General features: G+C 61.0%; 45 protein-coding genes and 1 pseudogene (1 of these 46 running past the window's edge). 19 read left to right on the top strand and 27 right to left on the bottom strand.

All coding sequences use genetic code 11. The features are described from left to right. The 8 genes from xylB to FRT59_RS19550 all read right to left on the bottom strand — a co-directional run. On the bottom strand, window positions 1-434 hold the 5' end (the start) of the coding sequence (gene xylB / locus FRT59_RS19585; RefSeq protein ID WP_153872101.1) for a xylulokinase. The gene continues 1,048 nt to the left of window position 1, outside the view; the window shows 434 of its 1,482 coding nt (coding positions 1-434); it begins with the start codon at window positions 432-434; its stop codon lies beyond the left edge, outside the window. Between the two features lie 141 nt (window positions 435-575). Further along, window positions 576-2,057, bottom strand: coding sequence for a mannitol dehydrogenase family protein (locus FRT59_RS19580; protein ID WP_153872100.1), 1,482 nt, complete (start codon window positions 2,055-2,057; stop codon window positions 576-578). Window positions 2,058-2,075: 18 nt separating this feature from the next. After that, complete coding sequence (locus FRT59_RS19575; RefSeq protein WP_034119399.1) at window positions 2,076-3,179, bottom strand: ABC transporter ATP-binding protein; 1,104 nt, start codon at window positions 3,177-3,179, stop codon at window positions 2,076-2,078. Window positions 3,180-3,215: 36 nt separating this feature from the next. Beyond that, entirely contained in the window at window positions 3,216-4,046 is an 831-nt protein-coding gene (locus FRT59_RS19570) for a carbohydrate ABC transporter permease (protein ID WP_153839931.1), read from the bottom strand. A 10-nt stretch (window positions 4,047-4,056) separates the two neighbouring features. Next, window positions 4,057-4,947, bottom strand: coding sequence for a carbohydrate ABC transporter permease (locus FRT59_RS19565; RefSeq protein ID WP_034119401.1), 891 nt, complete (start codon window positions 4,945-4,947; stop codon window positions 4,057-4,059). A 150-nt stretch (window positions 4,948-5,097) separates the two neighbouring features. Beyond that, window positions 5,098-6,408 carry an ABC transporter substrate-binding protein gene (locus tag FRT59_RS19560; RefSeq protein WP_153839930.1) on the bottom strand — a complete coding sequence of 437 codons (1,311 nt, stop codon included), beginning with the start codon at window positions 6,406-6,408 and terminating at the stop codon, window positions 5,098-5,100. Between the two features lie 182 nt (window positions 6,409-6,590). Next, window positions 6,591-7,496 carry an AraC family transcriptional regulator gene (locus tag FRT59_RS19555; protein ID WP_153872099.1) on the bottom strand — a complete coding sequence of 302 codons (906 nt, stop codon included), beginning with the start codon at window positions 7,494-7,496 and terminating at the stop codon, window positions 6,591-6,593. Between the two features lie 72 nt (window positions 7,497-7,568). Further along, a complete protein-coding gene (locus FRT59_RS19550) occupies window positions 7,569-8,858 on the bottom strand; it encodes a glycosyltransferase (protein WP_153872098.1) in 1,290 nt (429 codons plus the stop codon). A 159-nt stretch (window positions 8,859-9,017) separates the two neighbouring features. On the opposite strand from FRT59_RS19550, the gene tpx reads away from it, so the two are divergent. The 8 genes from tpx (at window position 9,018) to FRT59_RS19510 (ending at window position 23,048) form a co-directional block, all read left to right on the top strand. After that, a complete protein-coding gene (gene tpx / locus FRT59_RS19545; protein ID WP_034119405.1) occupies window positions 9,018-9,518 on the top strand; it encodes a thiol peroxidase in 501 nt (166 codons plus the stop codon). 231 nt (window positions 9,519-9,749) lie between these two features. Next, entirely contained in the window at window positions 9,750-11,048 is a 1,299-nt protein-coding gene (locus FRT59_RS19540; RefSeq protein WP_153872097.1) for an MdtA/MuxA family multidrug efflux RND transporter periplasmic adaptor subunit, read from the top strand. After that, window positions 11,045-14,146, top strand: coding sequence for an MdtB/MuxB family multidrug efflux RND transporter permease subunit (locus tag FRT59_RS19535; protein ID WP_153872096.1), 3,102 nt, complete (start codon window positions 11,045-11,047; stop codon window positions 14,144-14,146). Before FRT59_RS19540 ends, FRT59_RS19535 begins: the two co-directional genes overlap by 4 nt. Further along, window positions 14,143-17,250, top strand: a complete 3,108-nt coding sequence (locus tag FRT59_RS19530; RefSeq protein WP_034119408.1) for an efflux RND transporter permease subunit — start codon at window positions 14,143-14,145, stop codon at window positions 17,248-17,250. Before FRT59_RS19535 ends, FRT59_RS19530 begins: the two co-directional genes overlap by 4 nt. After that, window positions 17,247-18,788: an efflux transporter outer membrane subunit gene (locus FRT59_RS19525; RefSeq protein ID WP_153872095.1), complete on the top strand. Its 1,542-nt coding sequence runs from the start codon at window positions 17,247-17,249 to the stop codon at window positions 18,786-18,788. Before FRT59_RS19530 ends, FRT59_RS19525 begins: the two co-directional genes overlap by 4 nt. Before the next feature lie 186 nt (window positions 18,789-18,974). Next, window positions 18,975-21,044, top strand: a complete 2,070-nt coding sequence (locus FRT59_RS19520) for a putative bifunctional diguanylate cyclase/phosphodiesterase (RefSeq protein WP_153872094.1) — start codon at window positions 18,975-18,977, stop codon at window positions 21,042-21,044. 113 nt (window positions 21,045-21,157) lie between these two features. Then, entirely contained in the window at window positions 21,158-22,219 is a 1,062-nt protein-coding gene (locus tag FRT59_RS19515) for a Kelch repeat-containing protein (protein WP_153872093.1), read from the top strand. An 82-nt stretch (window positions 22,220-22,301) separates the two neighbouring features. Then, window positions 22,302-23,048 carry an SDR family oxidoreductase gene (locus FRT59_RS19510; protein WP_034119410.1) on the top strand — a complete coding sequence of 249 codons (747 nt, stop codon included), beginning with the start codon at window positions 22,302-22,304 and terminating at the stop codon, window positions 23,046-23,048. A gap of 26 nt (window positions 23,049-23,074) precedes the next feature. Here FRT59_RS19510 and mapR read toward each other — a convergent pair whose 3' ends face one another. The 3 genes from mapR to FRT59_RS19495 all read right to left on the bottom strand — a co-directional run bounded on the left by mapR (window position 23,075) and on the right by FRT59_RS19495 (window position 26,475). After that, on the bottom strand, window positions 23,075-24,484 hold the full coding sequence (mapR, locus tag FRT59_RS19505; RefSeq protein ID WP_153839924.1) for a GntR family transcriptional regulator MpaR: 1,410 nt from the start codon (window positions 24,482-24,484) through the stop codon (window positions 23,075-23,077). A gap of 157 nt (window positions 24,485-24,641) precedes the next feature. Further along, window positions 24,642-26,051, bottom strand: a complete 1,410-nt coding sequence (gene ccoG / locus FRT59_RS19500) for a cytochrome c oxidase accessory protein CcoG (protein ID WP_153839923.1) — start codon at window positions 26,049-26,051, stop codon at window positions 24,642-24,644. A 184-nt stretch (window positions 26,052-26,235) separates the two neighbouring features. Then, a complete protein-coding gene (locus tag FRT59_RS19495) occupies window positions 26,236-26,475 on the bottom strand; it encodes a DUF3203 family protein (RefSeq protein WP_153872092.1) in 240 nt (79 codons plus the stop codon). A gap of 119 nt (window positions 26,476-26,594) precedes the next feature. Between FRT59_RS19495 and FRT59_RS19490 the strand changes: the two genes are divergently transcribed. Beyond that, window positions 26,595-27,089, top strand: a complete 495-nt coding sequence (locus FRT59_RS19490) for an MgtC/SapB family protein (protein WP_034119414.1) — start codon at window positions 26,595-26,597, stop codon at window positions 27,087-27,089. Window positions 27,090-27,095: 6 nt separating this feature from the next. Here FRT59_RS19490 and FRT59_RS19485 read toward each other — a convergent pair whose 3' ends face one another. Both FRT59_RS19485 and FRT59_RS27020 read right to left on the bottom strand, forming a co-directional pair. Further along, window positions 27,096-28,340, bottom strand: coding sequence for a M10 family metallopeptidase C-terminal domain-containing protein (locus FRT59_RS19485; protein WP_153872091.1), 1,245 nt, complete (start codon window positions 28,338-28,340; stop codon window positions 27,096-27,098). Between the two features lie 184 nt (window positions 28,341-28,524). Then, window positions 28,525-28,683 carry a hypothetical protein gene (locus tag FRT59_RS27020; RefSeq protein ID WP_167524297.1) on the bottom strand — a complete coding sequence of 53 codons (159 nt, stop codon included), beginning with the start codon at window positions 28,681-28,683 and terminating at the stop codon, window positions 28,525-28,527. Window positions 28,684-28,887: 204 nt separating this feature from the next. Here FRT59_RS27020 and FRT59_RS19480 point away from each other — a divergent pair, with 204 nt between their 5' ends. The 4 genes from FRT59_RS19480 (at window position 28,888) to FRT59_RS19465 (ending at window position 37,740) form a co-directional block, all read left to right on the top strand. Next, entirely contained in the window at window positions 28,888-30,876 is a 1,989-nt protein-coding gene (locus tag FRT59_RS19480) for an alpha-1,4-glucan--maltose-1-phosphate maltosyltransferase (RefSeq protein WP_153872090.1), read from the top strand. 64 nt (window positions 30,877-30,940) lie between these two features. Further along, window positions 30,941-34,288 (top strand): maltose alpha-D-glucosyltransferase, encoded by a 3,348-nt coding sequence (treS, locus tag FRT59_RS19475; RefSeq protein WP_153872089.1) that lies wholly within the window; start codon window positions 30,941-30,943, stop codon window positions 34,286-34,288. Beyond that, window positions 34,285-36,522, top strand: coding sequence for a 1,4-alpha-glucan branching protein GlgB (glgB, locus tag FRT59_RS19470; protein ID WP_153872088.1), 2,238 nt, complete (start codon window positions 34,285-34,287; stop codon window positions 36,520-36,522). Before treS ends, glgB begins: the two co-directional genes overlap by 4 nt. A 90-nt stretch (window positions 36,523-36,612) precedes the next feature. After that, entirely contained in the window at window positions 36,613-37,740 is a 1,128-nt protein-coding gene (locus FRT59_RS19465) for a GGDEF domain-containing protein (RefSeq protein WP_153872087.1), read from the top strand. Window positions 37,741-37,742: 2 nt separating this feature from the next. Here the strand turns inward: FRT59_RS19465 and FRT59_RS19460 are convergent, their stop codons facing one another. The 5 genes from FRT59_RS19460 to FRT59_RS19440 all read right to left on the bottom strand — a co-directional run bounded on the left by FRT59_RS19460 (window position 37,743) and on the right by FRT59_RS19440 (window position 44,445). Then, the gene (locus FRT59_RS19460) at window positions 37,743-39,929 is read right to left on the bottom strand and encodes a GAF domain-containing protein (RefSeq protein ID WP_153872086.1); all 2,187 of its coding nucleotides are present in this window, start codon (window positions 39,927-39,929) and stop codon (window positions 37,743-37,745) included. A 178-nt stretch (window positions 39,930-40,107) separates the two neighbouring features. Next, the gene (locus tag FRT59_RS19455) at window positions 40,108-40,959 is read right to left on the bottom strand and encodes a CAP domain-containing protein (RefSeq protein WP_034119420.1); all 852 of its coding nucleotides are present in this window, start codon (window positions 40,957-40,959) and stop codon (window positions 40,108-40,110) included. A gap of 81 nt (window positions 40,960-41,040) precedes the next feature. Continuing rightward, window positions 41,041-42,366: an MFS transporter gene (locus FRT59_RS19450; RefSeq protein WP_153872085.1), complete on the bottom strand. Its 1,326-nt coding sequence runs from the start codon at window positions 42,364-42,366 to the stop codon at window positions 41,041-41,043. A gap of 70 nt (window positions 42,367-42,436) precedes the next feature. Then, entirely contained in the window at window positions 42,437-43,630 is a 1,194-nt protein-coding gene (lhgO, locus tag FRT59_RS19445) for an L-2-hydroxyglutarate oxidase (protein ID WP_153872084.1), read from the bottom strand. A gap of 104 nt (window positions 43,631-43,734) precedes the next feature. Next, window positions 43,735-44,445 carry a FadR/GntR family transcriptional regulator gene (locus tag FRT59_RS19440; RefSeq protein ID WP_034119423.1) on the bottom strand — a complete coding sequence of 237 codons (711 nt, stop codon included), beginning with the start codon at window positions 44,443-44,445 and terminating at the stop codon, window positions 43,735-43,737. A 156-nt stretch (window positions 44,446-44,601) separates the two neighbouring features. On the opposite strand from FRT59_RS19440, the gene FRT59_RS19435 reads away from it, so the two are divergent. Next, complete coding sequence (locus FRT59_RS19435; RefSeq protein ID WP_153839917.1) at window positions 44,602-45,279, top strand: GNAT family N-acetyltransferase; 678 nt, start codon at window positions 44,602-44,604, stop codon at window positions 45,277-45,279. On the opposite strand, the gene FRT59_RS19430 is transcribed toward FRT59_RS19435, so the two are convergent. After that, the gene (locus FRT59_RS19430; RefSeq protein WP_153872083.1) at window positions 45,269-45,871 is read right to left on the bottom strand and encodes a TetR/AcrR family transcriptional regulator; all 603 of its coding nucleotides are present in this window, start codon (window positions 45,869-45,871) and stop codon (window positions 45,269-45,271) included. The two genes, FRT59_RS19435 and FRT59_RS19430, sit on opposite strands and share 11 nt — an antisense overlap. A 72-nt stretch (window positions 45,872-45,943) precedes the next feature. Between FRT59_RS19430 and FRT59_RS19425 the strand changes: the two genes are divergently transcribed. After that, window positions 45,944-46,543, top strand: a complete 600-nt coding sequence (locus FRT59_RS19425) for an NAD(P)H-dependent oxidoreductase (RefSeq protein ID WP_153872082.1) — start codon at window positions 45,944-45,946, stop codon at window positions 46,541-46,543. A gap of 1 nt (window position 46,544) precedes the next feature. Here FRT59_RS19425 and FRT59_RS19420 read toward each other — a convergent pair whose 3' ends face one another. From FRT59_RS19420 to FRT59_RS19410, 3 genes are all read right to left on the bottom strand, one after another. Beyond that, window positions 46,545-46,934: a hypothetical protein gene (locus FRT59_RS19420; protein WP_034119427.1), complete on the bottom strand. Its 390-nt coding sequence runs from the start codon at window positions 46,932-46,934 to the stop codon at window positions 46,545-46,547. Between the two features lie 26 nt (window positions 46,935-46,960). Continuing rightward, window positions 46,961-48,217: a 3-phosphoshikimate 1-carboxyvinyltransferase gene (locus FRT59_RS19415; protein ID WP_153872081.1), complete on the bottom strand. Its 1,257-nt coding sequence runs from the start codon at window positions 48,215-48,217 to the stop codon at window positions 46,961-46,963. A gap of 267 nt (window positions 48,218-48,484) precedes the next feature. Further along, complete coding sequence (locus FRT59_RS19410; protein ID WP_153872080.1) at window positions 48,485-49,039, bottom strand: UPF0149 family protein; 555 nt, start codon at window positions 49,037-49,039, stop codon at window positions 48,485-48,487. 185 nt (window positions 49,040-49,224) lie between these two features. On the opposite strand from FRT59_RS19410, the gene FRT59_RS19405 reads away from it, so the two are divergent. Together FRT59_RS19405 and nudC are read left to right on the top strand one after the other, a co-directional pair. Next, the gene (locus FRT59_RS19405; protein ID WP_034119430.1) at window positions 49,225-50,037 is read left to right on the top strand and encodes a crotonase/enoyl-CoA hydratase family protein; all 813 of its coding nucleotides are present in this window, start codon (window positions 49,225-49,227) and stop codon (window positions 50,035-50,037) included. 5 nt (window positions 50,038-50,042) lie between these two features. Beyond that, window positions 50,043-50,876 (top strand): NAD(+) diphosphatase, encoded by an 834-nt coding sequence (nudC, locus tag FRT59_RS19400; RefSeq protein ID WP_153872079.1) that lies wholly within the window; start codon window positions 50,043-50,045, stop codon window positions 50,874-50,876. Here nudC and FRT59_RS19395 read toward each other — a convergent pair. The 3 genes from FRT59_RS19395 to FRT59_RS19385 form a co-directional block, all read right to left on the bottom strand. Then, on the bottom strand, window positions 50,844-51,623 hold the full coding sequence (locus FRT59_RS19395; protein WP_034119432.1) for a TSUP family transporter: 780 nt from the start codon (window positions 51,621-51,623) through the stop codon (window positions 50,844-50,846). The two genes, nudC and FRT59_RS19395, sit on opposite strands and share 33 nt — an antisense overlap. Before the next feature lie 184 nt (window positions 51,624-51,807). Beyond that, on the bottom strand, window positions 51,808-52,524 hold the full coding sequence (pcsA, locus tag FRT59_RS19390; protein WP_034119433.1) for a phosphatidylcholine synthase: 717 nt from the start codon (window positions 52,522-52,524) through the stop codon (window positions 51,808-51,810). Between the two features lie 148 nt (window positions 52,525-52,672). Beyond that, window positions 52,673-53,593 (bottom strand): class I SAM-dependent methyltransferase, encoded by a 921-nt coding sequence (locus FRT59_RS19385; protein ID WP_153839911.1) that lies wholly within the window; start codon window positions 53,591-53,593, stop codon window positions 52,673-52,675. 191 nt (window positions 53,594-53,784) lie between these two features. On the opposite strand from FRT59_RS19385, the gene mdeB reads away from it, so the two are divergent. Next, window positions 53,785-56,463, top strand: a complete 2,679-nt coding sequence (gene mdeB / locus FRT59_RS19380) for an alpha-ketoglutarate dehydrogenase (protein WP_153872078.1) — start codon at window positions 53,785-53,787, stop codon at window positions 56,461-56,463. Between the two features lie 62 nt (window positions 56,464-56,525). Here the strand turns inward: mdeB and FRT59_RS19375 are convergent, their stop codons facing one another. Beyond that, window positions 56,526-57,011 carry a DUF1289 domain-containing protein gene (locus FRT59_RS19375; RefSeq protein WP_153872077.1) on the bottom strand — a complete coding sequence of 162 codons (486 nt, stop codon included), beginning with the start codon at window positions 57,009-57,011 and terminating at the stop codon, window positions 56,526-56,528. Between the two features lie 185 nt (window positions 57,012-57,196). On the opposite strand from FRT59_RS19375, the gene FRT59_RS19370 reads away from it, so the two are divergent. Beyond that, complete coding sequence (locus FRT59_RS19370) at window positions 57,197-57,496, top strand: putative quinol monooxygenase (protein WP_153872359.1); 300 nt, start codon at window positions 57,197-57,199, stop codon at window positions 57,494-57,496. 44 nt (window positions 57,497-57,540) lie between these two features. Here the strand turns inward: FRT59_RS19370 and FRT59_RS19365 are convergent. After that, window positions 57,541-57,671, bottom strand: a pseudogene (locus FRT59_RS19365) (ribonucleotide-diphosphate reductase subunit beta); the annotation flags it as partial.

Below are 57,671 nucleotides of genomic sequence, written 5' to 3'. Positions count from 1 at the left end.
CAGAGCAACTTGGACACGGTGTAGCCCGGCGCGATCACCACGCCCAGGCGCTCCAGCGACCCGCTCTCGCCGCCCAGGTGGTGCAGCAGGCGGTCATTCTCGGGCGTGGTTTCGGTGTCGCACCACAACTTGGCCGGGCGCAACACTTGACCTTGCTCGTCCAGTAACACCAGGCCGTGTTGCTGGCCGGACACGCCGATACCGAGGATGTCCTGGCCATCCACGCCGGCCTGTTGCAGGGCGCGGTGGGTGGCTTCAGTGAAGGCGTCCAGCCATTCATGGGGGTGTTGCTCGCGGCGGCCATTGGCGCCGCTGATCAGCGTGTGCGCGGCGGCGCCCAGGCCCAGCACCTTGCCGCTGGACGCGTCGAGGACGATGGCCTTGGTGCCCTGGGTGCCGCAGTCGATGCCGAGGTAGAGGTTTTGCTGGGTCATGGTGGAGTGCTCAGCAGTGTTATTTTTCTGGATTGGTAATGCAGCCAAAATGTGGGAGGGGGCTTGCCCCCGATAGCAGTGGGTCAGTGAAGGATATTTGACTGATACACCGCCATCGGGAGCAAGCCCCCTCCCACATTGTTAATCCGGTTTCTTCAGGAGGTACTTAAGGGTTTCGGTGACGCCTTTGTCGCGCAGGCTTGCATAGCACCGCTCGAACGCTGCCACGAACGCCGCGGATTTGGGAATGGCCGTACCAAAAATCTCTTCCACCCCGAGCAAGCGCTGGCTGATCAGCGCGTCATCCGTCACCAGCTCCCGGCAAAACTCGGCCCGTGGATCGGGGATGGCATAGCTCACGCCATTCTCATCCACACCCTTCAAGTACAAGGCCCAGGCGGCAACAACCAACGCGGCACGCTCCGTCTCGCGCCCATCGGCAATCAGGCGATTGAGGGTCGGCACGGTGAACTTGGGAAACTTCGACGAGCCATCGGAACATACGCGCTCCAATTGGTCGGCAATCGCCTGGTTGGAAAAGCGCTCCACCAGGGTCTGTTTGTACGCCGTCAGGTCGATGCCCGGCACCGGTGCCAGGTTCGGGGTGACGTCCAGGTCCATATAGGCACGCATGTAGGCCACGAACAGCGGGTCATTCATGGTCTCGTGCACAAACCGATAACCCTTGAGAAACCCCAGGTAAGTGAGGGCCAGGTGGCTGCCATTGAGCAGGCCGATTTTCATCTCTTCGTAAGGCGTGACGTCAGCGGTGAACTGCACGCCGACCTTTTCCCAGGCCGGGCGGCCGTTGACGAACTTGTCTTCCAGCACCCACTGCACAAACGGCTCGCACACCACCGGCCAGGCATCGTCGATACCGTGCTCGTCATGCAGTTGCAGGCGATGTGCGGTGCTGGTCATCGGTGTGATGCGGTCGACCATAGCGTTCGGGAAGCTCACGTTGGCCTTGATCCAGTCATGCAGCTCGGCGTTGTGCCGGGCGGCGAAGGCCAGCAGTGCCTTGCGGGTGACGGCGCCGTTGTGCGGCAGGTTATCGCAGGACATCACCGTGAAGGCCGGAGTACCGGCAGCGCGGCGCTGGGTCAGCGCAGCGCAGATAAAGCCGAACACGGTTTTCGGTGCCGTCGGGTTCGCCAGGTCATGCTGGATCTGCGGCAGATGGGCCATGAACTCGCCGTTGCTGTCGTCGATGCAGTAGCCGCCTTCAGTGATGGTCAGCGAGACAATGCGAATCTGTGGGCTGGCGAGTTTGTCGATCAGTGCCTGGGCGCCATCTTCGGCCAGTAGCATATCGCTGATGGCGCCGATGACACGCACTTCGGTGTCGTCGGTGTCGCCCAGTTCATACAGGGTGAACAGGTAGTCCTGGCCAGCGAGGTCGTCGCGAGCCTTGCGGTCCTCGGCACGCAGGCCGACGCCGCAGATGCTCCAGTCCAGGCCCTCGCCGGTGTTCATCAAGGCATCGGTGTAATACGCCTGGTGGGCGCGGTGAAAACCACCGACGCCAATGTGGGCGATGCCCTGGCGTGTGTCGGCAATCGCGTAGGCCGGGATTTTCACCTCCGGCGCCAGTTGCGTGAGGTTGTATTTATTCAGTTTCATCTGGCAATACTCGCGGGATCAGGCGGCTGCGCGCAGTGGGCGGGCCACTGCTACGCCGTCGGTGTCGAACAGATGGCAGTGCGCCGGGTCCAGGTGCAGGTGCAGCGTCTCGCCGTACTGGCTGGCCATGTCGCCGCGAATCCGCATGGTCAGCGGCTCGCCATTGCTGGTGACAACATGGCAGAAGGTGTCGCTGCCCAGGCGCTCGCCAACGTCGGCGGTGACGGTCAAGGTGGTTTGCCCAGGCGAAGCGATTTCCAGGTGTTCCGGGCGAATGCCCAGGGTCACCGCGCTGCCCACGCTCAAGGTGGCACCGCTCAAGGGCAGGCTGATCAGGGTGCCGGCATCCAGTTGCACGTCGCAGCCTTGGCCTTCGACGCGGGTGACCTTGCCCTTGAGGAAACCCATCTTCGGCGTGCCAAGAAAGCCCGCGACAAACAGGTTGGCCGGCTGGTGGTACAACTCCAGCGGCGAGCCGACCTGTTCGATACGGCCACTGTTGAGCACTACCACCTTGTCGGCCAGGGTCATGGCTTCGACCTGGTCGTGGGTCACGTAGATCATGGTCGCTTGCAGTTCTTTATGCAGGCGCGCCAGTTCCAGGCGCATCTGCACGCGCAGGGCGGCGTCGAGGTTGGACAGCGGTTCGTCGAACAGGAAGATCTTCGGGTTGCGCACAATTGCCCGGCCAATGGCCACACGCTGGCGCTGGCCGCCGGACAGTTGCTTGGGCTTGCGTTCCAGCAACGGGCCGAGCTCGAGGATGCGCGCCGCTTCGCTGACCTTGCTCTCCACCAGCTTCTTGTCGACACCGGCCAGGTCCAGGGCAAACGACATGTTCTTGCGCACGCTCATATGTGGGTACAGGGCGTAGGTCTGGAACACCATGGCCAGGTCACGCTTGGCCGGGGTCACTTCGGTGATGTCGCGGCCATCCAGCTCAATGGTGCCTTCGCTGACTTCTTCCAGGCCGGCGATCAGGCGCAGCAGGGTGGATTTACCGCAGCCCGACGGGCCGACAAACACCACGAATTCCTTGTCGTTCACTTCCAGGTCAATGCCCTTGATGATGGAGAAGCCTTCGAAGCCTTTTTGCAGATTCTTGATTTTCAGGTTGGCCATGATGGGCCTCCGTTGTGCAATTTTTATAAGAGACCGTTACTTGACGGCGCCGAAGGACAAACCGCGCACCAGCTGTTTCTGGCTGATCCAGCCAAAGATCAGGATCGGCGCGCAGGCCAGGGTCGACACGGCAGACAACTTGGCCCAGAACAAGCCTTCGGGGCTTGAGTAGGAGGCGATCAGTGCGGTCAGCGGTGCGGCGCTCGACGAGGTCAGGTTCAGCGACCAGAACGCCTCGTTCCAGCACAGGATCAACGACAGCAGCACCGTGGAGGCCAGGCCACCCTTGGCAATCGGCAGCAGTACGCGGACCATTTCCTGCCACAGGGTGGCACCGTCCAGGCGCGCGGCTTCGAGGATGTCCTTGGGGATGTCCTTGAAGTAGGTGTAAACCATCCACACCACAATCGGCAGGTTGATCAGCGTGTAGATGATGATCAGCGCAATGCGTGTATCCAGCAGGCCAAAGCTCTTGGCCAGCAGGTAGATCGGCATCAGCACGCCCACCGGCGGCAGCATCTTGGTGGACAGCATCCACAGCAGCGTGCCCTTGGTGCGCTTGGTTTCGTAGAACGCCATGGAGTAGGCGGCCGGCACCGAGATCAGCAGGCACAGGGCGGTGGCGCTGAACGAAATCACCACCGAGTTCCAGGCGTAGGCGAAGTAGTTGCTGCGTTCGTTGATGTGCAGGTAGTTCTCCAGCGTCGGCGTGAAGATGAACTGCGGCGGGGTGGCGAACGCGTCGATTTCAGTCTTGAAGCTGGTCAGCACCATCCAGAAAATCGGGAAGAAAATCAGGATTGCGATGGCCCAGGCCAACGTGCCGAGCAACAGGCTTTGCAGGCGGCGGGATTGTTGAAGCGTCATGGCGCGGCCCTCAAGGCTTGTCAGTCAGGTTTTTGCCGATCATCCGCACCAGGATGATCGCCGCGATATTGGCGATGACCACGGCAATCAAGCCGCCGGCCGAAGCCATGCCCACGTCGAACTGCACCAGCGCCTGGTTGTAGATCAGGTAGGCGAGGTTGGTCGAGGCGTAGCCCGGCCCACCGTTGGTGGTGGTGAAGATCTCCGCGAACACCGAGAGCAGGAAGATGGTTTCGATCATCACCACCACGGCAATCGGGCGGGCCAGGTGGGGCAGGGTCAGGTGCCAGAAGATCGCAATGGCACCGGCACCGTCCAGGCGTGCGGCTTCCTTTTGTTCCTGGTCCAGGGACTGCATGGCAGTCATCAGCAGCAGGATCGCGAAGGGCAGCCATTGCCACGAGACAATGATGATGATCGACAGCAGCGGGTAATGCGCGAGCCAGTCCACCGGCTCGGCACCGAAGAACTTCCACACGGCGGCGAGAATCCCCGACACCGGGTGGAAAATCAGGTTCTTCCAGATCAGTGCGCCGACGGTGGGCATGATGAAAAATGGCGAAATCAGCATCACCCGTACGAGGCCACGCCCCAGGAATTCACTGGCCTCCAGCAAGGCACTGATCAACACGCCGAACACCACGCTGATCAGCAATACGCTGCCCACCAGCAACAGGGTATTGGCGGCGCCGGGCAGGAAGCCCGAATCGGTGATGAAGTAAGTGAAGTTCTCCAGCCCCACGAATTGGTTTTCGCCCGGGTAGAGCAGGTTGTAGCGGATCAGCGAAAAGTACAGGGTCATGCCCAGCGGCACGATCATCCACAGCAGCAACAAGGCCACCGAGGGGCTGACGAGGAACCAGCCGGGGTTGGCCAGGCGGTTTTTGGCGGGTGTATTCATTAGGATCAAGACCAGTCGGATACGAATCGGAGCGCGGTCAATGTGGGGGGGGCTTGCTCCCGATAGCGGTGTATCAGCCACACAGTCATCAACTGGTAGATAGCTATCGGGAGCAAGCCCCCTCCCACCTTTGACGGTGGTGTGGCTGGGTTATTTGGGGTAACCAGCCCGCTTCATTTCACGCTCGGTGGTGGTCTGCGCGGCGGTCAATGCGGCATCGACCGTCTGCTGGCCGGTCAGCGCGCCGGAGAAGAACTTGCCGACCTGGGTACCAATCGCCTGGAACTCAGGAATGGTCACCAACTGGATACCGATATACGGCACCGGTTTCTCGGTGGGCTTGGTCGGGTCCGCCACTTTCAGCGATTCCAGTGTCACCTTGGCGAACGGTGCGGCCTTTATGTACTCGTCGCTGTAGGTGGATTTACGCGTACCGGGCGGCACATTGGCGATGCCATCGGTTTTGGCCACAAGCTGGCCGTATTCCTTGGAAGTCGCCCAACTGGTGAACACCTTGGCGGCGTCCTTGGCCTTGGAACTGGTCGGGATCGCCAGGGACCAGGAATACAACCACGAAGTGCCCTTGTCGGTCTTCTCGTGCGGCGCGAAGGTAAAGCCGACATGCTCGGACACCTTGCTCTGGCTCTTGTCGGTAACAAACGAACCGGCCACGCTGGCATCTACCCAGATCGCGCACTTGCCGCTGTTGAACAGCGCGAGGTTTTCGTTGAAGCCGTTGCTGGACGCACCCGGCGGGCCGGATTTCTTCATGTTGTCGACGTAGAAGTTCAGCGCGTCCTTCCACTCGGGACCGTTGAATTGCGGCTGCCACTTCTCATCGAACCAGCGCGCACCGTAGCCGTTGGCCAGGGTGGTGATCAGCGCCATGTTCTCACCCCAACCGGCTTTGCCGCGCAGGCACAGGCCGTATTGCTCTTTGGATTTGTCGGTGAGCTTGGCCGCGTATTCGCCGATCTGGGTCCAGGTCGGGTGCTCGGGCATGCTCAGCCCGGCGTCCTTGAACAGGTCGGTGCGGTAATAGGTGATGGAGCTTTCGGCATAGAACGGCAGGGCGTACAGCGAGCCCTTGACCGACAAACCGTCACGCACCGAAGGGAACACATCGTCGAGGTCGTAGGAAGCCGGCAAATCTTTCATCGGCTCCAGCCACCCCTTGGCGCCCCAGAGTGCGGCTTCGTACATGCCGATGGTCAACACATCGAACTGCCCGCCCTGGGTGGCGATGTCGGTAGTCAGGCGTTGGCGCAGTACGTTTTCTTCAAGCACCACCCAATTGAGCTTGATGTCCGGGTGCTCGGCCTCGAAGGTTTTCGAGAGCTTCTGCATGCGGATCATGTCGCTGTTGTTGACGGTGGCAATGGTCAGGGTTTGCGCGCCAAAGCTGACGGCGCTGAGGGTCATACACGTAGAGGCAAGCAGAGCTTTTGCTGTGAACTTCATCGCGCACTCCATTTCCGCGCCCAGGGGGCTACGGAATGACAGTTATTGTTGTTGTGTCTTCCTACAGGTAGCCAGGAAGAGTGTGCGTTGATTACAGCCTTGAATCGGGGGTTGTGACAAATCCTTGGGCGCACTTGCACTGATACTTTTTTGCACTCTGCGTGAAAGTGGCTGGAACGATTTCAAGCGAGGTTCTGCTCAGTAAGCCGCTGCACGGCCAAGCGCCGGTAGTGGGAAGGGGTCATGCCTTTAAGCTGCTGAAAACGCCGGTTGAAGTTGGAAATGTTGTTGAAGCCCGATTCAAAACACACATCCGTCACGGCCTTATCGCCATCGGCCAGCAACTCGCAGGACTTGCTGATGCGCAGGCGATTGACGAATTCAATAAAGGTGCGCCCGGTGGCCTGCTTGAATACCCGGGAAAAGTATGTCGGCTTCATGCCTAGGTATTGCGCGACTTCCTCCAGCGGCAACTCCCGGGCGTAGTGGGCAAAGATGTAGTCCACTGCGCGGTTGGTGCGGTCGATGCTGTGTTCGTCGGCGAATTGTGGCGTGGTCACGCCGGACAGCAGTTGGTAGTCCTCGCAGGCGCTCAACACCTCCAGCAGGATAAAGAAGTGCCCCAGGCGTGCCATGCCTCGGGCGTCTTCGATGCGTTGCATCAGGGTCATGGCCTGGGCGATGGTCTTTTTGCAGCGGAATTCGATGCCGTACTGCGCGCGCTCCAGCAACGGTGCCAGGCTCTTGAGTTCGGCAAACGTGTGGCTGCCTTGCTCGAACAACTCATCGGTGAAGTTCACCAGCATGTCGCGCTTGGGCACCACTTCGTCTTCCTCCACCTGGCTGATCCAGTTGTGGGGCAGGTTGGGGCCGGTGAGGAACAGGCTTTCGGGGTAGAAGTTGCCGATGTAATCGCCGATAAACACCTTGCCCGAGCTGGCGACGATCAGGTGCAGCTCGTATTCCTTGTGGAAATGCCAGCGCACCAGCGGGCAGGGGAAGCCATGCTGGCGATAGATGATGGATAGACCGTTGTGATCATCCATCAGCTCGTAGGAAGGGTCGGTTATGCGCGTTGCTCGGGTCATGCTGCCGTCGCTTTATTGTGGTTGCTGCGTAGGATAATGCCCCCTCGCGCACGACCTCGCCAGCACCGGGGTTTATACGTTGCGGTTTTTTGCCTCGATCCACTGGGACATGTATTGCGTACTTTTATGCGCGTGATGGCGCAGCATGCTGCCGGTGAAGTTATCCCGGCGATGGGCGGCGAGGTTGCGACGGCACTGCTCCAGGCACTCCACCAGTGCTGGCCCGTGAAGGTTCTGGTCATAGCGCCGGGCCAGGAGCTGGCGCCCGTGTTCCTGGGCCTGGGTCCAGCGCTCGCGGTCCTGGTAGAGGGCGACGGCAGCGGCGGCCAGGGCCGGGGCATCGTGTTCGATCACACCGGCCCAGGGCTGGTCATCACCCATGGCCTCGGCACCGATGGGCGTGGTGACACTGGGCGTGCCGCACAGCATTGCATCGACCAACTTGCCCTTGATCCCCGCGCCAAAGCGCAGCGGCGCCAGGCAGATGCGCGCCGCCGTCATCACTTGCAGCGCATCTTCGGCCCAGTTCATCACATGAAAACCCTGGGCCGGGTTGTGCAGGGCGGTGGCCTTGGGCGGGGTGTAGGCCCCGTAGATATGCAACTGGGCGCCCGGCAGTTGCAGGCGGATCAGCGGCCACAGGCTGTTCTTCATCCATAGCACCGCATCCCAGTTGGGTGCGTGGCGGAAGTTGCCGATGCTGATGAAGTGCGCACGGTCTTCAAAGGGCGCAAAAGCGCTGGTGGGCGGCTGCAACATCAGCGGGCACCCGTGCAGCAGCGCGGCGGGCACTTTGAATTGCTCGGTGAGCAAGCGGATTTCCACGTCGGAGATCATCAGGCTGATGTCACAGCGGTAAATCGCGGCGATTTCGCGCTTGGCCAGGTCGGTGTCGGCCATGCGTTGGAATTCTTCCTCCAGCGACGGGGCGAATAGCGCGCTGAAGTCGTCGCTGTCAGGCCGGGCTTTCAGATGCTCCTTGAAACGCTGATGGCGTGCGTCTCGCAGGCTTTGCAGGTCGGAGGTCTCCAGCACGCGCAGGGCGTCGGGGCAGCATTTCTCCACGCGCCAGCCGAATTGCTCCTCCATCATGAAACGGTCGAACAGCACGATATCCGGGGCCAGTTCGCGGATAAAGTCGTCGAAGCTGCTGTTATTCAGTTCAATGGCGCATTCCGCGATCCCGAGCGCGGGCAAGTCTGCCTTGTGCTCGCCGATGGTGGCAGGGCTGCTGAACGTAATGTCCCAACCTTGCGTAAGAAAACTCTCGAGAATTTGCATCATGTGCCCGCCTGCGGCTGAGGAGCGGGGTTCCGGCCAGACGTAACCAATGACCAAGACTTTGGTGGCGGGCTGATTCATCGACAACGGTTTCCTTGAAGGGCAGGCGAAAAACGCGCAATTAAACCACAACCAAGTGGCGTGACAATTTGTGTCTGGCGGTAGGTAGCCACCGTACTTTGTGGTTAACTTCGGCCTCTCGAATTCGTTTAACCAAAACCCAGCATAAGGATTCCGTTCATGGCTCAAGTCACCCTTAAAGGCAACCCGGTCCAGGTTGAAGGCGAATTGCCGAAAGTCGGCGCCAAAGCCGCAGACTTCACCCTGACCGCCGGCGACCTGTCCAACGCCACCCTGGCCACGTTTGCCGGCAAGCGCAAAGTGCTGAACATCTTCCCAAGCGTTGATACCCCAACCTGCGCGACTTCGGTGCGCAAGTTCAACGCCCAGGCCAACGATGTAGCCAACACCGTGGTGCTGTGCATCTCCACCGACCTGCCATTCGCTCAGGCGCGTTTCTGCGGCTCCGAAGGCCTGGAAAACGTGAAGAACCTGTCGGATTTCCGTGATTCGGATTTCGCCGTTGACTACGGTGTGGCGATTGCCGACGGCCCGCTCAAAGGCCTGACCGCTCGCGCTGTCGTGGTGCTGGACGAAAACGACAACGTGCTGCATAGCGAACTGGTCAAGGAAATCGCCGAAGAACCCAACTACGAAGCAGCCCTGGCTGTTCTGAAGTAACTTTTTCTGCGCATGACTGTCGTGTGGCAGTAACACGCGTGATGCATGCTTGCGGCCTGGCCTAGTCCAGGCCGTTTTTATTTGAGCGTCAGCGGCTTAGGCAGATAGCGCAGCCCCTAAGGTCAGAAGTTAAAAGTTGTAAGTCCAAGGTAAATAGCCGGTAAAGGTGCTTTTCTTAACGCCCCCCAGTGCTTATCTTTCAGCCTCCCAAAGAAGAAGCTCTCGCGCCCAATGGTTGATCACTCCATGCAATCCTCCCCCCGCAACTCTCGCCGCTGGCTGTTTGGCCTGCTTGTGCTGCTGGTTATCGCCGGCCTGTGCTGGAAATTCTGGCCCAGCGGCGCGGCCCATAAAGATGCCCCGGCCGGGCACACCGGTAAAACCGGCATGGCGCGCCCGGGCTTCGGCGGTTCCACCGGCCCGGTACCGGTGCGTGTGGCGCCAGCGGTGCTGGGTGAGTTCCCGGTGTACTACAAGGCCCTGGGCACGGTCACTGCGCTCAATACCATCAATGTGCGCAGCCGGGTGGGCGGTGAGCTGATGAAGATCGCCTTCGAAGAGGGGCAGATGGTCAAGGCCGGCGACCTGCTGGCGGAAATCGACCCGCGCAGCTACCAGAACGCCTTGCTCCAGGCCCAGGGCACGTTGCTACAGAACCAGGCCCAACTGAAAAACGCCCAGGTCGACGTCGAGCGTTATCGCGGTCTGTACGCCCAGGACAGTATCGCCAAACAAACCCTGGACACCGCCGAAGCGCTGGTCTTGCAGTATCAGGGCACGGTCAAGACCAACCAGGGCGCAGTGGACGACGCCAAACTCAACCTCGAATTCACCAAGATCCGCGCACCGATCAGCGGCCGCGTCGGCTTGCGCCAGCTTGACGTCGGCAACCTGGTCGCCGCCAACGACACTACTGCCCTGGCGGTGATCACCCAGACCCAGCCGATCAGCGTGGCCTTCACCCTGCCGGAAAACACCCTGGAAACCGTGTTGGCCCGTTACCACGCCGGCAACAAGCTGCCGGTGGAAGCCTGGGACCGTGGCGACACGAAAAAGCAGGCAGTCGGCGTGCTGCAAAGCCTGGACAACCAGATCGACGTCACTACCGGCACCCTGAAATTCAAGGCGCGCTTCGATAACAAGGACCAGGCGCTGTTCCCCAACCAGTTCGTCAATGTGCACTTGCTCGCCGACACGCTGCATAACGTGGTGCTGGCACCGTCCGCAGCGATCCAGTTCGGCAATAACGGCACCTTTGTCTACAAGCTCGAGGGTGACAACAAGGTCAAGGTCCAGCCTTTGGTGGTCGGTGACACCGATGGCGACAACACCGTGATCAAGGAGGGCCTGGTCGCAGGCGACCGTGTGGTGCTGGAAGGCACTGACCGCCTCAAGGACGGCAGCGAAATCGAAGTGGTCAACGCCAGCAGCGAAGTGCCGACCACGCCAACCGAACACCTGCAAGGCAAGCCTGCGGCAAAAGGGGAGACCGGCGCTGACGCCGGCAAGGCGCAAAAGGTCGGTTCATGAACCTGTCGCGCCTGTTTATCCTTCGCCCGGTCGCCACCACGCTGAGCATGCTGGCCATTGTCCTGGCCGGGATCATCTCGTATCGCTTGTTACCGGTGTCGGCCTTGCCCCAGGTAGACTACCCGACCATCCGGGTGATGACCCTGTACCCCGGCGCCAGCCCCGATGTGATGACCAGCGCGGTCACCGCACCCCTTGAGCGCCAGTTCGGGCAGATGCCCGGGCTGACCCAGATGGCGTCCACCAGTTCTGGCGGCGCGTCGGTGCTGACCCTGCGTTTCAACCTCGACATCAATATGGATGTCGCCGAACAACAGGTGCAGGCCGCGATCAACGCCGCCACCAACCTGTTGCCCAAGGATTTGCCGGCGCCGCCGGTGTACAACAAGGTCAACCCGGCGGATACCCCGGTGCTGACCCTGGCGATTACCTCCAAGACCATGCTGTTGCCCAAGCTCAATGACCTGGTCGATACGCGCATGGCGCAGAAAATCGCGCAGATCAGCGGCGTCGGCATGGTCAGCATCGCCGGTGGCCAGCGCCAGGCCGTGCGCATCAAGGTCAACCCCGAGGCCCTGGCGGCCAATGGCTTGAACCTGTCGGACGTGCGCACCCTGATCGCCGCCTCCAACGTCAACCAGCCCAAGGGCAACTTCGACGGCCCCACCCGCGTGTCGATGCTCGATGCCAACGACCAGTTGGTCTCGCCCGAGCAATATGCCGAACTGATCCTCGCCTACAACAATGGCGCACCGCTGCGCCTCAAGGATGTGGCGCAGATCGTCGACGGCGCCGAAAACGAACGCCTCGCCGCCTGGGCCAATGAAAACCAGGCCGTGCTGCTCAATATCCAGCGCCAGCCGGGCGCCAACGTGATCGAGGTGGTTGACCGCATCAAGGCGCTGCTGCCGAGTATCACCGACAACCTGCCGGCCGGCCTCGACGTTACCGTGCTCACCGACCGCACCCAGACCATCCGCGCCTCGGTGAAGGACGTGCAGCACGAACTGCTGATCGCTATTGCCCTGGTGGTGATGGTGACGTTCCTGTTCCTGCGCCGGGTCAGCGCCACGATCATTCCGTCCATCGCCGTGCCGCTGTCCCTGGTGGGCACCTTTGGCGTGATGTACCTGGCGGGGTTCTCCATCAATAACCTGACGCTGATGGCCCTGACCATCGCCACCGGGTTCGTGGTGGATGACGCCATTGTCATGCTGGAGAACATCTCCCGCTATATCGAAGAGGGCGAGACGCCGATGGCGGCGGCGCTCAAGGGCGCCAAGCAGATTGGCTTTACCCTGGTGTCCCTGACCCTGTCGCTGATCGCGGTGTTGATCCCGCTGCTGTTCATGGCCGATGTGGTCGGGCGGCTGTTCCGCGAGTTTGCCATTACCCTGGCGGTGGCGATCCTGATTTCCCTGGTGGTGTCCCTGACCCTGACGCCGATGATGTGCGCGCGCCTGCTCAAGCGTGAACCCAAGGAGGAAGAACAGGGGCGTTTCTACAAGGCCAGCGGTGCCTGGATCGATTGGCTGATCGAAGCCTACGGGCGCAAGTTGCAGTGGGTGCTCAAGCACCAGCCGCTGACCCTGCTGGTGGCCATCGCCACCCTGGGCCTCACGGTGGTGTTGTACCTGGTGGTGCCCAAGGGCTTTTTCCCGGTGCAGGACACTGGGGTGATCCAGGGGATTTCCGAGGCGCCGCAGTCGATTTCCTTTGCGGCCATGAGCCAGCGCCAGCAAGAGCTGGCGAAGATCATCCTGGCTGATCCAGCGGTGCAAAGCCTGTCGTCCTATATTGGCGTGGATGGCGATAACGCCACGCTCAACAGCGGCCGCTTGCTGATCAACCTCAAGCCCCACGGCCAGCGCGACTTGAGTGCAGCCCAGGTGATCACCCGGTTGCAGCCGCAAATCGACACGCTGGTGGGCATCCGCCTGTTCATGCAGCCGGTGCAGGACCTCACCATCGAAGACCGTGTCAGCCGTACCCAGTACCAGTTCAGCATGTCGTCCCCGGACGCCGAATTACTGGCGCTGTGGAGCGGCAAGCTGGTGCACGCCCTCAGCCAATTGCCGGAACTCACCGACGTCGCCAGCGACCTGCAGGACAAGGGCCTGCAGGTGTACCTGGTAATCGACCGCGACGCGGCCTCGCGCCTGGGCGTGAGTGTCTCGACCATCACCGACGCGCTGTATGACGCTTTCGGCCAGCGGCAGATTTCCACCATCTACACCCAGGCCAGCCAATATCGCGTGGTGTTGCAGGCCCAGTCCGGCGAAACCCTCGGCCCGGCCGCCCTCAACCAGATCCATGTGAAGACCACCGACGGCGGCCAGGTACGGCTGTCGAGTCTGGCGCATGTGGAGCAGCGCCAGGCGCAATTGGCGATTGCCCATATCGGCCAGTTCCCGGCGGTGATGATGTCGTTCAACCTGGCCCCCGGCGTTGCCCTGGGCAAAGGCGTGGAGCTGATCAACCAGACCCAGAAGGACATCGGCATGCCGGTGGGCGTGCAAACCCAGTTCCAGGGTGCGGCCCAGGCGTTCGAAGCTTCGCTGTCGAGCACCTTGCTGCTGGTCCTGGCGGCGGTGGTCACCATGTACATCGTGCTCGGCGTGCTCTACGAGAGCTATATCCACCCGATCACCATCCTCTCGACCTTGCCGTCGGCGGCGGTGGGGGCCTTGCTCGCGTTGCTGCTCAGCGGCAATGACCTGGGCATGATCGCGATCATCGGCATCATCCTGCTGATCGGTATCGTGAAAAAGAACGCGATCATGATGATCGACTTCGCCCTCGACGCTGAGCGCAACCAGGGCCTGGACCCGCAGACGGCGATCTACCAGGCGGCGCTGTTGCGCTTCCGACCGATCCTGATGACCACCCTGGCCGCGTTGTTCGGTGCGGTACCGCTGATGCTCGCCACCGGTTCCGGTGCGGAGCTGCGCCAGCCGCTGGGTTTGGTGATGGTGGGCGGTTTGCTGGTGAGCCAGGTGTTGACGCTGTTCACCACGCCGGTGATCTACCTGTATTTCGACCGTCTTGGCCGTCGCTGGCGCAAAGAGCCGCAACGCCTGGAGCCGGTTGAGCCATGAACCTGTCCGGACCTTTCATTCGCCGGCCGGTAGCCACCATGCTGCTGAGCCTGGCGATCATGTTGCTCGGTGGCGTCAGCTTCAACCTGTTGCCGGTGTCACCGCTGCCGCAGATCGACTTTCCGGTGATCGTCGTGTCGGCCAGCTTGCCCGGCGCCAGCCCCGAGGTGATGGCGTCTACCGTCGCCACGCCGCTGGAGCGCTCGTTCGGCGCGATTGCCGGCATCACCACCATGAGCAGTTCGTCGAGCCAGGGCTCCACGCGAGTGATCCTCGCGTTTGATTCCGACCGCGATATCAACGGCGCGGCGCGGGAAGTGCAGGCAGCCATCAATGCTTCGCGCAACCTGCTGCCCAGCGGCATGCGCAGCATGCCCACCTACAAGAAGATCAACCCGTCCCAGGCACCGATCATGGTGCTGGCGCTGACCTCCGACGTGCTGCAGAAAGGCCAGCTGTACGACCTGGCCTCGACCATCCTGTCCCAGAGCCTGTCCCAGGTGCCGGGTGTGGGCGAAGTGCAGATCGGCGGCAGCTCCTTGCCGGCGGTGCGCATCGAGCTGGAGCCCAAGGCCCTCGACCAGTACGGCGTAGCCCTGGACGATGTGCGCAACACTATCGCCAATGCCAACCAGCGTCGGCCCAAGGGTTCGCTGGAAGACGGCGAGCGCAACTGGCAGATCCAGGCCAACGACCAACTGGAAAAAGCCAAGGACTATGAGCCGCTGTTGATCCGCTACCAGGACGGCGCGGCCCTGCGCCTGGGGGATGTGGCGAAGATCACGGATGGCGTGGAAGACCGCTACAACAGCGGTTTCTTCAACAATGAATCGGCGGTGTTGCTGGTGATCAACCGCCAGTCCGGCGCCAACATCATCGAGACGGTCAGGCAGATCAAGGCCCAGTTGCCGGCGTTGCAGGCGGTGCTGCCGTCCAGCGTCAAGCTCAGCCTGGCGATGGACCGTTCACCGGTGATCACCGCGACCCTGCATGAAGCGGAAATGACCTTGCTGATTGCCGTGGGCCTGGTAATCCTGGTGGTGTACCTGTTCCTGGGCAACTTCCGCGCTTCGCTGATCCCGACCCTGGCGGTGCCGGTGTCGCTGGTGGGCACCTTTGCGGTGATGTACCTGTACGGTTTTTCGCTGAACAACTTTTCGCTGATGGCGCTGATCCTGGCCACCGGGCTGGTGGTGGACGATGCCATCGTGGTGCTGGAGAACATTTCCCGGCACATCGACGACGGCGTGCCGCCGATGAAGGCTGCGTACCTGGGCGCCCAGGAAGTCGGCTTCACCTTGCTGTCGATGAACGTGTCGCTGGTTGCGGTGTTCCTGTCCATCCTGTTTATGGGCGGGATTGTCACCAACCTGTTCCGCGAGTTTTCCATCACCTTGTCAGCGGCGATCATCGTCTCGCTGATCGTCTCGCTGACCCTGACGCCGATGCTCTGCGCCCGCTGGCTCAAGCCCCATGACAAAAACAGGCAGACCGGGTTGCAACGCTGGAGCCAGAAGATCAACGACCGTATGGTCGCCGGCTACGCCACCAGCCTGGACTGGGTGTTGCGCCATCGGCGCCTGACCCTGCTCAGCCTGTTGCTGACCATCGGCTTGAACGTGGCGTTGTACGTGGTGGTGCCAAAAACCTTCATGCCGCAGCAGGACACCGGCCAGTTGATCGGTTTTGTCCGCGGCGACGATGGCCTGTCGTTCAGCGTGATGCAGCCGAAGATGGAAATCTTCCGCCAGGCGGTGCTCAAGGACCCGGCGGTGCTCAGTGTGGCCGGCTTTATCGGCGGCAACCAAGGCACTAACAACGCGGTGATGCTGGTGCGCCTCAAGCCGATCAGCGAACGCAAGATCTCTGCCCAGGCGGTGATCGAACGGCTGCGCAAGGACGTGCCGCTGGTACCGGGCGGTCGGCTGTTTCTGATGGCCGACCAGGACCTGCAGTTTGGTGGCAGCCGCGACGCAACCAGCGCGCAGTACTCCTACATCCTGCAAAGCGGTGATTTGGCCGCGTTGCGCCTGTGGTACCCGAAAGTCGTCGCGGCCTTGCGTGAGTTGCCGGAACTGACCGCCATCGACGCCCGCGAAGGCCGCGGTGCAGCCCAGGTCACGCTGATCGTCGACCGTGATCAGGCCAAGCGCCTGGGTATCGATATGGACATGGTCACTTCGGTGCTCAACAACGCCTACAGCCAGCGGCAGATTTCCACCATTTACGACAGCCTCAATCAGTACCAGGTGGTGATGGAGGTCAACCCCAAATATGCCCAGGACCCGATCACCCTCAACCAGATGCAGGTGATCACCGCCGATGGCGCGCGGGTGCCGTTGTCGACCATTGCCCATTATGAAAACAGCCTGGCAGACGACCGCGTCAGCCATGAAGGCCAGTTCGCCTCAGAAGACATCGCCTTCGACATGGCACCTGGCGTCACGGTGGAGCAGGGCACCGCAGCCATCGAGCGAGCGATCGCCAAGGTGGGCTTGCCCGAAGATGTGATCGCCAAGATGGCCGGCACCGCCGATGCCTTTGCGGCCACGCAGAAGGGCCAGCCGTTCATGATCCTTGGCGCATTGGTCGCGGTGTACCTGGTGCTTGGCATCTTGTATGAAAGCTATATCCATCCGCTGACGATCCTTTCCACGCTGCCCTCGGCCGGGGTTGGCGCCATGCTTGCGATCTACCTGACGGGGGGCGAGTTCAGCCTGATCTCTCTGCTGGGCCTGTTCCTGCTGATCGGGGTGGTGAAGAAGAACGCGATCCTGATGATCGACCTGGCCTTGCAGCTGGAGCGTAACGATGGCATGGGGCCTCTGGAATCGATCCGCAGTGCCTGCCTGTTGCGTCTGCGGCCGATTTTGATGACCACCCTGGCCGCGATCCTCGGCGCCTTGCCCTTGCTGCTCGGCACTGGCGATGGCGCGGAAATGCGTCATCCCCTGGGCCTGACCATCATCGGCGGCCTGATTTTCAGCCAGGTCCTGACCCTTTACACCACCCCGGTGGTTTACCTTTATCTCGACCGCGCACGCCATCGCTTCAATGCCTGGCGCGGCGTGCGTACCGATGCTGCCCTGGACACTGCGCTATGACCGATGCAACTAACGTCCCTGCGACCCCTGTAGGAGCGAGCTTGCTCGCGAACAACGCCCATACGCCGCGTTCATCCAGAAGGAACGCGTTATCGTTGACGGCCTTGGCGAGCAAGCTCGCTCCTACAGTGGGCCTGGCCATGCTGCTCAGCGCCTGCGCCATCGGTCCTGACTACCAGCGCCCGGAGGTCATCGAGCCGGTGCAGTTCAAGGAAGCCCAGGGCTGGCGTCAGGCCAATCCCAGTGACTCTTTGGCCCGTGGCGCCTGGTGGGAGCTGTATGGCGACCGCCAATTGAATGACCTGGTGGTGCGCCTCAACACGTCCAACCAGACCGTCGCCCAGGCCGAAGCGCGTTTTCGCCAGGCCCAGGCCCTGATGCGTAGTTCACGCGGGGCGTTTTACCCCAGCGTCGACCTGAGCGTCGGCAAAACCCGTGCCAGCCAGGGCACCGGCAGCAGCAGTGCCAGCCTCAGCAGCTCCAGCAGCGGTATTCGCGACACCCTCAATGCGCAGTTGGGTGTGAGCTGGGAAGCCGATATCTGGGGCAAGTTACGCCGTGGCCTGGAGGCGAACGAAGCCAGTGCCGAAGCCAGTTCGGCCGACCTGGCCGCGATGCGCCTGAGCCAGCAGTCGGAGCTGGTGCAAAGCTACCTGCAACTGCGCGTCATGGACGAGCAGACGCGCCTGTTGCAGGCCACGCTGGACACCTACCAGCGCTCGTTGAAAATGACCGAAAACCAATACCGCGCCGGTGTGGCCGGCAAGGACGCCATCGCTCAGGCGCAAACCCAGCTCAAGACCACCCAGGCCAGCCTGATCGATCTGATCTGGCAGCGTGCCCAGCTGGAAAACGCCATCGCGGTATTGATCGGTGAAGCCCCGGCCAACTTCAATCTGGCCGTGAGCAAAGAGATCCCGGCGCTGCCGCAGATTCCGGTGAGCCTGCCCTCGCAATTGCTCGAGCGTCGCCCCGATATCGCTTCGGCCGAACGTTCGGTGATCGCCGCCAACGCCAATATCGGCGTCGCCAAGGCGGCCTACTACCCGGACCTCAGCCTGAGCATGCAGGGCGGCTATTCCAGTAGCACCTATGAGGATTGGATCAGCCTGCCTAACCGCTTTTGGTCGGTTGGGCCGAAACTGGCAATGACCCTGTTTGATGGCGGCCAGCGCTCGGCGGAAGTTGATCGCACCGTGGCCAGCTATGACGAGACCGTGGCCAAGTACCGCCAGACGGTGCTGGATGGGTTCCGCGAAGTGGAAAACTACATGGTCCAGCTCAAGGTTCTGGCGGACGAAGCGGTGGTGAGCAATGAAGCACTGGAGTCAGCGCGGGAGTCGTTGCGCCTGACCGAGAACCAGTACAAGGCGGGGTTGATTGCCTACCTGGACGTGGTCACTGTGCAGGCAACGGCCTTGAGTAACGAACGCACGGTGTTGACCTTGTTGCAGTCGCGGTTGGTGGCGAGTGTGCAGTTGATTGCGGCATTGGGGGGAGGCTGGGATGGTCAGACTTCTCTGGCTGAGAAGGAGTGACCCGGCCTCCCACATTTGGATCTCCTCGGGGGCCAGAAAAGCCTCATGAGGCCATCCGATTGACGCCAAAAAATCACTAATGGCCTTCTGATAATTAATCAACTGCCCCAGATTTTTTCTCGCTACAATCGCCCGCTTTGCCACCCCGGCACGGGCTTTTACGCCTTGTAGCCTGCGAGAAGTCCCATGCTGATCGGTAGCTATTCCACCTCCCTTGTCGTGATTTCCCTGTGCGTCGCCATCCTCGCGTCCTACACCGCGTTGGACTTGGCCGGGCGCATTGCTACGGCCAAGGGGCGTGCGGTTTATCTATGGATCAGCGGCGGCGCATTGGCGATGGGCGTAGGCGTCTGGTCCATGCACTTTATCGGCATGTTGGCCCTGCGCCTGCCGTTCGCACTTGGGTTTGACCTGGGCATCACTGCGCTGTCGCTGTTGATCGCGGTGTTATCCAGTGGCTTCGCCTTATGGCTGGTCAGTCAGCCACGCCTGCCGGCCTGGCAACTGGCATTCGGTGCGCTGGTGATGGGCGCGGGCATCGCCAGCATGCATTACACCGGCATGGCCGCCATGCGCATGACCCCGGGCATCGACTACGACCCTGCCTTGTTCGGCGCCTCGTTATTGATTGCGGTAGTGGCTTGCGGCGCGGCGCTGTGGATCGCCTTCAACCTGCGCCGCAACACGCCTTACGTGCGTCTGGCGCGGGGCGGGGCGGCAGTGGTGATGGGCGTGGCCATCGTCGGCATGCACTACACCGGGATGGCCGCGGCGCGCTTTGCCGATGACAGCTTTTGCGGTGCTGCACTGACAGGCCTGAGCGGCAAGGGCCTGGATAATCTGGTTTTGGTGACCTCGATGGCGGTACTGGTCATCGCACTGTTGACCTCCTTGCTCGACGCTCGCCTGGACGCGCGCACCGCTGTGCTTGCTGATTCCTTGACCCTGGCCAACCAGGAGCTGACCCACCTGGCCCTGCATGACATGCTCACCGGCCTGCCCAACCGCACGTTGCTGGCTGATCGCATTCAGCAAGCCATCCAGGCGGTGAACGAGCGGGGCGGATGCTTTGCCCTGATGTTTATCGACCTGGATGGCTTCAAACCGGTCAACGATGCCTTTGGTCATCACATGGGCGACCAGTTGCTGCGCGAGGTCGGTCTGCGTCTGCGCGAAGACTTGCGCAGCCAGGACACCCTGGCCCGTATCGGCGGCGACGAGTTTGTGTTGCTGGTGCAACTGACTCAGCCGGACGATGCCATGGGCTTGGCCGAGCGTCAGGTCGGCCTGATCAACCGCACCTTCCAGGTGGCTGAGCATGAGCTGAAAATCTCCGCCAGCATTGGTATCGCCATGTTCCCGGGCAATGGCAGCACCCCCCAGGACCTGTTGATGAACGCCGACGCGGCGATGTACCACGCCAAAGGCATGGGCAAGAACGGCTACGGTTTCTTCGATGTGTCGATGAACACCAACGCACGCAAACAATTGCAGCTGTTGCAGGACCTGCGCAATGCCCTTGAGTACGGGCAGTTTCGCTTGTATTACCAACCCAAGTTCGATGCCGTCAGCGGTATTGCGGTGGGCGCCGAGGCGTTGCTGCGCTGGGAGCATCCGCAGCAGGGCTTGCTGCTGCCGGCCACGTTTATTGCACTGGCGGAGAAAACCGGGCTGATCATTCCCATCGGCGAATGGGTACTCAATGAAGCCTGCCGCCAGATGAGCCTGTGGTACGCCCAGGGCTATGAAAACTGGCGCATTGCCGTAAACCTGTCGGCGTTGCAGTTTTGCCATGCAGGGTTGGTCAACAGCGTAGCGGCCGCCTTGGAGCGTCACCAATTACCGGCCAACAGCCTGACCCTGGAAATCACCGAAACCACCGCCATGAGCGATGCCGACGCAAGCATGACGGTATTGCAGCAGCTCTCGGACATGGGCGTGGACCTGTCCATCGATGACTTTGGCACCGGCTACTCCAGCCTGATGTACCTCAAGCGCCTGCCGGCCAACGAGCTGAAGATCGACCGCGGTTTTGTCCGCGATCTGGAGCACGACAGCGACGACGCCGCCATCGTTTCAGCCATTGTGGCCCTCGGTCAGGCCTTGGGTTTGCGGATTGTGGCCGAAGGTGTGGAAACCGATGCGCAGCAGAATTTCCTCACCCGCCTGGGGTGCGACTCCCTTCAGGGTTACCTGCTCGGCCACCCACTTCCTGCTGATCAATTCATCGCCGATATTCGAAAGGCGACGGATTGAGCGGTGTTCTGCGCGCCATCTGTCTTGCCAGTACCTGTTAACTCCGACAGTAGCCACCGTGTGTTCCGGGGCCTAGATTAGGCCTCTACGCTAACAGCGCGAGCGCCTAAGTGATGAACGCGAATCTTGCTGGTGAGTTTAAAGACACTGGGTCAATGCTTGAGTCTCGATACTTTCATTGTGCGGTGACTACAGAGCTGGGTGTTTTAGTGATTGCGGGGGCCAGTGGTATTGAACTCTACAATCCACTGTCGGGAGAGTGGTCTGCGCGAGCCCTGATGCCGGTGGCTCGCAATACGTGTGGTGCGGTGCTTCTGCCGTCCGGTGTGGTCTTGGTTGCTGGCGGCAATGATGCCGTCAACGCGCTCAGAGATACTCAGTTGTATGACGTTGTAGCGGATTGCTGGAGAGCGGCGGCCCCGTTGCATACGCCCCGTTTCAGCCACACCACAACCTTACTTGAATCAGGAAGGGTGTTAGTCGTCGGCGGAAATAACCTGGGGCCTGCAGGTGGGCAGGTACAGGACAGCGTTGAGCTATATGACCCGATTGGCGACCTCTGGCACCGTCAGGGCTGGCTTCCCGTTGACGCCATGAACCACACGGCCACGCTATTGCCGGACACGAACGTTTTGGTGGTCGGCGGCTTCTCCGGCAGGCAAAACGCGGCGTTGGCCAATGCCTTCATTTATGACGCTGCGACCGGGCAGTGGGCTGCAGTTCGGCCAATGCCCAGGTCACTGATGCAGCATACCGCTACCTTGCTGCTCGATGGTCGGGTGTTGGTGGCCGGTGGTGCGAGCGAGCCTTTCGGTCCGGCGCAAAGTCGCGCCTGCATTTATGATCCGACGTCAGACAGCTGGGAGCTGTCTGAAATGTGCGTTCCCCGTAAGGGCCACAGCGCGACACGGTTGGCGACAGGCCAGGTGCTGGTGGTCGGTGACAGTGCTATGTCCAACCCTGGAAACGCCCGGACCGCGGAGTTGTATGATCCTCTGTCCGGTCAGTGGGCACTGACTGCGCAAATGCCGTATGGGCGTTTCGGGCATAGTGCGTCGTGCCTGCCTACAGGGGAGGTGTTGGTGGCGGGCGGGGCACGGCCGGTTTCCCACCCGGCTCCGGTCTCCTCGACAGAGATTTATACGCTCGCGCAGGCCAACTGCCAGCGCGGCTGACCTGGGTCGGTGTAAAACCTTCCCATTGAAGGTATTCTTGGATCCAACCCTAAACATCAGGTTGAATCAGGAGACCGCAGCCATGGACAAAGTCGTCGTCATCACCGGAGGCAGCCGTGGGATTGGCGCCGAGACGGCATTGCTGGCCGCTCGCGAGGGTTATCGCATCTGCATTAACTACCAGTCCGACGAACACGCCGCCCATGGCGTGCTTGAACAAGTGCGCGGCTTGGGCGCCCAGGCCATTGCCGTCCGCGCCGATGTGAGCAGCGAAGATGAAGTGATCGCCTTGTTCAATCGCGTGGATGCCGAACTGGGCCGTGTCACGGCGCTGGTCAATAACGCTGGCACCGTTGGGCATAAGTCGCGGGTCGACGAGATGTCCGAGTTCCGTATCCTGAAAATCCTGAAGACCAATGTGCTGGGCCCGATCCTGTGCGCCAAGCATGCGGTGCTGCGCATGTCGCCCCGGCATGGCGGGCAGGGTGGCAGTATCGTCAACGTGTCATCGGTGGCGGCGCGCCTGGGATCGCCGGGTGAGTATGTCGACTATGCCGCCTCGAAGGGTGCGCTGGATACCTTCACTATCGGCCTGTCGAAAGAGGTCGCGGGTGAAGGCATTCGTGTCAACGCGGTACGCCCCGGCTATATCTTTACTGATTTCCACGCCCTGAGCGGTGACCCTGACCGGGTCAGCAAGCTGGAGTCCGGCATCCCCATGGCCCGTGGCGGACGCCCGGATGAGGTGGCAGAGGCGATTATCTGGTTGCTGTCGGACAAAGCATCGTACGCAACCGGAACCTTTGTGGATCTGGGCGGAGGGCGCTGAATAGCAACGCCGAAGGCATTGCGCCGTCAAAAAGATCGCACGATCCGCCCCAACGTCTCCATGGCCTTTTCCGACGCCTCCGACCACGGGCTGCCATAGTTCAAGCGAATGCAATTCCTGAACCGCCGGGTGGCGGAAAATATCGGCCCCGGTGCGATGCTGATGCCCTGGGCCAAGGCCATCTGGAACAACTTCAGCGAGTCGGTCTGCTCCGGCAGTTCCAGCCAAAGGAAGTACCCGCCTGCCGGCTGGCTGACCCGTGTCTGGGCTGGGAAGTAACGGGCGATGGCCGCCAGCATGGCGCTTTGCTGTTCTTCCAGGGCATAGCGCAGTTTGCGCAGATGCCGGTCATAGCCGCCGTGTTGCAGGTAGTCGGCAATTGCCGCCTGGGCCGGCATCGACGGGCACAATGAGGTCATCAGTTTCAGGCGCTCGACCTTCTGGGCAAAGCGCCCGGCCGCCACCCAACCGACGCGATAACCCGGTGCCAGGCTCTTGGCAAAGGAACCGCAGTGCATCACCAGGCCCTCGGTATCAAAAGCCTTGGCCGGTTTGGGAGCTTGCTGCCCGTAGTACAACTCCGCATAGACGTCATCTTCGATCAGCGGTACCTGATGGCTACGCAGCAGTTCCACCAGCGCCTGTTTTTTTGCTTCCGGCAGTGTGGCGCCCATGGGGTTCTGGAAGCTGGTCATGGTCCAGCAGGCCTTGATCGGGTAGCGCTCCAGACTTTGTGCCAAGGCATTCAGGTCGATGCCATCGCGCGGGTGCACGGGGATTTCCACGGCCTTGAGCTTCAGGCGCTCCAGCACTTGCAGGCAGGCGTAAAACGCCGGTGCCTCGATGGCGACCAGGTCACCCGGTTCGGTCACGGCCTGCAGGCACAGGTTCAGGGCTTCGAGGGCGCCGTTGGTGATCAGCAACTCTTCCATGGGCAGCATCAGACCGCCAACCATATACCGCAGGGCAATCTGCCGGCGCAGTTGCGGGTTGCCCGGTGACATGTCGGTGACGACCAGGCGTGGGTCCATTTCGCGGCTGGCACTGGCCAGGGACCGAGCCAGGCGCGGCAGTGGAAACAACATCGGGCTGGGGAACGCCGAACCGAAGGGCACGGTGTTGGGGTCCTTGATGGAATCCAATACCGAAAACACCAGCTCACTCACGTCCACATCGGTTGACTCATGCACCTGCTCGCTCACCACCGGCTCGGAAAACGGGCTCGGTGCGTGGGTGTTGACGAAGTAGCCGGAACGCGGCCGTGCGCGAATCAACCCACGACGCTCCAGTAAGTAGTAAGCCTGGAACACCGTCGAAGGGCTGACGCCGTAGGTCTGGCTGGCATAGCGTACTGAGGGTACGCGTTCGCCAGGGCCGAGGACGCCGGAGCGGATCAGTTCTGCGATGTCGTCGGCGAATTTTTCGTAGCGTTTCATGGCGGCCTTAAACAGGTTTTTCTGTGTGTACGCTGGGTAAATGTGGGAGCGGGCTTGCTCGCGAAAGCGGTGTGTCAGTGACGCAGATATAACCTGACCCGGCGCTTTCGCGAGCAAGCCCGCTCCCACATTTGATCTCAACCTATCCAGATAGATTTCAGCGATTCAACGGCGCGACAAAACGACTGTCTGCAGCGCTGTAGATCCAGGGTTCATCCACATCCGTGACTTTGAAGCGGATAGTCTGCGAACTGCTCACCGGTTTGTCCGCCAGCAATGCCACCGACACCGGTACATCGACGATTTCCCCTGGCGCCAGGCTGACCTGGGTCTTGCCTTGCAACTGGAAGCCTTCGGCATCCACCAGTTCCAGGCGATAGTCCTGGCGCTGCTGGGTCTTGTTGATGACCTTGAGGCTGTAGATGTTTTCGATCAGGCCCTGGCTGTTCTCGCGGAACATACCACGGTCCTTGGTCACGTCCAGCGACACCATCGGCCGTCCGATCAAGGCCACCACCAACGCGGCGATCATCACTAGCAGCACGGCACTGTAGCCGATCAGGCGTGGCCGTAGCAGGTGAGTTTTGCCGCCTTGCAGTTGGTGTTCACTGGTGTAGCTCACCAGACCACGGGCATAGCCCATTTTGTCCATGATCGAATCGCAGGCGTCGATGCACGCCGCGCACCCGATGCATTCCATTTGCAGGCCGTCGCGGATATCGATGCCGGTGGGGCACACCTGCACGCACAGCTGGCAGTCGATGCAGTCGCCGAGGCCGACATCTGCAGGCTGCACGTCGCGTTTACGCGGGCCACGGCGTTCGCCGCGGGCAGGGTCGTAGGAAATGGTCAGGGTGTCCTTGTCAAACATCACGCTCTGAAACCGTGCGTAAGGGCACATGTGCATGCACACCGCTTCACGCAGCCAGCCGGCATTGATGTAAGTGGCAGCCGTGAAAAACAGCACCCAGAACAGGCTCACACCGCCCATCTGCCAGGTCAGCAATTCGGCGGCGAGCGGGCGGATAGGCGTGAAGTAGCCGACAAATGTCAGCCCCGTCAACACGCTGATACCCAGCCACAACGTATGTTTGGCCGAGCGCCGCGCCAGTTTGCCCAGGCTCCACGGTGCGGCTTGCAGCTTGATGCGTTGGTTGCGTTCGCCCTCGGTGACCTTTTCACACCACATGAACAGCCAGGTGAACGAGCTTTGCGGGCAGGTGTAGCCGCACCATACGCGGCCGGCAAACACCGTGATCGCAAACAGGCCAAAGGCGCAGATGATCAGCAGCGCCGACAGCAGGATGAAGTCCTGGGGCCAGAAGGTGGCGCCGAAGATGTGGAACTTGCTTTCGGCCAGGTCCCACAGCACGGCTTGGCGGCCACCCCAGTTCAGCCACACAGTGCCGAAAAACGCCAGGAACAGCAGGCCGGCACCGCCGACGCGCAGGGTGCGGAATAAGCCGGTGAAACTGCGGGTATGGATCAGGTTGTCGCTGGATTTGGCCTTCACCTTCTTTGGGTGTATGGGCTCAAAGGTTTCCACGGTTGGGATTCGTTCGCTCATGGTCGTTCGCTCATCAGCCTCCATCAGGCCGATGAACTATGGGCGACAGACTGTTTGCATAACAGACTCAGGTGTGACGATAAAAAGCAGATCAGATGGGCGTTGAATATCCATCTGCGTCAATGTGCTGCACCCCGGGGCCGCTGGGGTGCAGGGACTTTCGATGTGTGCTGATACAGATCAACTAAATCAGCGAACCAGGTTCCTCGGCCTTCACATGCTTACGGCCATCAATGGCCCCCACACCCGTCAGGGCGTCCGCCTCGACTTCGGTGATGTAGATGCGCTCGCCGGCCAAGTCGACATAAGACATGGCCTTGCCATCGTCAGTAAGGATTTTTACCTGGGTGGCTGGCAGGCTTTGTTCCTGGCCGTTCTCGTCGAGCTTGAAGTAGCACAAACCATTTTCAATACGTACGGTCATGGCGATCTCCTTCCTATGGGCTATATACCGTTAGGCGACTGCCATGTGGGCGGGTTCCAGGCAACTGACTGGCGGTCTGAACTGTCCATGCTTTATCCATAATAAAAAGGAGTGCGTCCATGGACGCCTGGTGGCAGCAAGTGTGGCAAACCCTGCAAGCCGAATTCGCCGATATCGGCGACGCCCGGCAGCTGACTCAAATAACCGTACGCCTGCTGATCGCCGCGATCCTTGGCGGCATCCTGGGTTTCGAGCGTGAACACAAAGGCAAGGCGGCCGGGGTGCGCACCCATATGCTGGTGGCCTTGGGCGCAGCGCTGTTCGTGTTGGTGCCGCAAATGTCCGGCAACCAGGCGGACGCCATGAGCCGCGTAGTGCAGGGCGTGATTGCAGGGATTGGCTTCCTCGGTGCCGGCACCATCCTCAAGGGCAAAGAGGACGAAGAAGGCCATGTCAAGGGCCTGACCACCGCCGCCGGGTTGTGGATGACCGCTGCCATTGGCGTGGCAGCGGGAATGGGCCGTGAGTCGACGGCGGTACTCAGCACGCTGCTGGCACTCGCGGTGTTCAGCGTGATGCCACGGGTGGTCAAGCTGCTGGAGAAGGGCGAGTGAACAGGCTCAGGTGGTGAGGTTGCTGTACCTCACCTCACCGAAGACTTTCACCACGAAGGGCGGCTCTCCGGGGTTGCCGGCAATCATCACCACGCTTGTATTATTCGCCGGGCTGTAGTGAATCTGCACCTCGCCACTGGCTCCGGAAAAATTCTCTACCAATTTCAATGGCTTGTTGCCAAGTTGGTTTCGAATTGCGGATACAACCAGTTTGTCTTTGTTGTGGTCAAAATCAATCACCTCTTTGGGCGCGTCGAAATTTGACTCGCGGATACTGTGGAAGGTGAAGGTCTGGCCTTCGTCATACCTGGGAATACTGTTGTTTGTATTGCTTGTATTGCTTGTATTGCTGTTGCTGTTGTCCTTGTTGGGTTTGAGATTGTCCGCAGTGGGTGGTGGGCTCTCTGGTTGAGGGGTGGGTTCGCTGACTTCCAGTCCCTTGCCTATATCGAACAGGGCCGAGGCGAGAGGTGTACTTTTGCGTACTCGCTGCTTGGCATATGACTCCTCAATGCGCATCTCACTCTCTATTTGCCTGACCTGGTTGGCACTTTCCTCGGGATCAGAACTGGAAGTGCGATCGCGGATCTCTTGAGGGCTCAGGCCAGGGCTCGGGATATGTGAGGAACGGTCATGAATTGTCTGCAGGCTTGACTGATCTAAACGTGCCTTCACTTCGGTAATCAGTTTGCGCGCTTCATCTGCATTCGGGCCTTGCAGCAATGCCTTGACATTCTCCTTGCTCAACAGGCTACGGATCTCGGCCAACTGCCTGGCGGTCTCCGGCGAGTGTGGCTCGCGCAGCATCTGCGTGATGTTCTCCCGGCTCGTGAGTTCACGAATGCGATTGAGCTTGGGCGTGTCGGCACCAGGTGCGGGCGGCTCTGCGTTCGATGTGGGGGCAGCACCGGGCGTAGCTTGGGTTTGCGGTGCTTTGGGAGCTTCAGCACCGGGAGTCTGCGGTTGTGCGTTTGTGTTAGGGGCAGGGTTGGGCACAGTTGGGGTTTGCGGTGCCTTGGGCGCTTCAGCACCGGGAGCCTGCGGTTGTGCGTTCGTAGCAGGTGCAGGGTTGGGAGGCGTTAAGGTTTGCGGTGCCTTGGGGGCGTCAGAGGGATGTCTGTCGGGCTGTTTCCTGCGCATGATTCCGCTGGGGCCGGCCCTCAATAAATCGTTCAATGCCTGTCGATCAATGGCCAATGGTTGTTGTATGCCGGAAATATTCGAGGTTTGGGGCAGCATTGAGATGGTCATGGAAATTACTCGCTTCAGGGACTGGATAATGTGCGGCCAGCAGGGCGGGTCAGCTCGCGTGAGCTGAATCTATCTTGACCATCGAGCGGGCGATCTCGGCGCTGTCTGTGAAGTAGGTGGGAAATATCGACGGTGCTTGCCCGCGATGATGTTGATCGCGGGCAAGCGTACGCGGGTGGCGGAGTCAGACGATAACGGGTGGCATTGTCGTAGGTGGCTCCTGCACGGGTGGCGGCTCGCTGTCAGGCGGCTCCTGCTCGGGAATGGGTTTCGGTTCGGTGGGTGGCAGTGCCGGGTCGTCGATATTCGGATCTTCGGGTTCAGGTGGTATCGGGATATTCATCGGTGTGGCCTCCTTTGTGCTTGGCTCTATCGGTGGACCCTTGCCTGGGGGAATTGATTCCCCGCCCAGTGGCGGCATATCCACCTGAACTTTTGAACGGCACCCAGGCTCGGACCTTATACGGCCCTGCTCAGGGAGAGCCTCGCCGTCTTTGAATTCGGATCAAGCCAAGAGCGTCCACAGGGCGTAAGGGGAAGATGCTCGATGACTGCTGAAACACTGGTTCCAGAAGACTCCACATTGCCGCTGTCCCAAGCATTGTTGTTACCCAGGATCGCTATCGAAAGCACCATGCCGGTGATCGACAACGGCGAGTTCGCCGTCAAGGCCGTGGTGGGCCAGCGGGTTAATGTCACCAGCAACGTGTTCGCCGACGGCCACGACAAACTGGCAGTACTGATCCGCTGGCGCGTCCGGGAGGATGAAAGCTGGCACAGCGTGGTCATGACCGATGTCGGCAACAATGGCTGGGAGGGTGCGTTCACTGTCGCTCAGCAGGGCCCGCATGAATACTGCATCGAAGCCTGGATCGATACGTTCGCCAGCTTCTGCTACGAGCTGCGCAAGAAACATGAGGCCGGTGTGCCGGTCAGCCTCGAGCTGCAGGAAGGCCGCAGCCTGGTATTGCAGGCCGCCGAACGCAGCGACAACGAGCTGCGCGACCGCTTGATGCTGTTGCACCACGAGCTCTCGGGCCTGCTGGAAACCGAGCAGGTAGCGCTGTTCCTGCACGAAGACAGTGCACACCTGATGACCCAGGCCGATCACCGCGCCTACCTGAGTGTCAGCCCGGTGTACCCGGTTGATGTGGAGCGTGAAGCGGCGCAGTTTGCCAGTTGGTATGAGCTGTTTCCCCGCTCGATTACCGATGATCCGGCGCGCCACGGTACCTTCAACGATGTGCACTCACGCTTGTCGATGATCCATGACATGGGCTTTGACGTGCTGTACTTCCCGCCGATCCATCCCATCGGCCGCAGCCATCGCAAGGGCAAGAACAACTCACTGACTGCCGGCCCCGATGATCCGGGCAGCCCTTATGCCATCGGCAGCGAGGAGGGCGGTCACGAGGCAATCCACCCGCAGTTGGGCAGCCGTGATGATTTCCGCCGCCTGGTACAGGCCGCCGCCGACCATGGCCTGGAAATCGCCCTGGACTTCGCCATCCAGTGTTCCCAGGACCATCCATGGCTCAAGCAACACCCGGGCTGGTTCAACTGGCGCCCGGACGGCACGATCAAATACGCGGAAAACCCGCCGAAAAAGTATCAGGACATCGTCAACGTCGATTTCTACGCGGCGGATGCGATTCCAAGCCTTTGGACCGAGCTGCGCGACATTGTGGTGGGCTGGGTGGAAGAGGGCGTGAAGACCTTTCGCGTCGACAACCCCCACACCAAGCCGCTGCCCTTCTGGCAATGGCTGATCAGCGATGTCAGGGCCAGATATCCTGAGGTGATCTTCCTCGCGGAAGCCTTCACCACCCCGGCCATGATGGCGCGCCTGGGCAAGGTCGGGTATTCCCAGAGCTATACCTACTTTACCTGGCGCAACACCAAGGCTGAGTTGAGCGAATACCTGACGCAGTTGAACCAGTCGCCGTGGCGCGAATGCTACCGACCGAACTTCTTCGTCAATACACCGGACATCAACCCTGGCTTCCTGCACCAGTGCGGGCGCCCCGGCTTCCTGATTCGCGCGGCGCTGGCGACCATGGGCTCGGGCCTGTGGGGCATGTATTCGGGCTTTGAATTGTGCGAAGCGGCGCCGGTACCGGGCAAAGAGGAATACCTGGATTCGGAGAAGTATGAGATCCGTCCACGCGACTTCACTGCGCCCGGCAACATCATTGCCGAGATAGCCCAGCTCAACCGCATCCGGCGGCAGAACCCGGCGCTGCACACGCACCTGGGGCTGAAGCTCTACAACGCCTGGAACGACAACATCCTGTATTTCGGCAAGCGCAGTGAAGATGGCAGCAACTTCATCCTGGTGGCGGTCAACCTCGACCCCTTCAATGCCCAGGAAGCCCATTTCGAGTTGCCATTGTGGGAGATGGGCCTGCCGGACGATGCCCAGACCCAGGGCGAAGACTTGATGAACGGCCACCGCTGGACCTGGCATGGCAAAAACCAGTGGACGCGGCTGGAGCCGCAGATGCCGTTCGGGATCTGGCGCATTACCGTTTCCTAGACAAGTGGAGATCAAAATGTGGGACCGTCCACCGTGCGAATTTTAGTGTTTTCAGGAGTTTCCAATGGCGAAGAAACCCAAGACAGCCACCTTTATCAAAGACCCGCTCTGGTACAAGGACGCGGTGATCTACCAGGTTCACGTCAAATCCTATTTCGATTCCAATAACGATGGGATCGGTGACTTTCCCGGGCTGATCGCCAAGCTCGACTACATTGCCGACCTCGGCGTGAATACTATCTGGCTGCTGCCGTTCTACCCCTCGCCGCGCCGCGATGACGGCTACGATATTGCCGAATACCGTGGCGTACACAGCGACTACGGGACCATGGCCGACGCCAAGCGCTTTATTGCCGAGGCCCACAAACGCGGGCTGCGGGTGATCACCGAGTTGGTGATCAACCACACCTCCGACCAGCACCCCTGGTTCCAGCGTGCACGCAAGGCCAAGCCGGGCTCGGCGGCGCGGGACTTCTACGTGTGGTCGGACGATGACCAGAAGTACGACGGCACGCGTATCATTTTCCTTGATACCGAGAAGTCCAACTGGACCTGGGACCCGGTGGCCGGCCAGTACTTCTGGCACCGCTTCTATTCGCACCAGCCCGACCTCAACTTTGATAACCCGCAAGTCATGAAGGCGGTGTTGTCGGTGATGCGCTATTGGCTCGACCTCGGGATCGACGGGCTGCGCCTGGACGCCATCCCGTACCTGATCGAGCGTGACGGTACCAACAACGAAAACCTCGCGGAAACTCACGACGTCCTCAAGCAGATCCGCGCCGAGATCGACGCCCATTACCCCGACCGGATGCTGCTCGCCGAAGCCAATCAGTGGCCGGAAGACACCCAACTGTACTTTGGCGACAAGAAGGGCGATGACGGCGATGAATGCCATATGGCCTTTCACTTCCCGCTGATGCCACGCATGTACATGGCGTTGGCCCAGGAAGATCGCTTCCCCATCACCGATATTTTGCGCCAAACCCCGGAAATCCCCGCCAACTGCCAGTGGGCGATCTTCCTGCGCAACCACGATGAGCTGACCCTGGAGATGGTCACCGACAAGGAACGCGACTACCTGTGGAACTACTACGCCGCCGACCGTCGCGCCCGTATCAACCTTGGCATCCGTCGACGCCTGGCGCCGTTGATGGAGCGCGATCGCCGCCGCGTGGAGTTGCTCAACAGCCTGTTGCTGTCGATGCCCGGCACGCCGACCCTGTATTACGGCGATGAAATCGGCATGGGTGACAACATCTACCTGGGCGACCGTGACGGCGTGCGTACGCCGATGCAATGGTCCATCGATCGCAATGGCGGCTTCTCCCGCGCCAACCCAGCCAGCCTGGTGCTGCCGCCGATCATGGACCCGCAATACGGCTATCAGTCGGTCAACGTCGAAACCCAGGCCCAGGACCCGCATTCTTTGCTCAACTGGACCCGGCGCATGCTCGCGGTGCGCAAGCAATCCAAGGCGTTTGGCCGTGGCAGCCTGAAAATGCTCTCGCCAAGCAATCGTCGGATCCTCGCGTATACCCGTGAGTACACCGGCGAAGACGGCCGCAGCGAGATCATCCTGTGCGTGGCCAACGTTTCACGCAGCGCCCAGGCCGCAGAGCTGGACCTGTCGGCCTTTGCCGGCATGGTGCCGGTTGAGATGCTCGGCGGGAATGCCTTCCCGCCCATCGGCCAGCTGAATTTCCTGCTGACCCTGGCACCTTATGGTTTCTATTGGTTTGTGCTGGCGGCGGAAAATCAGATGCCCAGTTGGCATGTGGAACCGGCGCAAAGCATGCCGGACTTCACCACACTGGTATTGAAAAAACGCATGGAAGAGTTGCTCGAAGAACCTTGCCGCACCAGCCTGGAGCAGACTTCACTGCCGGCCTGGCTACCCAAGCGTCGCTGGTTTGCCGGCAAAGATACGGCCATCGACAGTGTGCATATCGCATACGGCGTACGCTTTGGCGACCCGCAGCATCCGGTGCTGCTCAGTGAAATCGAGGTCACCAGTGGCGGCCAGGTCAGCCGTTATCAATTGCCCTTGGGCTTTCTTGGCGAAGACCAGTTCACCAGCGCCTTGCCCCAGCAGTTGGCCCTGGCCAGGGTGCGGCGCACCCGACAGGTGGGGTTGGTGACCGATGCCTTCAGCCTTGAGCATTTTATACGCGAGGTGATCCAGGCCATGCAGGTGGGTACCGTGCTCAACTGCAGTGAGGGCGATCTGCGTTTTGAGGCGACTGCGCACTTGGCCGGGCTGCAACTGAGCGACGAATCCGCGGTGCGTTACCTGTCCGCCGAGCAGTCCAACAGTTCGGTGGTGGTGGGCGAGAGCCTGGTGCTCAAGCTGATTCGCAAAGTCAGCGCCGGGGTGCACCCGGAGCTGGAAATGAGCGCTTACCTGACCGCCGCCGGCTACCCGAATATCTCGCCATTGCTGGGCTCCATGAGCCGTCGCGACGGGCAAGGGCAGGACAACCTGTTGATGATTGCCCAGGGTTACCTGAGCAACCAGGGCGACGCCTGGAGCTGGACCCAGAATAATCTGGAGCGGGCGATCCGCGACGAACTGGCCGAAGCCATCTCTGAACAGGAGCAGCACTACAACGCCCTGGGTGAACTGGCAGATTTCGCCGGGTTGCTCGGCCAGCGCCTGGGGGAAATGCATGGAGTCCTGGGCGCGCCGACGGCCGACAAGGACTTCAAGCCCGAGATCACCACGGCCAAGGACACCCAGGCCTGGGCCAAGGATGTCGGCGCCCAGATCGAACGTGCGCTGCAACTGCTCAAACTTCATCAAAGCCAGTTGAACCCCGCTGATCAGGCACTGGTCAGTGAGTTACTGGCGCAGAAAAAAGCCATCGCCGGGCATGTCCAGGCGTTGGCGAAGGCCACGGCAGGTGGGTTGCGTATCCGCGTGCATGGAGACTTGCACCTGGGCCAGGTGCTGGTGGTCAAGGGCGATGCCTACCTGATCGACTTTGAAGGCGAGCCGGCGCGGCCGTTGCATGAAAGACGCGGCAAGCACAGCCCGTATAAAGATGTGAGCGGCGTGTTGCGCTCCTTCGATTACGCGGCGGCCATGGCCCTGAATGTGCAAGGAGTGGATCACTCGCCAGAGGCGGACATTGCGCGCAAACGCGTGACCGATCGCTACCTGAATGAAGCCCGCCAGGCATTTACCCAGGCTTATCAGGCCGCTACGTCTACACTGGCGCATGACTGGCAGGATGCCAACGGCCAGGACGCGGCGCTGACCTTGTTCAGCCTGGAGAAGGCTGCGTACGAAGTGGCCTACGAAGCGGAGAATCGCCCGACCTGGTTACCGGTGCCCCTGCAGGGGTTGCACGGTTTGCTCAGCGGGCTAACACCTAAATCGAAACCTGTACGCGGTGGGGAGACGTCATGAGTTTTACACATAAAGAACCGCTGCAGCCCAAGTTGACTGCATTGCCGGCGTCCAAGGACGTCGAAGCGCTGGTGCGCGCCGAGCACCCTGATCCATTCTCGATCCTGGGCCCGCACGACGACGAACAGGGCGGCCAATTTATCCGCGCCTTTGTGCCGGAGGCGCTGAGCGTTCAAGTGCTGAGCCGCGATGGCAATGAGACCCTTGGCAGCCTGGAAGCGACTCAAGTACCAGGGTTGTTTGTCGGGCAGTTCAGCACGCGCCAGCCGTACCTGTTGAAAATCCAATGGGCCGGCGGCGAGCAGATTACCGAAGACCCCTACAGCTTCAGCCAATTGCTGCTCGGGGAAATGGACCTGTACCTGTTTGCCGAGGGCAATCACCGTGACCTGGGCAGTTGCCTCGGCGCCCAGGTGACCAGCCTCGACGGTGTAGAAGGGGTGCGCTTTGCTGTATGGGCGCCGAATGCGCGGCGGGTCTCGGTGGTGGGTGACTTCAATATCTGGGACGGCCGCCGCCATCCGATGCGCCTGCGTCATCCGTCAGGCGTGTGGGAGATCTTTATCCCACGCCTGCAGCCCGGTGCAGCCTACAAATACGAAATTCTCGGCGCCCACGGGATCCTGCCGCTCAAGGCCGACCCCATGGCCCTGGCTACCCAATTGCCGCCCGACACCGCTTCGAAAGTCGCCGCGCCGCTGCAGGTGGACTGGCAAGACCACGAATGGATGCAGGCCCGTGGTGACAAACAGAAAACCACGGCGCCGCTGTCGATCTATGAGCTGCATGTGGGCTCCTGGCAGTGCGAACTGGATGAGGCCGGCGAAGTCGCCCGCCAGTACGGCTGGCGTGAACTGGCCGAGCGCTTGATTCCCTACGTACAGGAACTGGGCTTCACCCATATCGAATTGATGCCGATCATGGAGCACCCTTTTGGCGGCTCCTGGGGCTATCAAGCCTTGTCACAGTTCGCCCCGAGTGCGCGCTTTGGTTCGCCGCAAGATTTCGCCTGGTTCGTCAATGCCTGCCATCAGGCCGATATCGGCGTGATCCTCGACTGGGTGCCGGCGCATTTCCCCACTGATACTCACGGCCTAGCGCAATTCGACGGCACGGCGCTGTATGAATACGCCAACCCGCTGGAAGGCTTCCACCAGGATTGGGACACGCTGATCTACAACCTGGGCCGCACCGAAGTCCACGGGTTCATGCTGGCGTCGGCCTTGCACTGGCTCAAGCATTTCCATATCGATGGCCTGCGCGTGGATGCGGTGGCGTCGATGCTGTACCGCGATTACTCGCGCAAGGCCGGAGAGTGGGTGCCCAACCGTCATGGCGGCCGAGAGAACCTGGAGGCCATCGACTTCCTGCGGCACTTGAACGACGTGGTCGCCCTGGAAGCGCCGGGGGCCTTGGTGATTGCCGAGGAATCCACGGCCTGGCCCGGGGTCAGCCAGCCGACGCAACAGGGGGGGCTGGGCTTCAACTACAAGTGGAACATGGGCTGGATGCACGATTCCCTGCATTACATCCAGCAAGATCCGGTGTACCGCGCCCATCATCACAACGAGCTGAGTTTTGGCCTGGTATACGCCTGGTCCGAGCGCTTTATCCTGCCGATCTCCCATGACGAAGTGGTGCACGGCAAGCATTCGTTGATCGACAAGATGCCTGGCGACCGCTGGCAGAAGTTCGCCAACCTGCGCGCCTACCTGAGCTTCATGTGGATGCACCCGGGCAAGAAGCTGCTGTTCATGGGGTGCGAGTTTGGGCAATGGCGCGAGTGGAACCACGACCAGCAACTGGATTGGTACTTGCTGCAATACCCCGAGCACCGTGGCGTGCAGAAACTGGTGGGCGATTTGAACCGCCTGTACCGCGAGGAGCCGGCGCTGCATGAACAGGATGATGCGCCTCAGGGCTTCCAATGGCTGATTGGCGACGACGCGATCAACAGTGTCTACGCCTGGCTACGTTGGAGCAAAGACGGCCAGCCGGTGCTGGTGGTCGCGAACTTCACTCCGGTACCGCGTGAAGGTTATGCGGTGGGTGTGCCGTTCGGCGGGCGTTGGAGCGAGGTCATCAACAGTGATGCGGATACCTACGCCGGCTCCAATTACGGCAATGGGGGAGAGGTGTTTGCCCAGGACGAGCCACGGCATGGGCAACCGGCGTCACTGTCGTTGAACCTGCCGCCGTTGGGGGTGTTGATTCTGCGCCCACAAGTGCTTTAAGGGCTCTACCTTGCTGGATGCAGTTGTCCGGGCTACTGGCAGGGTGCCACAATGGCGCCTTTGTCATAGCAGTCGAAACAGGCGGATTGCATGAACAGCTTCAGTCGTGTGCAGGATCAGGATGGCGTTATAGAGGAGCAAGTGCGAACGGACCGTTTGCACCAGCTGTTCCGTCAATCCTTCTCTGCGGTGTTCGGCAGTTACCTGGGCGCCGCCATGCTCTGCTGGCTGTGTTGGGACCGCTTCGACCACAGGGTCATGCTGGTATGGCTGGTACTGCTGGCGGGCACGTCGCTGTTGCGACTGAAGATGTTCGCGGACTGGTTTCGTTGTCCTTATAGTGAACGCACGCCCGCTCGCTGGGAGCGGCGTTATTGGGTCACGTTGATGTTATCGGCTGGCGTCTGGGGCGCGGGTGCGTTGGCGGTCATGCCCACCGACGACCGCGTGTCCCAGGTGCTGGTCATGCTGTTTACCGTGGGTATGTCGGTCAGCGCGGTGTCCTGTTACTCGGCGTACCGCTACATGACGCTTAGCTCCATGGCTATGGTGCTGCTGCCGTGTACGCTGTGGTTGCTGTTCCAACCGTCATCGATGCAAGTGGGCGTGGCAATCGCGGTGCTGGTGTTCTCCACGTTTGTAGTGAGTGCCACGCGCAAACTCTCCGATGCCCTGGAAAAAGCCTTCCGCCTGACTCGGCAAATGGAACGTGCCAACACGATTTCCACCCATGCCGCCCAGACCGACGAACTCACAGGTCTGATGAACCGTCGTGCCTTCTTCGAACATGCCCAGTTACTGTACGCACAGTGCCGGCAGAACCAGCAGCCGCTGTGTGCGCTGATGCTGGACATGGACCATTTCAAACGCATCAACGACACCTACGGCCACCAGGCCGGCGACCAGGTGTTGCGCCAGATCGGCGGGGTGATCAGCGCTTCGTTTCGCCAAGCCGATGTATCGGGGCGCCTGGGCGGCGAAGAGTTTGCCGTGCTGCTGCCCAATACGTCCCTGGAAACTGCTCGGGATATCGCTCAGCAACTGATCGAGTCGATTGCCGGTCTCAGCGCTGAGCCGGTGCAGGGTTTGACCGCGAGCCTCGGGGTGGCCTCGACCCAGGGCCACGAGCATGACCTGCACGGCCTGATGAACAATGCCGATAAAGCGCTGTACCGCGCCAAGTTCCTGGGCCGCAATCAAGTCGTTGTGGCGCAGTAGCGTCAGTCTTTGAACATGGCCTTGGCCAAGGCACGGGCGACTTGGTCGGCAGAGTAGGGTTTGGCAAGGAATTCGAAACCTTCATAGCCACTGTCCGCCAGTTCTTCGCTGTAGCCCGAAGTGAGCACCACCGGCAGGTCGATGCGGCGTTCGCGCAGGAGCTTGGCCATCGCGACACCGGTCATCCCTGGCATCACTACATCCGAGAAAACCGCATCGAACGCTGTGGCGTCCGGGCCTGCGAGGGTCAGTGCCTGGCGGGCGTCGGTAGCCCAGGTGGTCTGGTAACCCAGGTCCTGGAGGATCTGGCTGGCGAAACGCCCCACTTCCAGGTTGTCCTCCACAATCAGCACATGGCGCTGGACATTGTCCGGCAGCGTCACGAGTGGGTCGCGAGTGGGCGGTGGTGGCTCGGCCTGGCTGTCCACTTGCGGCAGGTACAGGGTAAACACGGTGCCTTGGCCGAGCGTACTGCACACATCGATATTGCCGCCCGATTGCTTGGCAAAGCCAAACACCTGGGACAGGCCCAGGCCAGTGCCTTTGCCCACAGGCTTGGTGGTAAAGAACGGTTCGAAAATGCGCTCGAAGGTGTCACTGGCAATACCCGTGCCGGTGTCTGCCAGGGAAATCGTGACGTAGGGCAGGCGCGACGCGGCATCCCCACGGATACGCGGCAGAGCCTGGTACCCGGCGACCTTCAGGGTCAACGTGCCTTGCCCGTCCATGGCATCGCGGGCGTTGAGGGCGATGTTGATCAGTGCGGTTTCAAATTGGCTGGGGTCGATACGAGCGTGGCAAGGCAGTTCGGGCAATTGCACCTGCACATGAATGCGTGCCCCGGTAACGCTCTCAAGCATCTCGCCGATGTTCTGCACCCGTTGGCCGACATCGAACACCTGCGGGTTCAACGGCTGGCGGCGGGCGAAGGCGAGCAACTGGCTGGTCAGCTTGCTGGCCCGCTCGACGGTGTCGGAGACGGCGCTCATGTAGCGTTGGCGGCGTTCTTCCGACAAGCCGGGCTGGCGCAGGAAGTCTACGGAGGAGCGAATGATGGTCAGCAGGTTGTTGAAGTCGTGGGCGACACCGCCGGTCAGCTGGCCGATGGCTTCGAGCTTTTGCGACTGGCGCAGCGCGGCTTCGGCCTTGGCCAGTGCCAGGGTACGTTCTTCTACCCGCTGTTCCAGGGTGGCGTTGAGTTCGGTATATGCCGCCAGGCCTTCGCGTACGGCGGCGTCGGCGCGCACGCGTTCGATGTGTGCCCAGGAGCGTTCGGTGACTTCTCCCAATAACGCAAGGTCGTAGGACGACCAGTGGCGGGGCAATTTGTCATGCACGGCCATCAACGCAGTGAGCCGCCCATCCTTGATCAGCGGCACGCAGATGGTGGCTGTTACGCCCAGGGCCTGGAAGGTTGCCGATTCATCGGCCGGTAGTTCGGTCAGGTTGTTGCGGATCACCAGAGGCTGGCCTGCGCGCAGGCAGGTCACGGCGCGCGCTCCGAACGCCGCCAGGCTGTAATGACCAATGATGCTCGACGAACCCTGCGCCGCCCAGTTGCCGCGGATGGTGAAGCCGTCTTCATCGGCATCCATGTCGGCATAGGCACAAATGGAAACCTGCAGGTGCTGCGCCAGCAGTTGGGTGGTGGCGGTCAGGATTGCTTCGGCGTCGGTGGCGTTGGCCACGGTGCTGCCAATGGCATCGAGCACCGCCAGGCGCCGGGCGAGGAATACGGTGGAGGTGGTCTCGGTCACCGTATCGAGCATGCCGACCACCTTGCCTCGGGAATCCCGGATGGGGCTGTAGCAGAAGGTGAAGTACGCTTGTTCCGGTGCACCATCGCGTTCGATCAGCAGCGGGAAGTTTTCGATGTAGGTGGCATGCCCCTCGAACGCTGCGCTGGCGATAGGGCTGATGTCGCTCCACACCTCATGCCACACCTCGTTGAACGGGCGGCCCAGCGCTTCGGGCTTGTTACCCAGTATCGGCGTGAACGCATCGTTATAGAGCGTAATCAACTCAGGTCCCCAAACGATGGCTTGGGGAAATCGAGAAGCGAAACACAGCGCGACGGTGGTTTTCAACACATCGGGCCACTGCTCTAGCGGCCCCAGGGGCGTACTGGCCCAATCATGTTGGCGCACCCGCTCGGCCATGTCGCTGCTGCCTTGCAGCCAATTCATCATTGGGTCAACACCTTAATTTACAACGGTTTGACTGTTGCCTGAAACGTCAGGTTGCCAGGCTACAGACCTGTACGATCGCCGCCAGTTCAGCGCGCGATTATCCAGGCGATGTCATTTTGATGCTACCTCCGTTGAAATAGATGAATACATTGATTTTTTGGGGGCCGCTGCCCAGGGTTTATTGGGCAGCGAATACCCCTGTCCAGTAAATGCCCGCATCACTTTTCGGGTCCATCGCGTAGGCGGCACCCAATTCACGAAATTGCGGGTTCATCAGGTTGGCGCAATGGCCGGGGCTGGCGAGCCAGCCGTCGACGACCTTGCGCGGGGTATCAAGGCCAGCAGCGATGTTCTCGCCGATGTTCTTCGCGATATACCCGGCCAGCTCGGCGCGGTCGCCAGGTGTACGGCCGTCGTGGTCGAGGTGGTCGAAGAAGTTGCCGTTGGCCATATTGCGTGTGTGACTATTGGCCGCGCTGGCCAGGGTGTCGTTCCACGATAGCGGGGTGGTCGCGGTGAATGCCTGGGTGCCGCAGGTGCGCGGTTCTGCGCGCGCGGCATTGACCAGGTTGAGCAATTGCTTGCCTTCGGTCTGCCAGTCGCCCAGGCCACTGGTCAGCAGCGGCCGCGCCAGCACGATGCGCCAGTCCTGGCCGCTGTTGCTGACGCCGATGTCGACAAATTGCGGGTCCAGCACGACGCGGCAAAAGCTTTCGCGCACCGCTTTCATGGCGGCGTCGGCATCCTTGGGCCCGGACAGGCTGATCGCCTGCACGTTAACCATGGGGTAGGCGGCCCGCGCCAGGGACTGCTGCAAATCGCCGACATTGGAGGCCGGCAGCACCAGGCGTGTGTCGCTGGTCAGCGGCGGCAGCTCCTGGGAGCCCTGGTCACCGCAGCGTTGTAGCTGGCTGCGGTACTGGTTGATCTGTTGTATCAACTGACTTTCTTCATTCGCCATCGCGCTGGCGCAGAACACCGTACTGGCGGCCAGCGTCGTAAGACCCATCATCAATGACAGAACGCGCATGGACGTTACCCTTGAGCTTGAAAGTGCCCATGATGCGCGATCCAGGTGCATCCATGCACCCGTTGATCCGAACTTTTTTCCTCAGTTCTTGAATGTCGAGTGTTTAGCGCCCTGATCACACAGGGCAAATACCACCACCAACAATGCAGAAACCGCGAGGATGATCACCACGCCATCGGTGGAGTGAGTGGCCGAGGCCGCCACCATCGACAGCGCGCCCAACGGTGCCAGGCCGCCGGCAATGGCGGTACCGATTTCACGCCCGGTGCCGAAGCCCGAAGAGCGTGTCTGGGTCGGAAACTGTCGGCTCAGGAACGAGCCCTGTGGCGCAAACATCATCGGTGCAAGGATACCGGTACCCACGCCGATGGCGAGGTAGATCATCAGGCTTTCACCACTGTTGAGCAGGGCCAGGAACGGATAGGCGAACAGCAATGAGCACAGCCCGCCGAGCATCAGCACGGCCTTGCTGCTCCACTTGTCGCACAGCCAGCCGAAGCAGGGCACGGCGACGATGGCGACCAGGCTGGCGATGGTCACCGACAGGGAGGTGACGTGCACATCCACGCCTTTGAACTGGGTCAGGTACGCCAGGGAGAAGGTCTTGAAGATGTAGCTCAAAGCGTTGTAGCCAATGGCGACGAAGAACACCACCGCCAGGCCCTTGAGGTCGTTTTTGAATAGCGCTTTGAGCGGTGATGGCTTGGCCTTGGCGGCTTCCTTGCTCAGCTCCTGGAACTGTGGGGTTTCCGGAATGCTGTTGCGCACCCACAGGCCCACACCCACCAGCACGATGCTGCAGATAAACGGAATGCGCCAGCCGCCGGCCAGTAGGAACTCGTTGCCGTTGATGGTCAGCAGGTAAATGGTCAGCGACGACAGCAGCAGGCCCAGGTTGAGGCCCAACGCCGGCCAGGCGCCCTGGCTGCCGCGCTTGCCCTGGGCGGCGTGTTCGTAGGAAGTCACCGCGGCGCCTGACAACTCGGCCCCGGCGCCCAGGCCCTGGATGATGCGGATGAACACCAGCAGGATCGGCGCCCAGATGCCGATGGAGGCGTAGCTGGGGATCAGACCGATCAGCGTGGTGCACACGCCCATCAGGCAGAAAGTCAGCACCAGCACCTGCTTGCGCCCGAACTTGTCGCCCAGGTAGCCAAACAGGACGCCGCCGAACGGGCGGGCGATAAAGCCAATGGCAAAGGTGGAAAAAGCCATCAGCGTGGCCGTTTTCGGGTCGCTGTTATCGAAGAAGATCTTCGAGAACACAATAGCTGCCATGGTCGCGTACAAGTAAAAGTCGTACCACTCCAGCATTGAGCCAAAGATGGTGGCGGCGGCGACTTTGCGCAGGCGCTTGCGGGCTTGCTCGGGCGTTTCGGTACCGGGGATGGAGGCGGATGCCGTCATGCTGGACTTCCTTCTGGGTCTTTGTAGTTATTGTTGGGTGAACGGGCAGTGCGGGTATTACTGGGTGGTGTTACTGGGGCTGAAACAGGCGGTCGGCGATCATCGCGCCAATGGGCATGGCCGAGGTGGCTGCCGGTGAGGGCGCGTTGCACACGTGGAGCATTCGTGAGGTCTGGGCGAACAGAAAATCATGCACCAGGCTGCCGTCGCGCATGACCGCTTGGGCGCGGATCCCGGCCTCGTAGGGCAGCAGGTCGTCGAGGGTCAGGGACGGGCAATACTTGCGGCACTGCTCCAGGTATCCGGACTTGAACAACGAATTCTTCATCTCGGTGGTGCCGGAGCCGAGGTTCTGCCAAATGGTTTTCCAGAAGCCCGGAAAGCTGGCGTACTGCGCCACGTCGCGCCAGTTCACCGAGAACTTGCGGTAGTTCTCGCGGCCCAGGCCGAGCACGGCATTCGGGCCGACGGTGACGCTGCCGTCGATCATGCGTGTCAGGTGCACGCCAAGGAACGGCAGCTCCGGGTCGGGAATCGGGTAGATCAGGTGATTGACGATGTTGTTCTTCGCCGCCGGCAGGCGAAAGTACTCGCCACGAAACGGGATGATCTGATGGTCGATGCTGATCCCGGCCAGGCGTGCCAGCCGGTCCGACTGCAAGCCAGCGCAGACCACAAGGTGGCGCGCCTGCCAGGTTTCGCCATGGGTATTGACGGTGACTTTATCGGTGTCTTCGTGGATGGCGGTCACCGTGCGCTCCAGGCAGATCTGCCCACCGTTGCGACGGATCACCTGGGCCATGGTCTCGCACACCTGGCGGTAGTCGACGATCCCGGTGGCGTCGAGAAACAACCCGCCCAGGCCGACGATGTTCGGTTCACGCTGGCGCAACTGTTTGGCATCCAGGCGCTCGACCTGCATGCCGTTGATCTGGGCGCGGGCGTGCAGGGCTTCCATCCGTTGCATTTCCAGGGGATTGGAGGCCACCAGCAGCTTGCCGCACACCTCGAATTTGATCCCGTGTTCGCGGCAGAACTGCTTGGTGGCTTCGGCGCCGCGCTTGCAAAGGTCGGCCTTGAGGCTGCCAGGGGCGTAGTAGATGCCCGCATGGATCACACCGCTGTTATGGCCGGTCTGGTGCTTGGCCAGTACCGACTCTTTTTCCAGGATCACCAGCGAAGCGCCGGGCTGGCGCTTGAGCAATTCCATGGCGGTAGCGAGGCCGACAATGCCGCCGCCGATGATGCAAAAGTCGTGAATCATTGCTGGGGTCCCTAAGGTTCTACATTTCAGTCTGCTTATCAGGTTGTCAGACTAATGTTTTTGTTAAAAAAATGGCGTGTCCAGGGACACGCAATAAAAACCGATCAGTGGGTTGTCGGCAATTCCAGTTGCAGGCGTCGTGCCGCCGCACGCAAATGCGCCTCGGCACTGGCGGCGGCGCGCTGGGCATCACCGTCGGCGATAGCCTGGTAGAGCTGCTGGTGTTCCTGGGTGGCGTCAGCCGAACCGGTAGCGAAGCGCGTGGCCGAGTTCTCCCAAGCGGTTTTGCGCGCACTGGCCAACTGGCTTCTGAGGAAGTCATGGAAAGCCACGAAGTAGTCATTCTTGCTGGCGTCGGCAATGGCACGGTGGAATTCCACATCGGCCAAGGCTGCGGCTTCAAAGTCGTTACGGTTGTCCTGCATGGCCTGCAATGCGCTTTTCATACGTTGCAAATCGGCGGCGTCACGGCGCTGGGCAGCAATCGAGGCCGCCTGTGTTTCGATCCACAGGCGCACTTCGAACATCTGCGCCAGGTCAGGCCGCCGTCCGTTCTGCTGCGGGAAACGGAATACCGTGCCGGCAGGGGTCTGCGAAATGAATGAGCCTAGGCCGCGGCGGGCGGTGAGGACACCGTCGGCCTTGAGCTGGGCAATGGCTTCACGCACCACGGAGCGGCTGACGTTGAGTTGTTCGGCCAGTTGCTGTTCGGTCGGCAGGCGCGACTCCGGGGCCAGTTGGCCGGATTCGATTTCTGCGCGAATGGCGTTGACAACCCGTACGACAAGCGAATCGGGGCGCTGGAGCTCAAGCATGGGAAAACCTTGGTGATCAGGTTGTCAGACAATAGTCGTTACGATTTTACCTTGTCAATATGTGTCTCATGCGCGCCGGTGGGCGAGGCGGGTGCCGAGGGCGGCCGTCAACGGGTACAATCGCCGCCGCCTTGACGCCCAGCCCCAGGAATTTGCATGTTCAGCCTTACCCGCTACACCACGCCGTGCCCTGAATCGGTCAACAGCCAGATCCTGCAGATGGTGGTGGACAACCTCACCGACATCAGCAGTGTGGCGCTGGCGCCGAGCAACTTGCTCTACAACATCTACCAGTACGCCATCGGGTTTGAGGTGCATCTCTACCTGGAGGCGCTCAATGGCGAAAAGGGCATTGCCGTCGAGTTGGTCGTGGCCATGCAAGAAGAACGGGTTGTCGGCTTTTGCCTGTACCTGCCGGTAAAGGACGACCTACAGGCCTGTGGCATTGCCTTCATGGCGGTGCAGGCCGGTTTTCGTCGCCAGGGTGTGGCGCGGGGCATGCTGGGCGAGGTGCTGGCGCGCTATCCCCATGCCGAACTGGCCTGCTCGGTGGAGAAGGTCTCGGTATTCGAGGCTTTGGGTTTTCAAGTGCGCGGTGCGCGTGGCACGCAAGTGTTGATGAACACCCGTGACTACGGCACCGATGGGCTGATGGGGGTGTTGGATGTGGCGGCGATCTATAGCTCGCTGGAAGTGCGCCAGATCCATACCTACCTGCTGCAAAAGCACGGCAAGCGCGCCATGGTCGACGCTGAGAAACAGCGTGACCGGCATCTGGATCAGTTGACGCGCAAGGTTCAGCTGTTCGTCCAGGGCCGTTTTCCTACTGCCTGACGCGATTGACCATTCCCAGTATGGTCGCCAGCAATTCCTGTTGGGCCTCTTCGCGGCTGATCTCGCCATTGGCCGCCGCATGGGACAACGCTTCCGCCGCGCCAAGCATTGCCCGCAGGCCCGCCTGGGAAATGCTGCCACCGCAGGCGAATGGTGATAGCGCATCGCGGCACTTCTCGAGGAAGATCGCCTCATATTCACGCTTGATCGACTCCAGTTCAGGCGAGCCGCTCAGCGCCGCAATCACCCCCGGGATTTCCCGACCTTGCAACAACACGCAGTCGACATAAGACGAGGCGATCACCCAGGCCCGGTCCTCCAGCGTCGCGTTGCTGGTTTTGATTGCATCGGCAAACACCTGGTCCTGGCGCTCGTCGAAATCGGCATACAGCGCGGCCAGCAACCCGGCGCGCGTGGTGAAGTGATCGTAAACCACCGGTTTGGTGACACCTGCCAGCTCCGCCAGACGGCCCAGGGTCAGGGCGTCGGTGCCTTCCGCGCGGACCAATTGCCAGGCCACATCAAGTAACTGACGCAGGCGACCTTCACGGGATAAACGGCGACGTGGGGCAGGGAATTCAGTGCTTGACATGCTTATATACCAAAAGTAACTTGATCGACGTAACTTACTAAAAGTAGATTAAGCCTAAAGGGAGTCAAAGTCATGCACGCATTGATCGTTGTTGCCCATCACGACCCGCAATCCCTCACCCATAGCGTGGCCCTTGAGGTCGGCGCCGGTTTGGCCGCCACCGGCCACACCTTCGAATTCGCCGACCTCGCCGCCGAAGGGTTCGACCCACGCTACACCGCCGCGGACCACCTGGTGCACCGTACTCGCGCAATGCCTCCGACTGACGTGCTGGCTGAACAGGCACGTCTTGAGCGCGCCGACGCCCTGGTCCTGGCGTTCCCGATTTACTGGTGGTCGATGCCGGCCTTGCTCAAGGGCTGGGTCGACCGGGTGTTCGTCAACGGCTGGGCGATCGACTATGGCCCCGAGACGCCCGTGGTGAAAAAATTGCAGCATTTACAGGTGCACCTGCTGGCCCTCGGTGGGGCGGATGAAAGCGCGTTTGATCGACACGGTTATGCCAAGGCCATGAACACCCAGATCGACTACGGCATCTTTGATTACTGCGGAGCGCCAGTGCTGACGTCCGAGCTGCTGTTGGATTCGGAAAGCGGTGCTGCCCAAGCGCATTTGCACAGGGCCAGGGCCGTGGGGCAGGGAATGTTTCAGCGTGAGCTGGTAGCGGGATGATTCAAACGTCGCGAAACAGGTCGTGGGCATCCAGCAAGCGGTAGGCAATCTCAGGCCTTTTCTCCAGGCCGCGGCGAATAGACGCCGGGATCGCTTGCCGGGTCTTGCGGCACATGCCCGGCAGCTCGTCGATAACGATCTGGATCCCGCGCATGCTCTTGACCTCGGTATGCCCCGGCGCAATATGCACGCGAATGCCCAGTTGCTCGTACATCCGCTGCTGCAGGTGCTCCAAGTCTTGCAGGCTCTTGAGATTTTCAAGACGCTCGAGCAGGATTTTCTCCTGCTGTCGCGTCAGTTGGAGGATGCGCAGGTCAGCGCCGGGAGCTTCCAGCAGTTGTTCACGTTCGCAGACACAGGCGCCGGGAGGGCAGGGTTGGCGAATAGTCATAAGCGCTCCCGGCGAGTCGCAAAGGGTCAGTAACTTAACTGAACCCCAAGGCTACCCAAGGCTTTCCAGTACTCGGGGTAAGTCTTTGCCACGCAGTCCGGGTCTTGAATGCGAATGCCCGAGACTTTCAGCCCGGCCAGGGCAAAGCACATGGCGATGCGGTGGTCGGCGTGGGTGTCGATCAGCGCCGTGCACGAGGTGCCGGCCAGGGCCGGGTCGCTCGCTACCAGTAGGTCATCGCCCTCGATGGTCGCCAGGCCCGGGCGGATCTCATTGAGCCCGTCGTGCAGCGCCTGCACGCGGTCACATTCCTTGACGCGCAGGTTCGCCAGTTCAGTGAAGCGCACCGGGGTGTTGTTGAACGCTGCGAGTACCGCCAGGGTCGGGATGGCGTCCTGCATTTGTGAGCCCACCACCGTGGCCTGCATGTGCGGGAACTGGGCGATCACCGCCTGGGCTTGGGCGTCCGGCTGGGTGAAGTCCTGTGCCGCGACACCGATGTCGATACGGCCACCGGTCAGCACTTCGGCGGCCCACAGGTAGGTGGCGGCGGAGGCGTCGGGTTCGATCAGGTAATCATGGGCGGTGTAGCCGGTCGGGGCCACGCGCCAGGTGGTGTCGTCCACAGCTTCAACCTGGGCGCCGAACGCACGCATGCAGTCCAGGGTCAGGTCCACGTAGCCACGGGCGCCGATGTCCTTGCCGGTCAGTGCCACTTCAATCGGTGCCTCGCCACAGGCCGCGAGCATCAGCAGGGCTGATACATACTGGCTGGACAAGCCGCCATCAATCTCAAAGCGCTTGGCTTGCACCTTACCCACGCCGTGCACGGTCACCGGCGGGCAACCGGTGGGGCTGTCGACTTTTATACCGTTCTGGCCGAGGGTGGCCAGTAGCGGGCCGATCGGGCGTTTTTGCATGTACTCGTCGCCGTCCAGTACCACGCTGCCTTGCACGGTGGCCACGGCCGCAGTGAGAAAGCGCATGGCGGTTCCAGCGTTGCCGAGGAACAGCGGCTGGGCCGGCAATTGCAGCGAACCCTGGCTGGTGACGACGAAGGTCGTGTCGTCCGGCTCATCGATGCTGACGCCCATCTGGCGCAAGGCTACCGACATGTGGCGGGTGTCATCGCTTTTCAGTGCGCCGCTCAAGCGACTGGTGCCCTTGGCCAGGGCGGCCAGCAACAGGGCGCGGTTGGTAATGGATTTGGAGCCGGGGGGCGCGACCTTGCCGTTGAGGGGAAAGTTGGGCGGTGTAACGGTCACGGTTTTCTGCGAACTCAAGGTACAAGGCTCCTGGTCAAGGCAAGGTGGTGTGGAGTGGCCGACGTGCGGACCTGAATAATCAGGCAAACACGCCATGCTTGTCGAGTGAGCAGGTGATCTGCATGACTTTTGGGGTATTGCGCAGGACCTGTGGCGAGGGAACTTGTTCCCGTGGTGGCCTGACTGCCAGCGACTATCTAAATGATGCGATGCGATCAAAATGTGGGAACGCACCCAACCCTTGCGCCAGAAAAACAAGCTCCCCGGCTGGACAATAAACCCGCCTTAACGCTGGCTCAGCCAGTAATCATGTAACGCTCGCGCAGCCGGTTCGATTTCGCTGACCCGCTGTTGATGGGCGTTTACATCCAGGTCCGCCGGCAACTCGAAGTTGTCCTGCTCGGCGCACCAGGTGATTTTCTCCAGTTGCGCGGCTTGTTCGGCGGGCAACTCAGGCCAGTTGCCGATCGCCACACCCCGTACGTAACCAAAGCACCATTCCTCGGCAAGGGTCAGCGCCTGGCCCTGATGCTCGGTGTCATCGAAGCGAGCATTGAACGCCTGGGAAGCAGTAGCCAACTGCGCAGCCAGGGTATTCATATGGCGCACGCACAGTTCGAGAAAGCCCTGTGCCTCGTCCATGCTGTCCCATTCCGGGTTCTGCCCACCCCAGATGGCCGGGAACCACTCAGCCACATCCACCTGGGCCGGGCTGGAGACCAGGGCGGTGAAGTAACCGTCGAGCTCTGCCATGTTCAGCACCGAATGGTCATCGCCGTACTTCAACAAGGTGGCATCAATGAATTCGAAATCGGCGGGGGCGAGGGGGTGGGCGTGCATGGGCATATCCTTTAAACGTCGAGCGCCGCGGGTGGGGCGGCTTAAAGCGCGAAGGATGGCGTGTGTGAGGTATTTTATCCAGCCTCTTTTCCAACACCGTTGGCAGTCCCGCTTTTGGCCGATGCGCCGTCGTGCACCCTTGATATAGTCTGGCCTTTCTCAATCGCCAGTCAGGGATCACTGCCATGTCCGAATACCAAGCCTTCGTCGTCGAACTCAGCGGCAACGTTGCCCATGTGCAGATCAATCGCCCGGAAAAGATCAACGCCATGAACGCGGCGTTCTGGACCGAAATCATCGACATTTTCCAATGGATCGAAGACACCGACGCCGTGCGCGCTGTGGTGCTCAGCGGTGCCGGCAAGCACTTTTCTTCGGGCATCGACCTGATGCTGCTGGCCTCGGTGGCCAATGAATTAGGCAAGGACGTGGGGCGCAACGCGCGCCTGCTGCGCCGCAAGATCCTTGAGCTGCAAGCCTCGTTCAATGCCGTGGACAACTGCCGCAAGCCGGTGCTGGCGGCGATCCAGGGCTACTGCATCGGCGGCGCGATAGACCTGATCAGCGCCTGCGACATGCGCTACGCGGCCGAAGGCGCGCAATTCTCGATCAAGGAAATCGACATCGGCATGGCCGCCGACGTCGGTACCCTGCAACGCCTGCCACGCATCATCGGCGACGGCATGCTGCGTGAACTGGCCTACACCGGTCGCCAGTTCGGCGCCGAAGAAGCGCGCAGCATCGGCCTGGTCAACCGTGTGTATGCCGATCAGGAAAGCCTGTTGGCCGGGGTCATGCAGATCGCCGAGGAAATCGCCGCCAAGTCGCCGATTGCCGTCACCGGCACCAAAGCCATGATCAGCTACATGCGTGACCATACCGTCAACGATGGCCTGGAATACGTTGCCACCTGGAACTCGGCTATGTTGCAATCCAACGACCTGCGCGTGGCCATCGCGGCCCATATGAGCAAGCAGAAACCCGAATTCGTGGATTGACTGACATGACCCCAGGCTGGATTACCACAACGCTGCTGGACAACGACGCCCCTGGCGGCTGGGCCGTCGCCCGCAGCCGCGAGGGCTTTTTACACGACACTAACGGCCCGCTATTCCCGCGCGAATGGCTCAAGCGCCAAGACCTGACGATATTTGCCGAGCACGGCATCGGCCACCTCGACGGCGAGCCGGTGTACCTGCTGGAACTCGACTCGGCAGCGCAAGTGCAAGGTTGCAGTTGGCAGGGGTTGCGCGGCTTTATGCTGCAAGGTGATCACACCCTGTACAAGGTGCTGGGCTATGCTGCGCAGATCGGTACCTGGGCGCGGGAGCATCGGTTTTGTGGCAGTTGCGGCCAGGCCATGGTCCAGGTGCCGCGGGAACGGGCGATGTATTGCGAGGCCTGTGACCTGCGCAGCTACCCACGGATCTCGCCGAGCATGATCGTGCTGGTGACCCGTGGCGATGAGATCCTGCTGGCGCGCTCGCCACGCTTCGTGACCGGGGTCTATAGCACCTTGGCCGGTTTTGCCGAACCCGGTGAATCGGCCGAGGACTGCCTGATCCGCGAAGTGCGCGAAGAGGTACAGGTGGAGGTCAGGAACATCCAGTACATGGGCAGCCAATGCTGGCCGTTCCCCCATTCAATGATGCTGGGTTTTCATGCCGAGTACGCCGGTGGCGATATCGTGCCCCAGGCCGATGAGATCGAAGACGCGCAATGGTTCAATATCCATGAGCTGCCGCCGTTGCCGGCCTCACGTTCGATTGCGCGTTACCTGATCGACCTCTACGTGGCCCGCCGCCTAGGCCACGCTGAACCAGTGCTGCCAGGCTAGGCGCACCGTCAGGCCGAGGACCACGGTGATGAACACCGGGCGAATGAATTTGGCGCCGCCGCTGATCGCGCTGCGTGCGCCAAAGAACGCGCCACACATGACCGATACACCCATCGCCAGCCCAACGATCCAATCCACTGAGCCATTGATGATAAACACCGTCAGCGCCGCCGCGTTGCTGACGAAGTTCATGCTGCGCGCTACGCCGCTAGCCTTCACCAGGTCGATGGGGTGCAGCAGCATGGTGCTGACGGTCCAGAACGCACCGGTGCCGGGGCCGGCCACGCCGTCGTAGAAGCCCAGGCCAAAGCCCTGGGTGGCCTGCCATTTCTTCTTGATCGGCGCATCGACATCCACCGGTGCCTTTGGCGTGCCACCGAACAGCAGGTACACCCCGCAGGCAAAGACGATCACCGGTAGCATTTTGTTCAATGCTTCGGCGGGCAGGTAGTGGGCGACCACGGCGCCAGTCAGCGCACCGACCAGAGTGCCGACGATGGCGTGTACCCATTGGCGCGGGTGGAACAACTTGCGGCGGTAAAAGGTGAAGCTCGCGGTGGCCGAGCCGAAGGTGGAGCTGAGCTTGTTGGTGCCCAGTACCAAGTGGGGCGGCATGCCGGCGGTGAGCAGCGCAGGGGTGGTCAGCAAACCGCCACCGCCAGCGATGGCGTCGATAAAACCGGCGATAAAGGCAACGACGGCCAGGATGGCCAGGGTGGTGAGGTCAACACTGAGTTCGAAGGGCATGGGCAGGGCTTATTGTTGGAGGTGCGCTATGCGAGAGGCCGCCATCTTACCTGCCGAATGCACACAGAACCAAATGTGGGAGGGGGCTTGCTCCCGATAGCGGTGGGTCAGTCGGTTTATTTGTCACTGATACACTGCTATCGGGAGCAAGCCCCCTCCCACATTTTCAATCCCGTCTGCTTGGCTATTTGTGGGTGCCGATCCACTCCAGCGCCGTGCGCCAGATGCAAATACCCAGGAAGTACGCTGACATCAGAGACCACAAGCCAAACGTCCATGGATTGGTGTTGGGGTAATCCACCACCATCAGGAAGCTGCACAACAACCAGATCGTGGTGACCGCGATATTGATTGGCATGAAGCGCTTGACCCGGAACGGGTGCAGGAACTTCATTGGCGTCACGGTCAGCAGCGCCAGGCCGATCACGGTCAGCAAGGTCACCCAGGCATCGGGCTGGATGATATACACGCACAGGGCGACGACGTTCCAGGCAGCGGGGAAGCCGACGAAGTAGTTGTCCTTGCTTTTCATGTTCACATTGCAGAAGCAGAACAGCGACGACACCAGAATCACCGACACCGCAAACAGGTGGGTAAATTCCGGCAGGTCGATATAGCGGTAGATAAACAGCGCGGGGATAAACACATAGGTGAGGTAATCGATCACCAGGTCCAGGACCGAGCCGTCAAAACTGGGCAATACCGTGCTGACATTCACCCGGCGCGCCAGGGAACCATCGACGCCATCCACCACCAGCGCCAGGCCCAGCCACAGCAGGCACGCCTTGGGTGAGTTTTCCAGCAACGCCAGGGTGGCCAGGAAGGCCAATACCACACCGGTGGCGGTAAAGCCGTGGGCGCCCCAGGCTTTGAGTCTGGCTACATGCAGGGTCGATATCACGGGCGGTTCTCCAAAAGGTCAAACGGGGCAGCCGACAACGTGGCGTCGTCGAGTCTGGCCAGGGGATGCAGGTATCGACCGGGGACGGGGGAATAAGGTTCACCGCCCGGTGTAACCGTTAGCGTAGCAAGTGCAAGAGGTTTCGGCATCAACCCTGACGGAACACCAGGGCCTTGAGCCCACTCTGCGGATCGATGTCGGGAAATTCCGGTGGGTTTTCCAGGCGCTGCACAAAGCGCAGGCCCGGTGCTTCGCGGGTAACGCCGTCGATCAGGAAGTCTTCGCCGAAGGCCGGATCGTTCATGCACGCCAGCACCGTGCCTTGTGTGGTGAGCAAATCCGGCAGACGGCGCAGCACGCGCTGGTAATCCTTGGTCAGCAGGAAACTGCCTTTCTGGAATGACGGCGGGTCGATGATCACCAGGTCGTAGGGGCCGCTATGGGTGACCTTGGCCCAGGACTTGAACAGGTCGTGGCCAAGGAACGTGACTTTGCCCAGGTCATGCCCATTCAGGCGATGATTGTCGCGGCCGCGACTCAGGGCGCCACGGGCCATGTCCAGGTTCACCACATGGTCGGCGCCGCCCTCGATGGCGGCCACCGAGAAGCCACAGGTATAGGCGAACAAGTTGAGCACGCGCTGGCCCTTGGCCTGTTCGCGCACCCAGTTGCGCCCGTAACGCATGTCGAGGAACAGCCCGCTGTTCTGTTTTTTACCCAGATCGATCAAGTACTGCAGGCCGCCTTCGGTGATGGTCAGCTCGTCGATAGCGTCGCCCACCAGCCATTCGGTGGTGCTTTGCGGCAGGTAACGGTGTTGCAAGGCCACGGTGTTTGCGCCGAAACCGCGCCAGTCGATCTGCTGCAACGTCTGCTTCAAGGCTTCCAGGTGTTCGGTTTCCTTGAACAAGGCCACCAGCACTACGCCTTGCAGCCAGTCCACTGTCAGTTGTTCCAACCCCGGCCAGCAGCGGCCACGGCCGTGGAACAGGCGCCGGGTTTCCACAGGCCGGTCAGCCAGGGCGGTGAGCAAGTGGGCGTGCAGGGTAGCGAGTGCTTCTGGGTTCATCGTTCAGCGTCGGTCAGCGGGCGGGCGGCATTTTAAACACACTTGCGGGGTTTGCGGGTGCGTGAGCACAACGTGCTGGAAAAAACACAATCAGCAGTGATTCATGCTCAAAAAACTGTTTGCTACGCCTTATAACAGGCAAAAAATCCTCTGGCACCGACATAAACTGGAAAAAAAGCCCGGAGGTGTCCATGAACGGTTTCGCCCATGCAGTGAATCACACGGCTCAGGATCAACAAGAGCTGGACGAGTGGCGCGACGCCCTGGCTTCACTGGTGGCCAACGCGGGCCCCGCCCGGGCCCGCCAGATCCTCGACCTGCTGGCCCAGGAAGGCAGCGCGTCGGGTATCAACTGGAAACCGCGCCATGGCACGCCGTACATCAACAGCATCAGCGCCCTGCAACAGCCAGCCTTTCCCGGCGACCTCGCGACCGAAGAACGCCTGGCCTCGTTGGTGCGTTGGAACGCCCTGGCCATGGTGGTGCGTGCCAACCAGGCCTATGGCGAGCTCGGCGGCCATATCGCCAGCTACGCCAGTGCCGCAGATTTGTTCGAAGTGGGTTTCAACCATTTTTTCCGCGCGCGTAACGCGCAGTCTGGCGGCGACCTGGTGTTCTACCAACCGCATTCCGCGCCCGGTATTTATGCGCGTGCCTACCTTGAAGGGCGCCTGACGGAACAGGACCTGGCGCACTATCGCCAGGAGATTGGCGGGCCTGAAGACGGCGCACGCGGGTTGTCCAGCTATCCCCACCCATGGTTGATGCCGGACTTCTGGCAGTTCCCCACCGGTTCCATGGGCATCGGCCCCATCAGCTCGATTTTCCAGGCGCGCTTTATGCGCTACTTGCAACACCGCGGCTTACAGGACACCACCGAGCGGCATGTGTGGGGCGTGTTCGGCGACGGCGAGATGGACGAACCGGAAAGCATGTCCGCCTTGACCCTGGCCGCCCGTGAGGGCTTGGACAACCTGACCTGGGTGGTCAACTGCAACCTGCAGCGCCTCGACGGCCCGGTGCGCGGCAATGGTCGCATCATCGACGAACTGGAGGCGCTGTTCGGCGGTGCCGGCTGGAACGTAATCAAGCTGGTGTGGGGCTCCGACTGGGATGCCTTGCTCGCCAAGGACACCGACGGCTCGTTGGTCGAGACCCTGTCGCGCACCGTGGACGGGCAATTCCAGACCTTCGCCGCCAAGGACGGCGCCTATAACCGCAAGCATTTCTTTGGCCAGAGTGAGTCTCTGGCCAAGCTGGTTGAGGGCATGAGCGATGAACAGATCGACCGCCTCAAGCGCGGCGGCCATGACATGGTCAAGATCCACGCGGCCTACCACGCTGCGCGCCGGGTCAAAGGCAAGCCCACGGTGATCCTGGCCCAGACCAAAAAAGGCTTCGGCATGGGCGAAGCCGGGCAGGGCAAGATGACCACCCATCAACAGAAGAAACTCGACCGTGAGGCGTTGATTGCCTTCCGCAATCGCTTCCAGTTGCCGCTGTCGGATGAGCAGACTGAATCCTTGAGTTTTTTCAAGCCAGCGCACGACAGCCTGGAACTGCGTTACCTGCACCAGCGCCGCAACGCCCTGGGCGGTTATGTACCCAGCCGCAGCCAGGTCGCGGCGCCTGTCAGCGTGCCGCCCATGAGCGGTTACGCCGGTTTCGCCACGGCGGCCGAAGGCAAGGAAATGTCCACCACCATGGCCTTCGTGCGCATGCTCACCAACCTGCTCAAGGACAAACAGCTCGGGCCGCGCATTGTGCCCATCGTTGCCGACGAGGCGCGCACCTTCGGCATGGCCAACTTGTTCAAGCAGATCGGCATCTACTCCAGCGTCGGTCAGCACTATGAGCCGGAAGATATCGGCTCGATCCTCAGTTACCGCGAAGCCACTGACGGGCAGATCCTGGAGGAAGGCATCAGCGAAGCCAGCGCCATCAGCTCCTGGGTGGCCGCCGCCACCAGTTACTCGGTGCATGGCTTGCGTATGCTGCCGTTCTATATCTATTACTCGATGTTCGGTTTCCAGCGCGTGGGCGACCTGATCTGGGCTGCCGCCGACCAGCGCGCCCGCGGCTTCCTGCTCGGTGCCACGGCTGGACGCACCACCCTCGGTGGCGAAGGATTGCAGCACCAGGACGGCAGCAGCCACCTCACCGCCGCCACCGTGCCGAATTGCCGCGCTTACGACCCGGCGTTTGCTGGTGAGTTTGCAGTGATCCTCGATCACGGCATGCGCCAGATGCTTGAGCACGACGTGGACGAGTTCTACTACGTGACCCTGATGAACGAAAACTACCCGCAACCCAGCCTGCCTGAAGGTGTGGAAGCGGCGATTATCAAGGGCATGTATCGCTTGCAAGGTAACCCGGACGCCCAGGTGCGCCTGCTCGGTTCCGGCACGCTGGTGCGTGAGGCCCAGGCCGCAGCGCAGTTGCTGATGGACGACTGGCAGGTGACAAGCGAGGTCTACAGCGTCACCAGCTTCAGTGAGCTGGCGCGGGAGGCGAGGGAGGTGGAGCGTTGGAATCGCCTGCATCCGCAGCAGGCTAAGCGCGTCAGTCATTTGGGGGACTGCTTGCCCAAAGGCGCTCCGGTCGTCGCGGTGTCCGACTACGTGCGGGCGGTGCCGCAGATGATGGGTTCGTACCTGAATTCGAGCTACACCGTGCTTGGCACCGATGGGTTCGGGCGCAGTGATACACGGGCGGCGTTGCGTGATTTTTTTGAGGTGGATCGGCACCACATTGTACTGGCAGCGTTGACGGCGTTGGTGGAGCAGGGGCGTTTGGCGCCGGCGGTGTGTCAGCAAGCGATTGAGCAATATGGCTTGCAAGTAGAGCGGGAAGCCTCCTGGATGTCTTGACCTGCGCAAACCCAACTGTGGGAGGGAGCAAGTCCCCTCCCACAGTTGATTGCTGGTGCTGCTTAGAATGTGGCGATCAGGGCTGGCCCGAAGGCATCCTTGAGGAATCCAGGGGCGATATAGCGCTCGTAATGCGCCTCTGAAAGCAGAAAAAACTCTCGATCTATCGCATCGCGCAAATCCGCCAGGTGGCGCTCGCGAAACTCCGGCAGCAATGCCAACCCATACGCATCCAGCCTGGAAATCACCCGCGCACCCCGCGCGATCAGCTGGTATGCCCAGCAATACGGCGACTGGTGCGGCATAAAGCGAATCTTGCGCGCTTCCAACTGCTGTCGCAGGCGCTGCGGGTCGAACACTTCCAGCTTGCTGGTCATCACCTGTACCAGTAACTGCTCCAGGCGCAGCCACACGGCCTGTTTTTCCTCGGCGTTATAGCCATTCCACTGGATCACTTCGTGGTGATAACGCTTGCAGCCCCGACAGACCAGGTCACCGTAGACGGTTGAGCACAGGCCGACGCAGGGAGTCTTGATGGTGTGCGGCATTTTCAAGCCTTTGAAGAAAGTGTAAGCGTGTTTAGTCGGTGTTTCTTTGTCGCCAGCCAGGCAACCATGGCCCCAATCCACTGCGAGCGACAACCATGAGAACACCCCTGAAGCCTTGGCTCTATGCCTTGATGTTCACGGCCGTTGCCGGCTGTTCCAGCCAACCCACTGAAAGAGACACCACCATGCAAAAACCCTTGGTATCCCTCGCCGTACTTAAGGCCAAACCCGGCCAGCAACAGGCCCTCAAGGCCGGCTTGTTGAGCCTGATCGAACCGACACGGGCTGAGCCTGGCAACCTGGATTACGTGTTGTTCGAACATCGAGATGAACCCGGCACGTTCTACATGCGCGAGGCATTCAAGGATCAGGCGGCACTCGATACGCATTTTGCCACGCCGTACTTCCAGCGTTTTGCCGCTACGGCGGATGACCTGCTCAGCGAGCCATTGCAGTTGATTTTCCTGGAGCAGGTGTCGAACTGAGGCCGTCCTGTGGCGAGCAGCGCGCTCGCCACATTACGATCGTGTTAGTCCCAGCTCAACGCGCCGCCGGTCTGGTACTCGATCACACGGGTTTCGAAGAAGTTCTTCTCTTTCTTCAAGTCCATGATCTCACTCATCCACGGGAACGGATTCGTCGTGCCTGGATACTCTTCCT

The organism is Pseudomonas haemolytica, from assembly GCF_009659625.1.
Lineage (GTDB): Bacteria > Pseudomonadota > Gammaproteobacteria > Pseudomonadales > Pseudomonadaceae > Aquipseudomonas > Aquipseudomonas haemolytica.
The sequence above is the reverse complement of the archived record's forward strand: the minus strand, read 5'-3'. Positions and strand labels throughout refer to the sequence as shown.

Coding starts and splice junctions, on each gene's coding strand:
- FRT59_RS19580 (WP_153872100.1), bottom strand. CDS start 2,057: ATGAAACTGAATAAATACAACCTCACGCAACTGGCGCCGGAGGTGAAA.
- FRT59_RS19575 (WP_034119399.1), bottom strand. CDS start 3,179: ATGGCCAACCTGAAAATCAAGAATCTGCAAAAAGGCTTCGAAGGCTTC.
- FRT59_RS19570 (WP_153839931.1), bottom strand. CDS start 4,046: ATGACGCTTCAACAATCCCGCCGCCTGCAAAGCCTGTTGCTCGGCACG.
- FRT59_RS19565 (WP_034119401.1), bottom strand. CDS start 4,947: ATGAATACACCCGCCAAAAACCGCCTGGCCAACCCCGGCTGGTTCCTC.
- FRT59_RS19560 (WP_153839930.1), bottom strand. CDS start 6,408: ATGAAGTTCACAGCAAAAGCTCTGCTTGCCTCTACGTGTATGACCCTC.
- FRT59_RS19555 (WP_153872099.1), bottom strand. CDS start 7,496: ATGACCCGAGCAACGCGCATAACCGACCCTTCCTACGAGCTGATGGAT.
- FRT59_RS19550 (WP_153872098.1), bottom strand. CDS start 8,858: ATGAATCAGCCCGCCACCAAAGTCTTGGTCATTGGTTACGTCTGGCCG.
- tpx (WP_034119405.1), top strand. CDS start 9,018: ATGGCTCAAGTCACCCTTAAAGGCAACCCGGTCCAGGTTGAAGGCGAA.
- FRT59_RS19540 (WP_153872097.1), top strand. CDS start 9,750: ATGGTTGATCACTCCATGCAATCCTCCCCCCGCAACTCTCGCCGCTGG.
- FRT59_RS19535 (WP_153872096.1), top strand. CDS start 11,045: ATGAACCTGTCGCGCCTGTTTATCCTTCGCCCGGTCGCCACCACGCTG.
- FRT59_RS19530 (WP_034119408.1), top strand. CDS start 14,143: ATGAACCTGTCCGGACCTTTCATTCGCCGGCCGGTAGCCACCATGCTG.
- FRT59_RS19525 (WP_153872095.1), top strand. CDS start 17,247: ATGACCGATGCAACTAACGTCCCTGCGACCCCTGTAGGAGCGAGCTTG.
- FRT59_RS19520 (WP_153872094.1), top strand. CDS start 18,975: ATGCTGATCGGTAGCTATTCCACCTCCCTTGTCGTGATTTCCCTGTGC.
- FRT59_RS19515 (WP_153872093.1), top strand. CDS start 21,158: ATGAACGCGAATCTTGCTGGTGAGTTTAAAGACACTGGGTCAATGCTT.
- FRT59_RS19510 (WP_034119410.1), top strand. CDS start 22,302: ATGGACAAAGTCGTCGTCATCACCGGAGGCAGCCGTGGGATTGGCGCC.
- mapR (WP_153839924.1), bottom strand. CDS start 24,484: ATGAAACGCTACGAAAAATTCGCCGACGACATCGCAGAACTGATCCGC.
- ccoG (WP_153839923.1), bottom strand. CDS start 26,051: ATGAGCGAACGAATCCCAACCGTGGAAACCTTTGAGCCCATACACCCA.
- FRT59_RS19495 (WP_153872092.1), bottom strand. CDS start 26,475: ATGACCGTACGTATTGAAAATGGTTTGTGCTACTTCAAGCTCGACGAG.
- FRT59_RS19490 (WP_034119414.1), top strand. CDS start 26,595: ATGGACGCCTGGTGGCAGCAAGTGTGGCAAACCCTGCAAGCCGAATTC.
- FRT59_RS19485 (WP_153872091.1), bottom strand. CDS start 28,340: ATGACCATCTCAATGCTGCCCCAAACCTCGAATATTTCCGGCATACAA.
- FRT59_RS27020 (WP_167524297.1), bottom strand. CDS start 28,683: ATGAATATCCCGATACCACCTGAACCCGAAGATCCGAATATCGACGAC.
- FRT59_RS19480 (WP_153872090.1), top strand. CDS start 28,888: ATGACTGCTGAAACACTGGTTCCAGAAGACTCCACATTGCCGCTGTCC.
- treS (WP_153872089.1), top strand. CDS start 30,941: ATGGCGAAGAAACCCAAGACAGCCACCTTTATCAAAGACCCGCTCTGG.
- glgB (WP_153872088.1), top strand. CDS start 34,285: ATGAGTTTTACACATAAAGAACCGCTGCAGCCCAAGTTGACTGCATTG.
- FRT59_RS19465 (WP_153872087.1), top strand. CDS start 36,613: ATGAACAGCTTCAGTCGTGTGCAGGATCAGGATGGCGTTATAGAGGAG.
- FRT59_RS19460 (WP_153872086.1), bottom strand. CDS start 39,929: ATGATGAATTGGCTGCAAGGCAGCAGCGACATGGCCGAGCGGGTGCGC.
- FRT59_RS19455 (WP_034119420.1), bottom strand. CDS start 40,959: ATGCGCGTTCTGTCATTGATGATGGGTCTTACGACGCTGGCCGCCAGT.
- FRT59_RS19450 (WP_153872085.1), bottom strand. CDS start 42,366: ATGACGGCATCCGCCTCCATCCCCGGTACCGAAACGCCCGAGCAAGCC.
- lhgO (WP_153872084.1), bottom strand. CDS start 43,630: ATGATTCACGACTTTTGCATCATCGGCGGCGGCATTGTCGGCCTCGCT.
- FRT59_RS19440 (WP_034119423.1), bottom strand. CDS start 44,445: ATGCTTGAGCTCCAGCGCCCCGATTCGCTTGTCGTACGGGTTGTCAAC.
- FRT59_RS19435 (WP_153839917.1), top strand. CDS start 44,602: ATGTTCAGCCTTACCCGCTACACCACGCCGTGCCCTGAATCGGTCAAC.
- FRT59_RS19430 (WP_153872083.1), bottom strand. CDS start 45,871: ATGTCAAGCACTGAATTCCCTGCCCCACGTCGCCGTTTATCCCGTGAA.
- FRT59_RS19425 (WP_153872082.1), top strand. CDS start 45,944: ATGCACGCATTGATCGTTGTTGCCCATCACGACCCGCAATCCCTCACC.
- FRT59_RS19420 (WP_034119427.1), bottom strand. CDS start 46,934: ATGACTATTCGCCAACCCTGCCCTCCCGGCGCCTGTGTCTGCGAACGT.
- FRT59_RS19410 (WP_153872080.1), bottom strand. CDS start 49,039: ATGCACGCCCACCCCCTCGCCCCCGCCGATTTCGAATTCATTGATGCC.
- FRT59_RS19405 (WP_034119430.1), top strand. CDS start 49,225: ATGTCCGAATACCAAGCCTTCGTCGTCGAACTCAGCGGCAACGTTGCC.
- nudC (WP_153872079.1), top strand. CDS start 50,043: ATGACCCCAGGCTGGATTACCACAACGCTGCTGGACAACGACGCCCCT.
- FRT59_RS19395 (WP_034119432.1), bottom strand. CDS start 51,623: ATGCCCTTCGAACTCAGTGTTGACCTCACCACCCTGGCCATCCTGGCC.
- FRT59_RS19385 (WP_153839911.1), bottom strand. CDS start 53,593: ATGAACCCAGAAGCACTCGCTACCCTGCACGCCCACTTGCTCACCGCC.
- mdeB (WP_153872078.1), top strand. CDS start 53,785: ATGAACGGTTTCGCCCATGCAGTGAATCACACGGCTCAGGATCAACAA.
- FRT59_RS19375 (WP_153872077.1), bottom strand. CDS start 57,011: ATGCCGCACACCATCAAGACTCCCTGCGTCGGCCTGTGCTCAACCGTC.
- FRT59_RS19370 (WP_153872359.1), top strand. CDS start 57,197: ATGCAAAAACCCTTGGTATCCCTCGCCGTACTTAAGGCCAAACCCGGC.